The sequence below is a fragment of the Sinomicrobium oceani genome, from assembly GCF_900119185.1.
Lineage (GTDB): Bacteria > Bacteroidota > Bacteroidia > Flavobacteriales > Flavobacteriaceae > Sinomicrobium > Sinomicrobium oceani.
The window spans coordinates 1-57,004 of the sequence record NZ_FPJE01000024.1 but is presented as its reverse complement, the minus strand read 5'-3'; the positions used below and the strand labels follow the sequence as shown (position 1 = coordinate 57,004).

The following is a 57,004-nucleotide window of genomic DNA, read 5'->3' as shown; positions in this document are numbered from 1 at the left end:
CGAAAGGAAAAATCCCTCTCCTTTCTGGAAGAAGAACATATTGCAGGTGTGAGTTCCGAAACGGCAGACTACTCCGGAATTGATGTGGAAGCAATACAGTTTATTATTGATGCGTTGCCGCAGGGATACAAAACTGTTTTCCTGATGTATGCCATAGAGGGGTATTCACATAAAGAAATTGCGGAGACTTTGTGTATCTCGGAAAACACCTCCAAAACACAATTGTTTAAAGCGCGGAAGATGTTGCAGGAAAAAATAGAAAAACTAAAGATGAGGGAGAATGGAACAAGATAAAAGAGAGCTTCAACTCATAAAAAAACTGGAGGAAAGACGTATAGAGCCTTCGGCGAAGGCATGGGACAGACTGGAGCAGAAACTGGACGAGGCGGCAGCTCCCCGAACAATGCACAACCTTAATCTGTATTGGATTGCTGCTTCCATGCTCATACTGTGTTCTGTAGGAATATGGATGTTTTCCGGAGAAGGGGAACCGCAGGATGTTCCCACAGTGCAGATCACCGAAACTACAAACGATACCAAAGCAGTGAAAACAGAAACCGCTCCTGCGGGAACGGATGAAGCCCTGACCGAAACAGGGATATCAGAACAATCTATAAACGAGCCGGAAAAACAATCCGCTTCCTCCTATTCCCCGGAACAGAAGGTTATGCCGTTTCCACGGCCTGCCCCGGAAGAAAAAGAAGAGGTGTTGGCCAAAGCGGAACAAGAGGATGATCTTGAGCGTAAAAAGGTTGATGAAGTTGTGGCCAGGGTCATGGAGATTCACGAAAAAAGAGCCGTCACTGATGAGGAGATCGAGCTTTTATTAATGGAGGCACAACGCGAAATAAAAACACAGCGCGCTCTTATAACACAAACCGGAACGGTAGATGCCATGGCCCTGCTGAATGAGGTAGAGACGGAACTGGATAAGTCTTTCCGGGATAAGGTATTCGAAGCGCTGAAAGAAGGTTTTGTAAAAGTAAAAACCGCTGTGGCCAACAGAAACGATTAGTATATTCATTCATCAATCAAATCCATCAGTTATGTTACGAATTATCAGTTATGTCACTTATGTGATCCTGCTCCTTATTGCCCAGAATTTATGTGCCCAGACCCTTTCGCAGAAGGATAGCCTGGACTTACGTGCCCGCGAACGGGTACTGGAAGCTATCGACGTCCGTAAGGAACGTGTGGTGGAAGAAGAAAAAGCCAAATTGAAGAAAGAAGTGGAACGTATTCGCGAACTGGAAGACCGTGGGGAGATCAGCGCCGGAGAAGCCCGGGCAAAAAAAGAAGAGGAGGCCCGGAAAACCGCTTTGAACATCGAAAATAAAATGGCCGTACTCAACAATAAGAGAGCCCTGGTAGAACGCGGTGAAGAGAAAGGCTGGGAATATCTGGAGAGTTCCACGATCGGTATAGGTATCGGTAATAATTATGACGGAAACGGCAGCAGGTTTTTAGGAGTACGGTTTGAAAATAAGCGAAAAGACAAAAAATATGATCGCCGGACCTATTCCGATATTGTGGTGGCAGTAGGTTTTAATAACGCTCTGATCGAGGGAGAATCCCTGAATGACAGTCCCTATAAAACAGGGGGGAGCAGGTTTTTTGAACTGGGATGGCAATGGAAGACCCGGGTATTTAAAAACAGCAATGCCGTGCGTTTGAGTTACGGACTTTCGTTCCAGTCCAATGGCCTGAAACCGAAGGACAACATGTATTTTGAAAAGGAAGGGGAAGAGACTTCGTTGCAAGCGTATCCGTACAGGTTGAAAAAATCCAAATTCCGTCAGGACAACCTCGTAATTCCCGTATTTTTCGAATTCGGTCCTTCCAGGCGTGTGCAACACGATGAGTATTTCCGGTATTCGACACGCAAAAAATTCAGGATCGGCCTCGGGGGATATGCCGGGCTCAACCTGACATCCAGGCAGAAATTAAGATACGACCGGGAAGGGAGTACCGGCAGGGAAAAGATCAAGGACGATTACAACACCAATAACTTTGTTTACGGACTGGCGGCCTATGCGGGTATCGGGGGAACATCACTGTATCTGAAGTACGATCTCAACCCCATTTTTAAGGAACCCAACATAAAACAGAACAATATTTCACTGGGTCTGCGTTTCGAGTTGTAAAACCAGCCGGTGCTTTAAAATCAGGAACGATAATTTCCTTACTTTTGATTCCCGTTTCAGGCGGGAATCTTTAATTTTATAGAAAAGAACGAAGTATTGATTTCGAAGGAGACCATAGATAAAGTTTTTGATGCGGCCCGTGTGGAGGAGGTTATCGGTGATTTTGTTCAGCTAAAAAAATCCGGTTCCAACTTCAAGGGGCTGAGTCCTTTTACCGAAGAACGTACCCCGAGTTTCATGGTGTCTCCGGTAAAACAGATATGGAAGGATTTCTCTTCGGGCAAGGGTGGGAATGTTGTGGCTTTTCTTATGGAGCACGAACATTTTACATATCCGGAAGCCGTAAAATACCTGGCTAAAAAATATAATATTGAGGTCGAGGAGACCGAGCAGAGCGACGAACAGAAGCAGCAGGCCGATGAGCGGGAAAGTATGTATCTCGTGAGTGAATATGCCAAGGGATATTTTGAGGACGTTCTCTGGAATACGGAACCGGGAAAGGCTGTCGGGCTCACCTATTTTAAGGAACGCGGCTTTACAGATGAGACGATAAAGAGCTTCGGACTCGGATATTCTCCGGATGAATGGGAAACGTTTACCAAAGAAGCGCTGGCACAGGGATATCAGTTGGAATTTCTCGAAAAAACAGGGCTCACTATTGTCAAGGAAAATGCGGCTTCTCCAACGGGAAGAAAACAGTTCGACCGCTTTAAGGGGCGGGTGATGTTCCCTATACAGTCCATGAGCGGAAGAGTGCTCGGGTTCGGGGGAAGGATACTGACCAATGATAAAAAAGCAGCCAAGTACCTGAACTCTCCCGAAAGTGCCATCTACCATAAAAGTAAGGTGCTCTATGGGATATATCATGCCAAGCAGACCATCGCCAAAGAAGACAACTGTTACCTGGTGGAAGGGTATACCGATGTTATCCAGTTTCACCAGAGGGGTATAGAAAATGTGGTAGCTTCCAGCGGAACCGCCCTCACCCCGGAACAAATACGCCTGATCCATCGGCTGACCAATAATATTACGGTACTTTTTGACGGTGATGCGGCGGGGCTTCGGGCTTCGGTGCGGGGCATCGATCTGATCCTCGAACAGGGAATGAATGTAAAAGTGTGCGCATTTCCCGAGGGGGAAGACCCCGATAGTTTTGCAAAAGCCAATTCCCTGGATGCCATAAAGCAGTATCTGGAGGAACACGCTAAAGATTTTATCCGTTTCAAGGCGTCCATGCTTATGGAAGAAGCCAAGGACGATCCCATTCGAAAGGCAGACACCATACGCGACATCGTAAACAGTATTTCAAAGATACCAGACCGCATACAAAGGGAAGTATATGTACAGGAATGTTCCCGTATTATGGATATTTCTGAAGAGGTGCTTTTTAATACACTGGCACAGATAGGGCGTAAGGAGATAACCGATGCGGATAAGAAGTTCAGAAAAGAGCGACGCGACCAGGGCATGCAGGTGGTTAAAGACCCGGAGCGTACATTGCAGAAGATAGATCAGCAATATCTCCTGGAGCGCAAAATCATTGAAGTGTTATTGCTTTACGGAAAAAAAACCGAAGAATTCGAAGATTTTGTACTGAAGCAGGATGATGAAGGGGAACTACAGCTGGAGCGTGTGGTGCATCGGAGTTGCGTATTCGAAAAAATATTCCTGGACCTTCAGGACGATGAAATCGAACTGAGTAATCCGATTTTCCGGAAAGTGTACCCTCAGCTTATACAGCAGCTGAATGAAAAAGAAGATTTTACCGTTAAAACTTTCGTACAGACCATGGAGGATGATGTGGCCGATGAAGTGACCTCTATTCTCATGGAAGAAGAAAAATATATTTTACACCGCTGGGAAGAACAGGATATTCTGGTTAAGGATAAGAACGATACGGTGGGACAGCTTGTCAGTGAAATAGTGTTGAGCCTCCGCTGTTTTCTCATCGATAAGCGGGTCATCGAACTGCAGGAGAAAACCCTTGAAAACAAAGATGGTAATTCGGAAATCCTGGAGGAGATTATGAATTACCATCAGTTAAAAAGATTGTTAGCTAAAAAGCTCAACAGGGTATTGTGAAAACCTATAATGCCAAACTGTTTTTTTAGTACAGTTCGAGCGCTTTTGCCTGTTGGAGCATGTCTACCATATTGTCTACATTTAGCTTACGCATCAGCCTCGCCTTGTAGGTGCTTACGGTTTTTTCGTTGAGTCCGAGTTCTTCGGCAACGTACTTGTTTCTTTTTCCTTCTGCAAGAAGCTTGAGGACTTCAACTTCTCTTGTGGAGAGTTTGCGGAAGAATTTTCGGGGTTTGTTCGTACTCTCGTCGAAAGCCAGGCGCTGAGCAAGTTCGTTGGTGATAAACAATCCGCCGTTGGCGATCTTGGTTATGGCTTCGGAAAGAAGAGAGGTGTCCGCATCTTTTGAAAGATATCCCGAGGCACCGGCACGGAGGGTACTCAATGCATAGACGTCTTCAGATTCGGAACTGAAAATAAGAACTTTGGCCTGGGCGTATTCTTTCTTTAACTGGCGCAAAGCTGTAATTCCGTTCACTTCCGGAATATTCATTTCCAGAAGGATAATGTCAGGGCTCACTTTCGGTAAAACTTCGAAAAGTTCGGAAGTCGTACGTACTTTAGCCACTACTTCAATCTCTTTATTGCTGCTGAGGGCGGCAGCAATACCATCTTGTACTACCGGATGGTTGTCGGCAATTAACACTTTAATCATGATGATTTGTTTTTATTTAGGATTAGTTAGGTTTTTCACAAACCATCGCTGATAAGCAGGAAGTAATATTCAGGTAGTATATGGGGTAGTAAGTGGGTATAAATGTAATAAAAAAAAATATCCTATGCAAAAGTAGAGAAAAATATTTCAGTTTTTTTTGTAATTAAAGCCCTGAGCCTGTGCGTAAATGTAATATTAAATTACAGTTAATTAGTACAGTTTTTGGTGTGCAGGTACACTCTGCCGGCAAATATATTCAAATACGTAGAAAACCTTTTCTTGTTATACAAGGTGTTGATTTGAAGGGCGCAAAAGGTATTGTGGCAGAGCCTGCCTTTATATTGGTTGCGGCCTTATTTAAGAGCTTCCGGTATCTCACATACGGGGATGGGAAGCATCTTGTGTTTGTTGGCATTGTTAAATCGCTTGTATATTTCGAAAACTTCTTTTTTTCGCCCTTCGAAATCTGCCGCCTTTTTGCCTTCGTTATCCATTTGCATAGCCCATTCCAGTTCCGGATAGGAGGCACCTATCTGATCTTCGTCGGTACGGTCATCTCCCCAGAGGCCATCCGTAGGGGGTGCCACGAGGATTTCCCGGATAATACCGAGATGTTCGGCTATTTCATAAACTTCGGTTTTCAGCAGGTCGGCAATAGGACTGATGTCTACCCCGCCATCTCCGTATTTGGTATAAAAGCCTACACCGAAATCTTCTACCTTATTTCCGGTACCGGCTACCAGATAACCTTCCAGTGCTGCAAAGTAGTATAAAGTAGTCATACGCAGTCTTGCCCGGGTATTGGCGAGCGACATAAAGCGGTCTTCTTCCTGGTCTACTTCGGGAAGACTGCTCACGAGACTGTCAAAAACAGGGGTAAGATTTACCTGCTGTACACTTATGTTATCGTAATTTTCGCCCAGCCAGGCAATGTGTTTTAAAGCACGTGTAACCTGGTTTTCTGCCTGATGTATGGGCATTTCAAGGCAAAGCAGCGGAAGTCCTGTCCTGGCACAAAGGGTGGAAGTGACCGCAGAATCAATGCCTCCGGAAACCCCGATAACAAAACCCTTGATTTTTGCTTGCTCCGCATAATTTTTCAGCCAGTGTACGATATGATCGACTACTTTTTCGGTTTTCATTCTGTTGTGGTTTATTCTGTTTACCTTTGCCGCTGTTAGGCCGCATAAAAGTATTAAAAAGATTGGTTAATTATAAAAGGTAATCTCACACTTATGTGTAAAAATGTGATATTCTTATGTGTTTTTCTTCTTGTTGTTTCGTGTAACAGGAAAAGTGACCTGGAAGCGGCAATAGAAAAGATCGATGTCGATGTACATATAGACAGATTTGATGTGGAATTTGCCGAAGCGACACCGGATGATCTCCCCGCGTTGAAATCCGATTATCCTTTTCTCTTTCCTTCACAATATACGGATAGTGTATGGATTGAGAAAATGAATGACAGTCTCCAGAAGGAACTTTCTTCGGAAGTTAAAAAAGCTTTTCCTGACCTTTCGAAGCTCCGGACCGCGTTGCATTCGCTTTTTCAGCATATCAGATATTATTTCCCCGGATTTACAGTGCCGCGGGTGATCACCCTGACCTCGGAGGTCGATTACCGCAATAAAGTGATCTGGACGGATAGTCTTCTTTTTATCGCTCTCGATACCTACCTGGGGGAAGACCACCGTTTTTACGAAGGTATTCCGGCCTACCAGGCGAAAAACTTTTCGGGAGAACATATAACCTCCGATGTCGCGGGCGCTTTTGCAGAGCTGCACATCCCCGGAAAACACGACAGAAGCCTGCTGGCAGCCATGGTGCGTGCCGGGAAGGCATTGTATGTTAAAGATCTGCTGCTTCCAACCGTCCCGGATGCACTTAAAATCGGGTATACCACAGATGAAATGCAGTGGGTGATGGCTAACGAAAGTGAAATGTGGCGGTATTTTGTAGAGCGCAGCCTGCTGTACAATACCGATTCGAGGTTAAAAGATCGCTTTATAGAAGCTGCGCCTTTCTCCAAGTTTTACCTGGATATCGATAACGAATCACCCGGCGGTACAGGGCGTTTTATCGGCTGGAAGATAGTGCGGTCGTATATGGAGAACAATGATGTATCTTTGCAGCAGATGCTGGAAACACCGGCAGAAGACATTTTTAGGACATCGGGTTATAAGCCTGCAAAAGCGTAGTGCTTCTCTTTGGCGGACCGCGATAACACTATACGAATTTAATAGAAAAACAATATGGCTAAGACACATCGATCGGATATAAATATTTCGGTAGAACTCGATGAGAACAGGGTTCCGGAAAAACTCAAATGGTCCGCGCAGGACGGGGGCGTAGATAATGAAGAAGCCAAGGCTTTACTGTTGTCTATCTGGGATAGTAAAAACCAGGAAACCCTGAGGATAGATCTGTGGACCAAAGATATGCCTGTCGACGAGATGAAAGTATTCTTTCATCAGACACTCGTGGCGATGAGCGATACTTTTAACAAGGCTACACAAGATGAAAAGATGACTGCTACCATGCGCGATTTCTGTGATTACTTTGCAGAAAAGCTGGAGTTGAAAAAGTAGTGACTAAGATTTGATCTCCTGGTTGATGTGTTCTATATATCCCAGGAGTTCTTCCTTTCCCCGGCCGTCTGAAGACGACGTGATGAAATGGGGAGGGGCTTCTTCCCAGATACCCTCGAGCATTCTATCCAGATAATTCCGGGTGTTTCGTTCGGCTGCCTGTGGTTTTAATTTGTCGGCTTTGGTGAAGACAATGGCAAAAGGTATGCCGCTCATGCCGAGCCATTCCATAAATTCCAAATCTATCGGCTGTGGCTCATGGCGGATGTCAATAAGGACAAAAGCACAAACCAGTTGTTCCCGTTTCTCAAAATAATCGGTGATAAATTTCTGAAAGGTCTTCTTTATTTTTTTGGACACCCGTGCATAGCCGTATCCAGGCAAGTCTACCAGGAACCACCGCTTATTGATGCGGAAATGGTTGATAAGCTGTGTTTTTCCCGGTTTTCCGGAAGTTTTCGCAAGCTGTTTTCTCTCGGTCAGCATATTGATCAGGGAAGACTTCCCTACATTGGAACGCCCGATGAACGCGTATTCCGGTATGGGTTCGGAAGGGCATTTGCCTACATCCGTATTACTGACTATAAATTCAGCCGAATTGATTTGCATGGATTATATGTTTTTGGCCGTAAGCCACTTTTCCAGGAGAACATTAAATTCTTCCGGATGTTCCATCATGGGGGCATGCCCGCACTTTTCTATCCAGAATAATTCGGAATCCGGTAAGAGACTGTGAAACTCTTCGGCAACATTCGGTGGGGTTACCGAATCGTTTTTTCCCCAGATGATACATGTGGGCGTAAGCATGTGCGGAAGATCTTTTGCCATATTATGGCGGATCGCACTCTTTGCAATGGCCAGGGTTTTGATCAGTTTGGAGCGGTCGTTCACCGTCGCGTAAACTTCATCCACGATTTCCTTGGTTGCAACGTTCGGATCGTAAAATACATCTTCGCTTTTTTTCTTGATGAATTCGTAATTCCCCCGCTTCGGGTATCCGTCGCCCATAGCACTCTCGTAAAGCCCCGAGCTTCCCGTAATAACCAGTCCTTTTACTTTCTGAGGGAACATTTTGGCGTGAAGCAATGCTATGTGCCCCCCCAGGGAATTACCCAGCAGAATAACCTGGTCCAGTTTTTTATATTCTATGAATTGTTCGAGGTATTTAGCGAAGCTCTTAACATTGGTGCGTAGAAGTGGCTTTTTATATATAGGCAGCTCAGGCACTATGACTTTGTATCCTCTTGTGGAAAAGTATGAGGTCACTCCGTTGAAGTTGCTCAATCCCCCCATTAACCCGTGGAGGATAATCATCGGGGTGCCTTCTCCGACCTCTAAATAAGAATATTTGCCTTCTTTCTTTATGTCGTGTACCATCAATAGGTTAGTTGATATTCTAAGTTAGCAAATTTACATAAAATTGTTTCACTGCAAATTTTACTTCTGCTCTCTTGTTGATTTTTATGGAAAATAAGGCTTTTACGACCTTTCAGGGGACATTTTGCTACTCAGAAAATCCGCCCTTTTTCGGAGGCTTAGTCATTGAATAGTGTAGGGCTTTACGGTAAAAATAAGTATTCTCAGGACAGGCACAATCCTGTGGTAATCCCCCCGGAATGTCAGGAAACGGAGGATTTAGGGGGCATAAAACAGTAAAACTTATCAACAAAGTGGTAGAAAGTGGTAAAAAGTGGTAAATAATTCCATATATTTGAAAAAGTAAATCTCAGAACCTTAAGGTTTGATAATGAATAACTTCATCGGGACATACGAGTGTAAAGCGGATGCCAAAGGAAGGGTGATGCTTCCCGTTGCGCTTAAAAATCAGCTTTCGCCTGTGTTGCAACACGGGTTTGTGCTCAAAAGAGCTGTTTTTCAGCCTTGCCTGGAATTGTATCCGATGGAGGAGTGGAATGTGCTGATGCAGAAGATGAATAAACTCAATAGGTTTAAGAAGAAGAATAATGATTTTATCCGTCGTTTCACTGCGGGGGTTAAAATGGTTGAGGTGGATGCTACGGGGCGGCTGCTTGTTCCGAAAGATTTGGTGGCTTTTGCCGGGATCGGTAAGGAGATTGTGCTGTCTTCTGCTATAAACATTATTGAGATTTGGGACAAAGATAAGTATGAACAGGCAATTGACGATGCTGCTGTGGATTTTGCGGAACTTGCCGAAGAAGTAATGGGAGACGAAGATGACGAAGATGGAATATCATAAGCCGGTACTGCTGAAGGAGTCTGTAGACGGGCTCCGTATTAAAGAGGACGGGGTGTATGTGGATGTGACCTTTGGCGGAGGAGGGCATTCCCGGGAAATCCTTAAAAGATTAGGGGTGAACGGGAAGCTTTTTGCTTTTGACCAGGATGAAGATGCCTGGGAGAATGAGATTGCCGATGACAGGTTTGTGCTTATCCGTGAAAATTTCCGTCATGTCAGGCGGTTTTTGAGGCTCTACGGGATAAAGCAGGTTGATGGTGTTTTGGGAGATTTTGGTGTTTCGTCTCATCAGTTCGATGTGCCGGAGCGTGGTTTTTCGACCAGGTTCGAAGCGGGGCTCGATATGAGGATGAGTAGAAAAAACGATCTGTCGGCTTATGACGTGATCAATGTGTATGAAGAAGAAGAGTTGCGGGAGGTGCTGCAGTTATATGGAGAGTTGAAGAATGCAAGAGCTATGGCCCGGGTTATCTCAGAGGCGCGTAAGGAAGAGCCGGTGAAAACTACTGAGCAGCTCAAAAAAGTACTGAAGCGTTTTCTGCCTGCAAATAAGGAACATAAGATACTGGCCCAGATTTATCAGGCTGTTCGTATAGAAGTGAACAGGGAGATCGAGGTACTGCGTGAGTTTTTACTGCAGATGCCGGAGTTGCTGAAAAAAGAGGGGCGATTGAGCCTTATTAGTTATCACTCCCTGGAAGATCGTTTGGTCAAACGATTTATACGCAGTGGGCTGTTTGAGGGAGAGCCGGAAAAGGATTTCTACGGTAATGTGGAAGTGCCTTTGAAAAAAGTCGGAGGACTCATCGTTCCCGGAGCGGAAGAGATAGCTGAAAATAACAGGGCGCGGAGTGCGAAGCTTCGTATAGCCGAAAAGATATAATTGAAAACACGGAAAAAGCAGCTGGAGATGAAAAGCAGGTTGATGGATATACTCAAAGGAAAGTTCCTCGTCAGTGAAGACGCGGTGAAGAACTGGAGGTTTATCCTTTTTGTGTCTGCGCTTGCCGTGTTTATGATTGCCAGTTCGCACAGTGTGGACAGGAAAGTGCATGAAATAGCCAGGCTCAATGATGAAGTAAAGGAGTTGCAGAACGAATATGTGGATACGAGGTCTATCATGCAGCGCATGAAGCTCGAATCTACCATTCTGTCCCGACTGGAGAACAAGGGGTTGAAGCAATCCGAAACAGCGCCCAGGAAGATAGTCGTCCTGGAGGGGCGTTAAGATAAACCGAATGAATTAAAAAAGATTTTTCAGAAAAGCGAGTAATGCCGATAACAGAAAAGAAAATATTGCACCGATTGTATTTTGTAGCAGGGGCTATGTTCCTGTTTTCTGTCGCGGTAGCCGTAAAGCTGGTCTTTATCCAGATCGACGGCGATGAATACAGGCAAATGGCAGAAGAGCGTACGATCCGGAATTTTACCATTCCGGCAAATCGCGGCAATCTGTATTCTGATGACGGGAGTCTGCTGGCAACTTCGGTGACGAAATACGATATTCGTTTTGATGCGATGACCGTATCGGGTAAGAATTTTGAAAAATACCTCAAACCGCTTTGCGATAACCTGTCCGGGATGCTGGGGAAACCCTCGTCCTATTATCAGCAGATGTTTCGTAAAGCCCGGGCCAATAAGAACCGTTACCTGTTGGTAGCCCGCGATCTCGGATATTCCGATTATATACGTTTAAAGAATTTTCCGCTGTTTGAACTCGGTCCTTATAAAGGGGGTATTATCGTTGAGCAGCATGTGGAGCGGGAGCATCCGTTGGGGAAAATGGCCGAAAGAAGTATAGGTTACGAACGTCTGGACGGTGAAGGTCATGCCCTGCGCGTAGGGCTCGAAGGTGCGTATAGCGAATACCTGAGAGGAAGGAACGGCAAACGATTGAAACAGCGAATAGCCAAAGGACAGTGGAAGCCGATAAGTGATAATAACGAAGTGGAACCCCAGGATGGCTATGATGTGATTTCTACTATAGATATCAATATTCAGGATATAGCGCACCACGCGTTGCTGGCTCAACTCGAAAAATATAAGGCGGAGCATGGTACCGTGGTCGTCATGGAAACAGAAACCGGAGAAGTGAAAGCGATTTCCAATCTGGGCAGGACCGAAGACGGAAAATACTACGAAAAACTGAATTATGCCATAGGAGAATCGCATGAACCGGGATCTACCTTTAAACTGATGGCTCTTGCGGTAGCGCTTGAAGATAAAGTGGTCGATACCAGTGATATTGTCGATACCGAAAAAGGAGTAATTACTTATTACAGGAGAAAAGTGAGAGATACCAAGCATGGCGGATACGGGAAAATAAGTGTGGGCCGGGCTTTTGAGGTTTCTTCCAATGTCGGGGTCGTGCGGACGATCCATGATCATTACACCGATCATCCTGAAAAGTTTGTGGATAAACTTCGTGAGATGGGGCTCGACAAGCAGTTGGGGCTTTCTATTAAGGGCGAAGGGAGCCCTTATATACCGGACCCTCGTAATAAAAAACAATGGAGCGGTATAGCATTGGAGTGGATGGCTTTCGGGTACGGGGTATCGCTGACTCCTTTACAGACCCTGACCTTTTATAATGCTATAGCGAATGACGGGGAAATGGTAAAGCCCAGGCTGATCAAGGAAGTGAAAGAATGGAACAAGACCATCCTGAAATTTGATAAAGAAGTTATTAATCCGCAGGTATGTTCGCCTGAAACTGTAGGTAAACTGCGGGGGATGATGAAAAATGTAGTGCTTAAAGGAACCGGAAAAGGATTGTATTCCCCTAATTTTTCCATGGCAGGGAAGACGGGTACGGCTCAGAAAAACTACAATCCCAAAAACAAGGAAAGATTACAGTATATATCCACCTTTGCGGGATACTTTCCTGCAGATGCCCCGAAGTATTCCTGTATTGTTGTGATTCATGAACCCGACCGTAGTGTGGGATATTACGGAGCCGATGTTTCCGGGCCCGTATTTAAAAGTATAGCCCATAAAATATATACGAATTCGCCACAGATTGATGAGGTCAGGGAGCTGGGGGATGATAAGGACGAAACGGAGAAGAGTTATGAGTCGTATTACGCAAGAGCGCAGAAACGATCCGAAACTGTTCCGGACGTGATGGGAATGAGTGGTATGGATGCCATACCTCTGCTCGAAAATCTCGGGTTGAAGGTAAGGGTAACAGGAAACGGAAGAGTGAAAAAACAATCGATATCCGGAGGAAAAAAGATTGCTGCGGATCAGACTATACTATTAGAGCTTTCTTAAGAATGAGCATACTCAAGGACATATTATATAAAGTGCCTATTGACGCTGTGACCGGAAACACTTCGGTTTCCGTTAATGCCCTGTGTTTCGATTCGAGGGAAGTCTCGCTCAACGATGTTTTTGTGGCTATCCGTGGCGTGGAGTCTGATGGCCACCGTTTTATAGAAGCAGCTGTGCATCAGGGTGCTGTTGCGGTAATCTGTGAAGAAATGCCATCGTCTGTCGTTAATGGTGTCACCTATGTGCAGGTCACGGATACACATGCCGCTTTGGCGATAATGGCTTCCAACTACTATGGAAATCCTTCGGTTAACATCAGGTTGGTGGGGGTGACGGGAACTAACGGAAAGACAACGATAGCTACCTTGTTGTACCAGTTGTTCCGCCGGGCCGGATTTAAGGTGGGGTTGCTGTCTACGGTAAAAGTCCTCGTGAATGATAAGGAGTATAAAGCTACGCACACGACACCGGATCCATTGACCATAAATTATTACCTGGACCTGATGACGATGGAAGGGGTGGAGTATTGTTTTATGGAAGTGAGTTCGCATGGAATTGCACAGAAAAGAACGACAGGGCTGCATTTCACCGGGGGTATTTTTACGAATCTTACCCATGATCACCTGGATTATCACAAGACCTTTGCGGAATACAGGGATGTAAAAAAGTCCTTTTTTGACCAATTGCCCAAAAGTGCTTTTGCACTGACCAATACAGATGATAAGAACGGTCTGGTGATGATTCAGAATACCGTAGCTAAAAAATATACGTATGCCCTGAAATCCTATGCGGATTACCGTGCTAAAATTTTGGAGAACCAATTGAACGGTTTGCTTTTGAAGATCGGGGATAATGAAGTCTGGGTTAAGCTCATCGGGCAGTTTAACGCCTATAATATGCTGGCAATCTATGCAGCAGCCGTATTACTGGGGCTCGAAGAAATGGAAGTGCTACGTCTGTTGAGCGAACTCGACAGTGTTCAAGGGCGATTTCAGTATTTTATATCAGAAGGTAAAATAACGACAATAATCGATTATTCGCATACTCCCGATTCGCTGAAAAATGTGCTTGAAACGATCAACAGTATCCGTACAGGGAATGAAGAACTGATCACTGTCGTAGGCTGCGGCGGAGACCGGGATAAAACCAAAAGACCCGTGATGGGAGCAATAGCAGCCGCACTCAGTACGAAGGTCATTTTTACTTCCGATAATCCGAGGACGGAAGACCCGGATGTTATTATCGGGGAGATGGAAAAAGGGGTTGAGCCTCAGAATTTCAAAAAAACCTTATCCATAACAGATCGTAAGCAGGCTATAAAAGCCGCATGCCAGATGGCAAAAGAAAACGATATTATCCTGGTTGCCGGCAAAGGACATGAAACCTATCAGGAGATCAATGGTGTCAGGAGAGATTTTGACGATTTTAAAATAGCAGAAACATTGATGAAGGAGTTGCGTAAGTAATTCTTTATCGATGTCTTAAGAATATAGAACAGTAAAAAGACAGAGATTAGATGTTGTACCATTTATTCGAATACCTGAGCAAACATTACGAATTTCCCGGATCGGGACTGTTTCAGTTCCTTTCTTTCAGGGCTGCTATGGCTGTCATCTGCTCTTTGTTGATCTCTACGATTTTCGGGAAACGCATCATAGACTTTCTCCGTAGACAACAGGTTGGAGAGACCGTACGCGATCTTGGTCTGCAGGGACAAAATGAAAAGGCGGGAACGCCGACCATGGGAGGTATTATTATCATACTTTCTACCCTGGTGCCGGTATTGCTGTTCGCTAAACTCAACAATATCTATGTTATTGTATTGCTGATTACCACGGTGTGGATGGGGGCTATCGGCTTTGTGGATGACTATATTAAGATATTTAAAAAAGATAAAGAAGGGCTGAAAGGAAGGTTTAAAGTGCTTGGCCAGGTGGGATTGGGAATAATAGTAGGTGCTACGTTCTATTTTCACCCCGAAGTGACGATCAAGGAAGACCCTAAGGCAGATGGTGTCGAGATGGTAGGCCGTTCGGCAGAAGCAGCAAACAAAGAAGAGAAATCGACCGTAACAACGATCCCTTTTGTAAAGAATAACGAACTGGATTATTCCCGTATTATAGCGTGGACGGGAGAGCATTATAAAGACTATGCCTGGTTGATTTTTATCCCTATAGTCATCTTTATCGTTACGGCAGTGTCCAACGGGGCAAATCTTACCGACGGAATAGATGGTCTCGCGGCAGGATCATCTGCAATTATTGTAATCGTCCTGGGGATTTTTGCATGGGTGTCCGGTAATATTATCTTCTCGGATTATCTCAATATTATGTATATCCCTCGCGTAGGGGAGTTGTCCGTTTACATCGCGGCTTTTGCCGGGGCTCTGGTAGGGTTTTTATGGTACAATACTTATCCTGCACAGGTGTTTATGGGAGATACCGGAAGCCTGACTATTGGCGGTATCATCGCTGTAATTGCCGTAGCGGTCCGGAAAGAACTGCTTATACCTGTATTGTGCGGTATTTTTCTGGCAGAAAATTTATCCGTGGTCTTACAGGTGAGTTATTTTAAGTACACCAAGAAAAAATACGGGGAAGGAAGGCGGATATTTCTGATGTCCCCGTTGCATCACCACTATCAGAAAAAGGGCTATCACGAAAGCAAGATCGTGACCCGGTTCTGGATTATAGGAATTATGCTTGCAGTGATCTCCATTGTTACATTGAAGGTCAGATAAGTAGTTTGTAAAGATCAAAGCTATGGAGGCAGACAAGAGTAAAGGAAAAAAACTGATCGTGCTCGGAGGGGGAGAAAGTGGTGTAGGTACGGCTGTGCTTGGTCTGAAAGCAGGTTTTGAGGTTTTTGTGTCCGATAAAGGACTGATAAAGGAAAAGTATAAACACGTTCTTGAACAACATGGGATTTCCTGGGAAGAAGGACAGCATACGGAAGAAAAAATTTACGATGCGGACCTGGTTATGAAAAGCCCCGGTATTCCTGATAAAGTGGCGCTGGTCCGTGAGTTGAGAGCCAAAGGTGTTCCGGTAATATCGGAAATAGAATTTGCTGCGGCTTATACCAAAGGACAGCTTATCGGAATTACGGGGAGTAACGGGAAGACCACGACGACAATGCTCACATATCACCTGTTGAATAGTGAAGGGCTCGATGTGGGAATGGCGGGAAATATCGGAGATAGTTTTGCTCAGATGGTTGCCGAAGATGACAAGGAAAACTATGTGCTGGAGATCAGCAGTTTTCAGTTGGATGGTATAGTGGATTTCAGGCCTCATATTGCAGTAATTACCAATATTACTCCCGATCATCTCGATAGGTACGAATACAAATTTGAGAATTATATAGCGTCCAAGTTTCGGATTGCCCTGAACCAGACAGCAGCCGATTATCTCATTTATGATGCTGATGATGAAGTGATTGCCGACTGGTTGCAAAAACATCCGGTGAAGTCGAGACAGCTGCCGTTTTCACTGGAGAAAGAGATCCCGAATGGCGCTTACGCAAAAGAAAACAGAATAATAATAACAATAGATAACGATCAGATAACTATGTCAACAGACACATTAGCATTAGAAGGGAAGCACAACGTTAAGAACACGATGGCGGCTTCTCTGGTAGCCCACCTGGTTAAGGTCAGAAAGAAAACCATTAGGGAGAGTCTCGAAAATTTTCAGGGTGTAGAGCACCGACTGGAAAAAGTACTGAAGATTCAGAATGTTCAGTATATCAATGACTCCAAGGCAACTAATGTAAATGCAGCCATGTATGCCCTGGATAGCATGTCTGCTCCTACTGTCTGGATCGTCGGAGGAGAAGATAAGGGTAACGATTACAATACCCTGATGCCCCTGGTGAGGGAAAAAGTAAAGGCAATTATCTGTCTCGGACTGGATAATACCAAAATTATTGACACTTTTGGGAAAGTGGTTGATCTTATGGTCGAAACGCAGTCCATGGAAGAAGCGGTGAAAATAGCATACAAAATTGCGGAAAAGGGTGATAATGTGTTGCTTTCACCTGCATGTGCGAGTTTTGACCTGTTCCGGAATTACGAAGACCGGGGAGATCAGTTTAAAGAAGCAGTGAGAAAGCTGTAGTGACATAGTATATTATCTCCCGGCTATGATCGGGCCGGGGAAATGAAATATAATAACGGAAATGCAAAGTATATTCAGAAATATCAAAGGGGACAAAACCATCTGGGCTATCGTAGCCCTGTTGGCGATCCTTTCCTTTCTGCCGGTGTACAGTGCGAGTTCTAACCTGGTTTATGTGGTTGGTAACGGTACGACTGTCGGACATCTGCTGAAGCATGGCCTGTTACTGTTACTCGGGTTCGGAATTATTTTCGGGATGCACCGTATTCCTTACAGGTATTTCAAGGGGTTGTCCATTATAGCTATGCCCGTGGTCTTTCTGTTGCTTGTTTACACCCTGGCGCAGGGTACAACCATAGGTGGGGCAAATGCCAGTCGCTGGGTGCAGATCCCTTTTGTGGGAGTCAGTTTTCAGACGTCTACTCTCGCTACGGTGGTGCTGCTTATTTACGTAGCCAGGTATCTGTCCAGGATAAAAGACCAGGAAGTGACATTCAACGAGACACTGTTGCCGCTTTGGATACCTGTTTTTCTGGTGATGGCCCTGATATTGCCAGCGAATTTTTCGACTACGGCAATACTGTTTTTTATGGTCCTGGTATTGTGTTTTCTGGGAGGGTACCCCACCAAATACATCCTCAGTATTATTGGTGCCGGTATTTTTTGCCTGTTGATCTTTGTGTTGATAAACAAGGCTTTTCCGGACCTGCTTCCAAACAGGATAGATACCTGGGTGAGCCGGGTGGAAAACTTTGCCAACGGTGAAGATACCGAGGCGGACTACCAGATCGAAAAGGCGAAAATCGCTATAGCTACCGGAGGAGTGCTGGGTGTCGGAGCAGGTAAAAGTGTGATGAAAAATTTCCTTCCGCAGAGTTCGTCCGACTTTATTTATGCTATTATCGTAGAAGAATACGGACTGGCAGGCGGATTGTTATTATTGTTTTTGTATATGTTACTGTTGTTCCGTATCGTCATTGTAGCCTACAAGGCAGATTCGGTCTTTGGTAAACTTGTAGTGGTCGGTGTAGGTTTGCCTATAGTTTTCCAGGCCCTTATCAATATGGCGGTTGCCGTAGAGTTGTTTCCAGTAACCGGGCAAAACCTGCCGCTGATCAGTACCGGGGGGACATCGATCTGGATGTCGTGTATGGCGCTCGGAATTATTCTGAGTGTAAGTGCACAACGACAGGAAGCGGTAGAGCAGTCTGGAGTTCCGGTTGATGAAGAAGAACAGAACCCATTAGAGATATTAAGTGAACAATTATAGATTTATCATATCAGGAGGAGGAACCGGGGGGCATATCTACCCCGCCATAGCTATCGCAGATGAATTGCGGATGCGGCATCCGGGTGCAGCGTTTCTTTTTGTAGGAGCAAGCGACAGGATGGAAATGGAGAAGGTGCCTCAGGCCGGATACCGGATAGAAGGATTATGGATATCGGGGATTGATCGTAAAATAAGTTTGAAAAACCTGTTGTTTCCTTTCAAACTGATCAGTAGTTTGTGGAAAGCGGGCAGGATATTAAAAAGATTTAAGCCCGATGTGGTTGTCGGTACGGGCGGATTTGCCAGCGGCCCGCTTTTAAGGGTAGCTTCCGGTAAAGGTGTTCCCTGTGTCCTGCAGGAGCAGAATTCCTATCCGGGGATAACCAACCGTTTGCTGGCCGGAAAAGTATCGAAGATATGTGTTGCTTATGACGGACTGGAAAGGTTTTTTCCGGCAGATAAAATTATAAAGACGGGAAACCCGGTGCGAAAGGATTTGCTGGATGTAAAGACAAGACGTGTGGAAGCACAGGCGTTTTTTCGTATAGACCCCGGGAAGAAAGTAGTATTGGTTCTGGGAGGTAGTCTCGGGGCAAGAGCAATAAATGAATTGGTCCGGAAGCAACTGCCGTTGTTACGGAAAAATGGGGTACAGGTGCTTTGGCAATGCGGAAAGTTATATTACGAAGAATTTAAAGAGTACGAGGATAATACGGTCCGGGTGCATGCGTTTATAAACGAGATGGCACTGGCCTATGCTGCGGCGGATGTAGTGATATCAAGGGCAGGAGCAAGCTCGGTGTCGGAGTTGAGTGTCGTGGGGAAACCGGTGATTTTTATTCCTTCGCCCCATGTTGCGGAAGACCATCAAACCAAAAATGCTCAGGCTGTTGCCGCTAAAAATGCTGCCATACTTATCCGTGAAAAAGAACTGGATACGGTCTTTGAAAACGAATTCGTGTCCCTGATCTCGTCTGAAGAAAAACAGGAGGAGCTCGGTAATAATTTCAGGAAGCTTGCGCTGCCTGATGCTACGGCAACTATTGTCGATGAAATAGAAAAGTGTATTAAACCAAAGGAGAAACAGTAGATCGCGACAGATGAATCTAAAGACTATAAATAACGTCTATTTTATAGGTATAGGAGGTATAGGAATGTCTGCCCTGGCCCGTTACTTTAAATTTATCGGTAAAAACGTAGCCGGGTACGACCGTGTTTCTACCGAGATGACTACGGAGCTGGAAAATGCAGGGATGTCGGTGACCTTTAAGGATGACGAAGAGGAAATCCCCGAAGTGTTCAGAGATACTGTCGGTACTTTGGTGGTTTATACTCCTGCGGTGCCCAAAAGCAGTGCGCTGTTTCAGTATTTTACAGGTAAGGGGTTCGAAGTGTGTAAAAGGGCGCAGGTTCTGGGCTTTATAACATCAGGATCATTCTGCTATGCAGTGGCCGGGACGCACGGAAAAACTACGACTTCGGCGATACTTGCTCATGTGCTAAAAGATACAGGAGTTCCGGTAACCGCATTTCTCGGAGGGATCTCGGAAAACCTGAACAGTAATTTTCTCCTCGAAGGAGATAAGATTACCGTGACCGAAGCCGATGAATTCGACAGGTCTTTTTTGCACCTGTCACCGGATATAGCCTGTATTACCTCTATAGATGCTGATCATCTCGATATATATGGAAACAAGGAGGAGATGGATCGTACATTCCGCGAATTTGCAGGTAAGGTGAAGCCCGGAGGAAAACTCATAGTACGGTATGGTTTGCCGATATCCGGAATAACCTACGGGGTAGAATCCGGTGCCGATTATTCGGTCGAAAATCTGGAGATCCGGGATGGTGGGTATGTATTTGATATAAGGACACCGGAAAAACTGGTAACCCGTGTAAAATTCGGGAAGCCCGGAAAGCACAACCTTCTCAATGCGCTTGCGGCATTTACAATGGCTGTAGAAGGAGGAGTGGAGCCCGGGGACGCTGCCGAGGCTTTGTTTGGCTTTAAAGGAGTGAAACGAAGATTCTCGTATCAGCTGAAATCGGAAAATATCGTGTATGTCGATGACTATGCGCACCATCCTGCGGAAATCGATGCGGTATACCAGGCGGTCCGGGAGATGTATCCCGGGAAAAAGGTCATGGCGGTGTTTCAGCCCCATCTCTTTAGTCGGACCAGGGATTTTATGGAAGAATTCGGAAGGAGTCTTTCCGGTTTCGATGAAGTAGTGCTGCTGGATATTTATCCGGCCCGGGAAGAGCCTATAGAAGGTATTACTTCCGCGCGTTTGCTCGAAGAGATCGACAATGATAATAAACAGTTGGTAAGTAAAAAAGAATTGTTGTCCCTGCTGAAAAAAACCGATGCCGATGTAGTGCTTACCTTGGGAGCGGGAGACATTGGCCGGGAAGTAGAAAAGATCAGGGAGGTACTTTCGGAAAAGGCTAAAGAATAAAAATAAGATTTTAAGGTTGGCGTAAAAGAAGAGGAAGGAAATTTAGAATGATCTCATGAGAAAAATATTTTACATAGTAAAGCTGTTACTGGCTGTTATAGTGTTGGTTTTTCTGTATTCTTTTGCAAATCAGAGATCCGGGAAAAAGCCGGTATCCGGTTTGCAGGTCGAGTTTCTCGATGGAGATAACCTTTTCGTTACCCATGCCATGGTTAATAAATTGTTAATACTAAGTACGGACTCCGTCCCGAACATACCTAAAGAAAAATTAGTTTTGAATAAGTTAGAGCATACTCTGTACTCTAATGAAATGATTCAGGAGGCCCAGGTCTATCTTACTGTTAACGGGCAACTTGGTGCGAAAATAAAGCAAAGAGAACCGATTGCCCGTGTAGCGGGCAAGTCGTCGTTTTATATCGACAGAAAAGGCAAAAAAATGCCACTGTCTCCGGTTCACGCGGCGCGTGTGCCTTTGATCACCGGCCAGGTAAACGAAGACGACCTGAATGATGTGTATGTACTGGTGAAGTATATAGATGAAGACAGGTTTTTAAACAGGAATATTGTAGGAATACACAAGACGGAATCAGGATACGACCTGAGACTGCGAACGGACGACTTTACTGTGATCTTGGGTAATACGGATAACCTGGAACAGAAAGTCGTTAATTTTAAGGCTTTTTATCAAAAAGCACGTAAAGACCAGTCTTTGGGAACCTATAAAAAAGTAGATCTGCGATTCAATGACCAGGTGGTTTGCACCAAAAAGTAAGATATGGAAAAGGAGAAATACGCAATAGGATTGGATATAGGGACCACGAAAATCGTGGTTATGATCGGCCGTAAAAACGAATATGGCAAGATAGAGATATTGGGCATTGGGAAAGCAAAAAGTCTTGGGGTCCACCGTGGGGTGGTGAATAATATCACCCAGACGATCCAGTCCATACAACAAGCGGTACAGGAAGCAGAGAACAATTCCGGGAAACAGATCACCGAAGTGGTGGTAGGTATTGCCGGGCAACATATACGAAGTCTGCAGCACAGCGACTATATTACCCGTCCCAATTCGGATGAGGTCATAGACGAATCGGATGTAGACAGGTTGTGTAACCAGGTTTATAAACTGGTTATGCTGCCGGGAGAAGAAATTATTCATGTACTTCCGCAGGAATACAAGCTGGATGGGCAGTCGGAAATCAAGGAGCCTGTCGGGATGTACGGCGGAAGACTGGAGGCTAATTTTCATGTGGTGGTAGGGCAGGTATCTTCCATACGCAATATAGGGCGCTGTGTAAAAAGTTCCGGACTGGAATTATCGGGCATAACTCTGGAGCCGCTGGCTTCGGCCAATGCAGTGTTGAGCCAGGAAGAAAAAGAGGCTGGGGTAGCGCTGATCGATATCGGAGGAGGTACAACCGATCTGGCGATCTTCAAAGACGGGATCATCAGACATACGGCAGTCATCCCTTTTGGGGGTAATGTGATCACCGAAGATATAAAAGAAGGCTGCTCTATTATCGAAAAGCAGGCCGAATTGCTGAAAATTAAATTCGGTTCCGCCTGGCCGGGAGAGAATAAGGACAATGAGATTGTTTCTATTCCTGGCCTGAGAGGCAGAGAGCCCAAAGAAATTACATTGAAAAACCTCTCTAAGATCATCCACGCGAGAGTGGTGGAGATCATAGAGCAGGTGTACATGGAAATAAAGAATTACGGGCATGAGGACCAAAAGAAGAAACTCATAGCCGGTATTGTGCTTACGGGGGGCGGAAGCCAGTTGAAGCATCTGAAGCAACTGGTCGAATATATTACGGGGATGGATACCAGAATAGGATACCCCAATGAGCACCTGGCCGGAGATTCCGATCCGGAGGTAGCAAGCCCCGTATATGCTACGGCAGTAGGCCTGGTGATGAACGCCCTCGACAGACAGGAAAAGAATTTTAAAGAAGAAAAGATTGTAGAAAAGAAAATACAGACTGAACAACAACCCGAAGAACCAACCAACGATGAGCCCGAAACTGTATCGAGACCTTCGAAAGAGCGAAAGTCTTTCCTGGAAAAATGGTCCGATAGAGTGAAAGATTTTTTAGACAATGCGGAGTAAACGGTATTGGCTAAAGGAAAATATTTTAAAACCTGTAAACAAGAATTATGAGTAGCAACACAGATTTTGGAAACATCTCGTTCGACATGCCCAAAAACCAGAGCAATGTAATCAAGGTGATTGGTGTTGGCGGTGGTGGTAGCAATGCTATCAACCACATGTTTCAACTGGGGATAAAAGGTGTCGACTTTGTAGTATGTAATACGGATTCGCAGGCTTTGGACAACAGTCCTGTACCCAATAAAATACAGCTTGGGGTATCGCTCACGGAAGGACTGGGAGCCGGAGCTAATCCCGATGTCGGGGAAAAAGCCGCCATAGAAAGTTTTGAAGAGATAAAGGGGATGCTGGACAGCAATACCAAAATGCTCTTTATAACGGCAGGAATGGGAGGAGGTACCGGTACCGGGGCAGCTCCTATCATTGCTAAAATGGCTAAAGAACTCGATATCCTTACTGTGGGTATCGTTACCATTCCTTTCCAGTTCGAAGGGAAAATGCGTAATGAGCAGGCCCGTAGAGGAGTAGAGAACCTGCGGAGCCATGTGGACTCACTCATCGTTATCAACAATAACAAACTGCGCGAAGTTTACGGAAACCTCGGGTTTAAAGCAGGTTTCTCCAAAGCGGATGAAGTCCTTGCCACAGCTTCCAGGGGTATTGCGGAAGTTATTACGCATCACTATACACAAAACATTGACCTCAGGGATGCCAAGACCGTCCTGTCGAGTAGCGGTACTGCGATCATGGGTTCTGCTTCCGCTTCCGGGGGTAACCGTGCTCAGGACGCTATTATCAAGGCGCTGGATTCTCCGTTGTTGAACGATAATAAGATCACCGGAGCCAAAAACGTACTGCTACTTATCGTTTCTGGCGGAGAGGAGATCACTATAGATGAAATAGGAGAGATCAATGATCATATTCAGAATGAAGCCGGTCACGGAGCCAACATCATTATGGGTGTCGGTGAAGATGACACCATCGGAGATGCTATTTCCGTAACGGTTATCGCTACAGGTTTTAATATCGAACAACAACATGAGATCGTAAATACGGAAGCCAAAAAGATTATTCATACCCTCGAAGATGAGCAGCGGGCTACCCAGGAGCTGACTCCGGATAAGACGTTTTCCACGATGAATTTTCCGGGTGAGATAAAGCCCAAGGCTGTTTCGGAAGAACCGAAACAACAAACCGTAAAACATACGCTTACGGATGATATGCCCGAAACCGAGGTAAAAAAGGGCCCGGACCTGGTTCCTACTACCGATCTTATACGGAATATCAATGTGATCTATGATGAGGTGTATGCCAGAGAAGAAGATTTTGTGATCATAGATACCACCGAAAATATCCGTAATATAGAAGTTGAGGTCGAAGAGATACGAATGAAAGAACAGCAGAAGCAGCAACAGCAGACCATGCTTTCTTTTGATATGCCTTTGACTCCCGGAAATGAAAATCGGGAGACACCCAAGTCCGAGCAACAACAGAAAAAGGAAGAGAAAAAGAATGTTTTTACCTTTGATATGGATGAGGATACGAGAAACTACGAGGTGAAAGATCATGTAGAAGTAGTGCCCGTAACCGAAGTGTCCGAAGAAGGTGTAAGGCGATATAGCCTGGATGATTATATGGAGATGGAAAGCAGGCTTTCCAATGCCAAACCGGTACAGAAGAAAAATGAAGTGGCAGACCGGGAGCTTGCTATCGAGAAAAAGGTAGTTAATCAATCTGCTCCTCCCGCTGAGAATAAGGAGATAGATCCTTTTAATTCTTCTATAGAAGACAGTCTGAAACTCCGTGCTGAAGAACGAAGAAAAAGGCTCAAGGAATTCAATTACAAGTTCAATAACAGTACTTCCAAGATCGATGAGATCGAGAAGCAGCCTGCATATAAGAGAATGGGAGTCCAACTGCATGAAAGAACATCCGAAGACGGTACATCCCGGATTTCGGTAGGTAAGGACAGTAATGATGATATGCAGTTAAGATCCAACAATTCGTTCCTGCACGATAATGTAGACTGATTGTTGTGTTCTTCCAAGGAGAGAAATTCTTAGCGATATATGGTGAACAAAAGATGTTAAACGTCATGTGTTTTTTAAAACCATGACGTTTAACTGTTTTAAGGAATGCTGTAAAAATCTTCAAATTTTTCGCTACACATTCTCGAATTCTTTCTTATATTCGCAGTCCGGAAATAAAAGCCGAAAATTATGAGTTTGCAAAGTAAAGTAATGGAGGAGATGAAGACTGCCATGAGGGCAAAAGACACTGTGTCTTTGGAAGCTCTACGTGCTATCAAATCTGCACTTTTGCTTGCACAGACCGAGAGCAGTTCCAAGGAATTGTCGGAAGCAGACGAATTGAAATTGTTACAAAAGCTCGTGAAACAGCGTAAAGATAGTGCGACAATTTATTCGGATCAGGGAAGAGAGGATCTTGCAGCACCTGAATTGGCTCAGGCGGCAGTGATAGAGAAATTCCTTCCGGAACAAATGAGTGAAGAAGAGATTGCGGTTGTGGTAGAAAAAACCATTGCCGATACCGGTGCCGAAGGCATGAAAGATATGGGGAAAGTGATGGGAGCTGTAACCAAGCAATTGGCGGGAAAAGCAGATGGTAAAGTGATCTCTGCAATCGTAAAACAGAAGTTAGCTTAAAAATTAAAATAAACCTGGGATCTTAATGAAATTTTATTTCATTGCCCGGATCATGGCTCCGTAGTTCAACTGGATAGAATATCAGATTTCGGCTCTGAGGGTTGGGGGTTCGAATCCCTCCGGGGTCACTTGATGGGACAAATTCAAAAATGATGAGTTTGTCCCATTTTTATTTCCATTTAAATCTTTGTCAATCAGTGTGATATACTTGATTGCTTCATTAACGCGGGTGGTTCGATATTCAAATCCGTCAAAAGTCAGATTTTCAGGAAAGACCGAACCAATGATCTTTCTTTTTTGTGTAATCGTCCCGGTTTCATACAAGTAGCCCAACTGTGAAAGATTGCTGATCGCCTTGTCCCACAGGGGTTCTACGTTTTGAGTGTCGGTTATCGTGCTTGTCAGTTTAGCTTCCAGCCTGTTTATTTTTTTATCGGCATCCGCTTTCATCATTCGGTAATCATCCGCTTCAATATCACCACACAAAAGTAATTCCCTTGCTTTACTCAGTTTATTGTTTTCGTCCTGTAAACGGATTTTCAACTGCTGTATATTTCCAATCCTGTCTCTGGTTTTTGTTTTATATACCGAAGTAATGACTTCTTTAAATAGATTCAGCTTAGGAATGGAATACACATATTTCCCAATTTCGGAAACGATCTTTTCATTCATATCTTCAGCCTTGTGTCTGAATTTACAGCCACCAGAGCAATGGTAATAGTAATAATACTGGGAACGCCCTTTCGACTTGCTACCGGTCAGCATACGTCCGCAATCCGGGCAAATCACAAATCCACGTAATGGAAAATGACCATCCACCTTCATTTTAGCCCGCATCACTTTTTTACGACCGTCAAGCACATCCTGTACATCATAAAACAAGGCTTCAGATATCAGGGGTTCGTGTTGCCCCATTACCAATTGACTTTCTTCATCTTTGTATTTAGGAATAAATATTTTACCGCAATACATAGGATTACGGATAGCTGTCCAGAAATTATTCTTACTGCATTTCAGCCCCTTTTCCTTTGCCATTTTCCAAACCTGCTCGGTACTGAACATATTTTTTGCCAACTCTTTGAACGCCCATTTCATAATATCGCTCTGAACTTCCCTTGGGGCAATATATTTTTTACCGCTTTCGTTGGTTTTATTGACGTATCCAATCGGCGCTGTTCCCATCCAGCGACCTTCTTTTTTAGCCCTGCGCATCCCATGAAATACATTCAATGCCCTTCTGTCATTTTCCACTTCAGGAGCAGCCAAATAAAAGGCGAGCATCATTTTATTTTCAGGAATGGATAAATCGAGCGGTTGTTCGACTGCCTGCGGTTCTACCCCCAATCTTCTCAACGTGCCGATCATCTGATAAGCATCTCCCGCATTTCGGCTGAACCTGTCCCATTTGGTAAATAATATCAAATCGGACTGCCCTCTGGATTTACGAAGGATGCCCAACAGTTTTGTCCAGGAAGGACGTTTAAAGGTTTTTGCAGAATGATCCTCATAAATCACTTTCCGTACCTGAATATGGTTGATTTCACAATACTTACGCAAACGCTCTTCCTGATCCCGTTGTGAGTATCCCTTATCGGCCTGTTCATCCGTGCTTACCCGTATGTATAAATCTGCAATTTTCATCTCTCCCACGTTTTAAGGTTGTTCTGTCTAACAGCTTGATTCCGTTTATAAATATACGAAATTCAGGCAGGTTTTGCCAGATACTGATCTACTACAATATCTGCAATCTCATACATAAAGTCCAGGATGACTTTCACCTGTTCTGCTGTTACTTCTATACCGTCTTCTTTCAATAGTGCTATTGCTTTTTCCGGCGGAATTCTCTTTACTTCATTTTCCATCTTACACCTCCGCTTTAAAACAGCAAAAGCCCCGAAGGGCTTTATACCGAAAAATTAATTCATGCTACCCATCGGTTTCGTGAAAGTAGATTTTACTCCCCTTGTTTTTATTAAATGAGGGTTCATACCGTATATACCCGTAGGCATTAAGATCCTTTACACATTTATGATAGGTCATGGCAGATGATATTTTTGCAATCTTCATAATGTCATAGCTGAATGCCACTATCGGATTGCTATTGCCCATCTGCGCCCGGTACTCTAACAGGGCAGCATATATCCCTATATGTGTAATGCTGATACGGCCATCCTGCTCAATAGCCGTAAAAAAATTAGATAAAGGCTTTAACTCTTCCATATCATTTAGGTTATAGTGGGTCTCTTTCTTTTCTTCTTAGCCTTCGGTATATCCGGAGCTTCATCGTTAATTGGCTGCTCCTGACCTTTATGATCCTGTTTAGCAGAGCGGCTTTGTGCTTCCGATTGTTTTTCCGTCTTGGACTGGCGGTTATCCATCCGTTGCATATTACTGTCATAGATATTGATGGTCTTAAACCGTGGATTCGCCTCGATGTACTGTTTCTGCTCCGAACCTTCCTTTTGAAAAGTTGCCGATTGCAGGTTTCCTTTTTTCAGGGAATCGACCAGGTTGGATTTATAGGTTTCGTGCTCCAGTTCTTTAATGGGATGTTTAGAAAGTGTTGCTTCCAGATCGTACCCATAGTTTTGATGGTACTGCTGTATTTTAAAATTTCCATTGTCATCACTCTGTTTAAAATCCATCTGTAACCATGCATTGTAGAGTTGCCCTTCCTTGTTGGTCAAATCCTTATTGACCGACCGCCCTTCCATTAAGTTGTAGGCTTCTTTCAGGGTAATGTTATTGCCTTTGTTGATATAGAAGGTCTGTTTCATCGCTTCATCAGGACTATTTTCCTTTTGTACACTCACCTGATAGGAGTTAAAGAAATACATATCCGTTTGCTTGGACTTGCTAAAATTCATTCGGGCTTCCACCTTATCAGTACCGAATTGGGTTTCATGTACCAGCTTAAAAGCTGGCTTTTCTATTTCCATCATTCGCTTTAAGGGAGCTTCAAAGCCTTCTCCAAAACCGGTATATTTAATCTGATCTTTCAGGTATTCTAAATTCTTCTGATTCATGATAATTGATTTAAAAGTTATTGATAGGTGTACTTCCTGTTGATTTGCAATGTGGGAAGTACTACAGCTTTAATAATCGTCCTGTTTTTTACACTGAGTTCGATATGCCTTCCCCCGTTTGCTTCAAACAATTGAATAGCGAAATATTTCTTATCGGGAATGGTAAACTTGGGAACGGCAACTACCAAGGCCTGTGAAGACCGACCGTCAATTTTTGTTACCTTATTTTGGATGTGTACCGGGGTAATCTCAATTTCCTGTGAAGCTGTCCTTTTCGCCTTTTTCTGGTCACGGATAAAAAAGCGTAATTGGTCAATATCATAGCTGATATTGGATGTGTTGGTAATGGTTAACCTCAGGTACATCAGGTTGTCCCGAATGAATATGCCGTTCAATCCGAAGCGGATACCATATTTGCTGCGCTTTACCTTATGCCCTTTGTATTTGGAATATAAGGTGTGTGTAGCATAGGTAGTGACTTCAGCTTCATTAACCGATCCGGGTGAAAGGAAAATACTGTTTTTGTTATCCCTTTCCTTTATGGAAACATTCAACACGGACGGCATGGGTGTATAGTTAATCACAAAGGAATTCAATTTCCCATCTGCGGTAATCACCGTCAGGTTGGTCTCCGGGAAACTGTCCCTTGCCGCTTTGAGCTGTAGAATATTGGCAGCTCCTTTAGCTTTTTGCGCCAACACATCTTTACTACCCCTGTCCACACCCACAATGGCACTTGGAAATATAATATTGGTCGTTTTAAAATAGGTAATCTCCAAAGGATAGGGAGCGATGGATTTGGGCTCAAGCTTAGTCCTGCTTTGAGCGTTTACATTTAATCCGAAAAGGAACAGGAAAAATCCCATCACCATATGTGCATTTATCTTTTTCATCTTTATGGAATTTTAAATGGTTATTACTTATTGATTACTGATCTGTTTTTGTTTTTCATCACGGAGCAATACCTGATAGCCCGCTTTCAGGGTTACTTTTATCAGTTTTACTTTTTTACTGAACAGTGATTTAGCCGTTTCTATACCGGCACCTGCGGCCTGTGCCTGCCAGGAAGGGTCAAGAGAGGTCAATCCGATGTTTTGCATGGAGCGGTCAGCCGATTGTTTGGCGACATCCCGGGTAATGGCGCCGGGAATGTAAACCCCGTCCAATCCATCCATATCGTACACGGAGAGTTCTACCGGGAAAAGGGAATTACCGCTTCTAATGCTGTTGATCTTGATATGCAGCCTTTCCCCGCTAAGGGAAGCAATTCCAAACACAAAGTTGTCTTTGGGGATATGCACCCCATTAATGAATACATCATTGACCAGGCGAAGCTTTACGGTAGACCCGTTCACTACGGTCTGTGATTCGTGAATAACCGCTTGTATGGCATTTTCTGGTTGTTCAGCAATTTGGTCATCGTCCAGGGAATAAAATCCATTTGCCGTAGGAGTAACAAAGCGTCCGGTATGCATCAGCGAAATACTATCATCTTTCTGTGCAGTGGATACTTTGTACAATTGTTCCCTGCGATCCTCCGATAGTTGTTTTAGTTTCTCCTGAACCCGCTCGGGATGCTGTACATCAAGAATCTTTTCCAGCATACTGTTGAGTTGTTCCAGTTCCGGGTCAGGTGCTTCCGGCTGGGTCATGGTGTGCATCATTTCTTCCAGCCTGTCCACATCACTGGAACTCACCGATGTATTACCATAATTGGTTTTTGTTTCCTGTTTCGCGGAATCTTCAGAAAGCTGGGTTCGTTCCACCGGTTTGTTCAATTCCCTGTTTAAAGCTTCCAGCTTTTTATAAATTTTATCCGTATTCGGATCGTTGCCCTGACCGCTTCCGTAGAGGGAAGTTTTCAGTCCACCGGATGATACCTGACCCGGTTTTACTTCCTGTTGGGGTAATACATCATCCATATCTGAAATCACACTGTTTTTATAGTTCGGATCATTTTTACGGAGTTCCCTGAATTTTGCCGAATCCTGTTCTGCCCGGTTGTAATAGCTCATCTTATCCATTTGCTTGTCATCGGTCAGTTTTGCTTCCGGCAGGTGAAGGTTAAACCCGTTCTGTGGAGTTTCCTGTGCCTGTAGTTCCTGTACCTGTCCGCCTCCCAATACCCAAAATATCAGAGTGGTGAAAGGAAGGACGAGCAGCGGCAATACCAATAGGAACTTGCGCTGTCTTTTCATTTTTGGTGTTATTACCTGTTTTTCCATGGTCATTGATTTTTAAAGTTTTGATATTCTTTTTCGATATAGCGAACCGAATCCATCAATCCCGGACGGGCTGCTACGATACTGTCATATAGTTTTCTACCCGATGGGCTTCGGGCAAGGCTATCCATATACCACCGGAACTTTTGAATGCGCCTGTAATCCTGTTTGGATACCGGAGGGAGCGGTGATGCTATAGCTTCGGATTCCGTAAGATGCCGGGGACGTTTGATCGAGGTTACCGTAAAGGCATTGTCCTTACTTTTTCCAGTGATGGCGTGTACCCCGAGATAGATACAGTAACCGCTGGTGAGGCTTACAAAAAGGACCAGCGCTATGGTTCCTGACCGCTTGGAAATACGCTTTGTCTTATTCGACATCCATTTTGCCCATGCTTTTTGCAGCCATTTGTATAAGGCAAGTAATCCCAGGATTAACAGTCCGTTTTTAGGAGCCTCCTTTTTCTGTTTTGTATTTCGTTTCATTTGTACAAAGTTTTATAAGCCACTCAATTGACTTTGTTTGTATTAATTTTGAATAAATGTCCATTATGGGCTTAATACCGTCTGGCGGTCGTTTTCAAATCCTTGTTGGCGATGGTTGCCCAGCGTTCTATCAGAAAACCATGCGGATTATTATCACTTCGGGATACATTACGCAACGCCCCTTCAGTAATCAGGCTTCGGGTAGTGATACTGGTCGGACGGATTATGCGCTGGGTAGCGTAGCACCGGAATTTATAGGGGTATTCATTGATGTCCACCGCTACGCTATCCACATGGATGGTCTGGTTAACATTTCCGGAAATAAGCCCGGCATAATATCCGTTCTCCTTCAGGTCATCATAAATCCGTTTGGCACTGCCATCCGCCAGGTATAAAGCTTTAGTGATATTCGTTTCAATTGCTTTATCATCCGGGTCAAGGGTAAAGAACAATTGGTGGAAGGTTTTCACATGATCCCGTGCTTCCACTGGGATATTGTCCTTACGTCCGGCGGAATAGGCTTCGAGTGCCTTGCCATTGGCAAGAATGTAAATCCTATCCTGCATCTCCGATACCAGACTGAAACTCTTATAAAGGGCAAAGCAGGATAATAGCACCGAGCCTGCAATAATAAGCATGGTAAATCCCCGGATATGCCGAAAAGCCGTATCGATATTTTTCATTTTTTTAAACATGATTTCTCCTTTTTGGGGTTAAGAATTACCTTTGAGTTTGTCATTCATATAGCCGGAGCCACCGCCATCCGAATTGCCATCCTTGAAATAAGGATTGGTTGTACCATTGCTGGCCATACTCTGGGAAATACGACTGGCGGCATTGCCCATTGCATCCGCCGCCATGCTGGCCCCACCTGTGGCTGCTCCCATAACTGCTCTGGAGGAACTGCTGAAGATACTGGTGACTTTCTGTCCCAAAGCACCGCCACCTCCCGCATGGACAATGTAATTGGCTACCGAAGGCACGGTAAAGTATCCTACAATGCCAATAATCATAAAGACCAGATAGGCCATATCCGTGCGGCTGAAAAAAGTATCCCCGTAATCCTGTACCTGGGCAATGTCCATTTCCAGCATTTTCTCCTGGATTTTTCCGATAATGCTCCCGAAAATATTGGCTACCGGAAGCCAGAGAAAAATATTGATGTATCGGGCAATCCAAACGGTCAGGGTATGCTGGAACCCGTCAAAGACGGCAATCCCAAATACCAGCGGCCCCAATATGGCAAGTACCACCAATTGAAAGGTTCGTAGCGTATCGATACATAAGGCTGCGGCTTCAAAGAGTACCCGCAGTACTTCACTCATCCATTCCTTGACCGAATTGCGGAAATTGTACGAGGCTTTGGACATGGCAAACTTGATGTCGTTGCCAATCCCTTCAAAAAAGCCTTCATCAGAAGGACTGGCATTATCATGGGTGTATTTATACCATCGGTCCCGGTCACCATCCCCGCTTTCACCCACATACATCTGCCATACATCCGTTTTTTTGATGGCTTCTTCCTTCTTTTCCAAAAGCACCGCAATTGCCCTGTCGGAGCCTTCTACCATCGAAGCGGTAGCGGTCACCGTGGGTTTCATGATCCCGTTGATCAATCCCAGAACGGAAGGGAATATCAGCACACAAAACCCGATGACAAACGGGCGAAAAAGCGGGTAAAAGTCGATAGGTTCCGCTCTTGACAAATGTCCCCAGACCCTGGAAGCGATATACCACATGGCGGCAAATCCCGCCAGTGCCTGTCCTACGCCAATAAGCTGGCTGCACAGTGGCATCATTTCATCATAGAGTTGTTCCAATACACTATGCAAGCTGTTCATCTCACCGGCAATTCCCTGTGCACTGCCCATAAAAGGCAATAGCAATCCTATAACCGCCAGCCAGGCGGTTTTTCTATATGTTGCCATAATTTTTGATTTTTAGTTGTTTATACCATATATATTGCGAATGGTGCGGGCATCATTTCTTTCTTTTGCCCTTTGCACCGCAAGAATGGTCGTATTATTATTAAAGTGTCTGAGGAACATTAGTTTGTCCTGCATATCGGCATAGATCCGGTCAATGGCCTGTAAACGCTCATCATCACTCATACGGGCTTTACCTGCCGTAATGATGACCAGTAATTCATCGAGATTTCGCAGGCTTTCATCAAAGAGGTTATCATACACCCGTCCGAGATACGCCAGTTCCTGCGGATTGAAATTCCCGTCACTTTGAAACCGGTCATACGCATTCCGGTATTCCCTGACCAGTATCACCTGATAATTCACAATATCGCCCACACGTTTGTAATTGCGAACGGTGGGGCTTACTTCCATCAGCCCGTCCAAAAAAGCTTTGTGCATACTGAAATTACCTTCCGATATATCCTTGATGGTATTATAACCTCCTTCCAATATCTGATAGCCCTTTTTCATATCGCTCAATATCTGTTTGAACTGGGTCAGTTTTTCTACATTGAGCAAGAGCTGTTGTATCTCTGCGGATTGCGCTGATGCTCTGAACGAGCAGAAGAGCCCGCAGATCACAAGTCCTATAAGTATTCCTGTCTTTTTCATGGGTTTTCGTTTTGAAGGTTCCTGAGTGTTTTGCCGTATTGTACTTCATGGTATTCCCTGATCCGAGCGGCTGCCATTACTTTGGCTTCATTGCCGAAACTTTGCGAGAAGGTGTAATTGTCCTGCATGCGTAAGTAGAGCTTGTCGATACGCTCCATGCGCTCATTATCTTCCATTTGCAACTCGGCATCCGTAGTTATCGCAATAAGTTCGTCCAGTGCCTGTTCACAATCCTCCAAGAGGCGAGTAAAAACCCGCCCGATATAGCTGAGTTCTGCTTCGGTAAAAGCATCGCTATTACCAAGTTGTCCGTAGGTTTGCCCGTAATCCTGAATGATGCGTATTTCAAGGGCGATGATGTCTGCTACCTTTGCATAGTTTCTGATTTCAGGGTTGACTGTACTCAAGGAGTTTATAAAATCATTATGCAGGTCAAATTCCCCTTTGGTAAACCCTCCGATAGTGGTCAAACCTTCTTTGGCAATACGATACCCTTTTTGAGCATATCCGATATATACCTGTAAAGCGGCAATCTGCTGAAGCAGGTATTTCTTCTGTGTCTTTTTCTGGCGGAACCACTCTGAAAAAGTCTGTGCCTGAACGGTTCCTGCTGCCAGAAACAGCATGAGTCCTATTAAAATTATCTTTCTCATAGTTCGTGTTATTGAGGAAGTCCATATAATTTTTTCACGGTTTGTACTTCAATGGAAGTCTTTGCCCTGGAAAGGCTCAGCAATACATTTTGCTGATTAAAGCGCATCAGGTCATCATAATTGGCATCAACCTGATCGGCGGCATTGTTGATGATCTCCAGGCGTTTGGCATCACTCATGGTGGTGGTAAAGGATTGAACGATCAGGGTAATCTGGTCAATATTGTTTAGGCTCTCTTCCAGGATACCGGAGTATACCTCTGACATATATTCAATCTCATCCGAGGTAAAGTGTTCATCCTGCTGAATGAGCTGCCAGGCATGTTGGTATTCATTGACCAGCCGAACCTGTTTTTGGGTGATATCCCGGATGCGCTGGTAATAGGAAATAATAGCCTTTACCTTAGCCAGCTCTTCATAATATTCCCGGTATTGCTCTTTTTGTTTTTCCGTCCACTCGGAAATCTCATCCAGTTTGAGCTTGGAAAGCGTATTTTCCAAGGTCTTCTGGGCGTTCTGTAACCAGATGGTCTTGTTCTGTAAGCGCTGGATTTTTAAATCCACGGCTTTGATTACTTTTTTGATGCCTGCTTTGATGATTTCCAGTATGGCTATCGGAGTGGCATTCGCCTGTTGTACCGGTAGTACCATAAAGGAGATACAAAGGGCAAGCAGTAACATTCTTGCATATTTTTTCATGGTTCATCATTTTTTAAGTTTTAGATCTTCCGCCATTGCAGCAATACCCTTGCGGATATCCCCGCCAAATTTTGCCGCATATTCCATCAGTTTCACCTTTTCAGTCTGTTCGGTGGTGTACGCCAGGTATTCTTCCACGCTCACTTCGGTGCGGTACACCTTGCTGAGCATTCCGCCGAGGCTGATAAAGACCTCTTTGTATTTTCGGGTGGGATCATTGGCTTTATTGACCGATAACACAAGGGCTTTTTCTTTTTCCGTTAACCCTAAGAGTTCCTGTATTTGGTCAAATTTGTTTTGGTACTTGCTTTGGTCGAGCAGTATCTTGCAATCGCTGTTATTGATGATCGCCTGCTTGACCACCGGAGAAGAAATAATATCTTCTACTTCCTGGGTCACCACGATAGCCTCGCCAAAGAATTTCCGTACTGTTTTAAAGAGGTATTTGATGTATTCCGCAAAACCTTCTTTCATCAGGGCTTTCCAGGCTTCTTCAATTAAGATCATCTTACGGATGCCTTTCATTTTGCGCATCTTGTTGATGAAGACTTCCATGATAATGATGGTCACTACCGGGAAGAGGATGGGATGATCTTTGATATTGTCCAGTTCAAACACGATAAAGCGTTCCTGTAAAAGGTTCAGGTTTTCCGTGGCATTGAGCAGGTAATCAAATTCCCCGCCCCGGAAATATGGGCGGAGTACATACAGGAAATTATCCATATCAAAATCCCGGTCTTTTACCCGATCCTGTTGAAGTACCGCTACATACTCATCCCGCAGGAATTCATAAAAGCTGTTGAAACAAGGAAACACCGATGGATTCTTCTCAAGGTGCCGGTAGTATCCGGTAATGGCATTGGAAAGCGCTACATACTCGCTGCGTTTGAAGGCTTCATCATCCTTTTTCCAAAGAGCGAGCAGCAGTGTTTTGATACTTTCTTTCTTTTCCGTGTCCAGGTGGTCACCCTCCCCGATAAAGAAAGGGTTGAAACGGATCGGGTTTTCTTCACTGTAGGTGAAATAGTAGCCGTTGACCATATCACACAAGCCCTTATAGCTATGTCCTACATCCACCAGTACAATATGGGTTCCCTGCTCGTAATAGCTGCGTACCATATGATTGGTAAAAAAGGATTTTCCGCTCCCGGAGGGACCTAGTATAAACTTGTTACGGTTGGTACAAATCCCCATGTTCATGGGTTCATCACTAATGTCCACATGTACAGGTTTGCCCGTCATCCGATCTCCCAGACGAATCCCTACAGGACTTAAGGAAGTACGGTAACCCGTTTCCAGGTTCAGAAAACAGGTCGCCTGTTCGGCAAAGGTGTCGAAGGTATCGTTCATGGGAAAGTCAGCGGCATTGCCGGGAATACCTGCCCAGAAAATCTGAGGAGCTCCGATGGTTTCCTGTTTGGCTACCGCATCCATTTGTGCCAATGCGGAGGAGACTTTGTTTTTCAGGTCTTTGAGTTCTTCCTTATCTTCCGTCCATACCAGTACATTAAAATGGGCTTTTACCGGAAGGCGTTGCTGACTGATAGCTTCATTTAAAAAATCATTGGTCGCATCACGGGCAATCATATTTTCCCGGCTGTAAGCGGACAGGGATTGCAACCGTAGCCTTTTGGATTCCAGTTTAGTGATCGTCTTCTGGGCATCCTCGATAAACAGGTATTGGTTGTAAATATGATTACAGGGCAGTAGTTGACCCAGCGTAGAGGCAAAGCCGATACTGAATTTGGTTTTGTCCGTACTGTACTTATCGTAATTGATACGACTGCCACAAAGTGCAGGCAGGTCAGCAGCATCCCCCAGGGTGTAAAGTTGACAATGCTTTGAACCTACCTGTAAGCCTTCCTGGAAGTTGATGTCTCCCATGAGATACTGGTCATTGTGCTCCGACAGGTAGCAGTACTTTTCAATGATACCCATTGTCCGTTTGCCACTCCAAAGTTCCTTTTCCCGTAATCGGGTCAGTTTCACAAAGCCACTATCTTCCATGATACGTTGAAACTGACCGGCAGCGTCCAGAAAATCCTGTAACAAAGAGGGTTTCAATGTTTCTTCCGGGACGATGCTTCTGCGCAGCAGGCTGGAATAGGCAGAAGTTGCCGTTTTGCGGTTATCCGGTTTTTTGGTCAGTAGGATATAACACCTATGATCCAGAAAGGGGCGTTCATTAAAAAACCGCTCACTTGCCCGGCTTAAAAAACTGGTATCGGCTTTGGTAAAATCGGGTTGATGCCCGGTTTGCAAAAACCAGTCCTGTTTATGCAGTACACTGAATTTGGGCAATACCTTAATGGCTTTTACCCAGGCCTGATGAAAAGCTTCATATTCCTGATCGGAAAGGGTAAAGATCTCCGGCAGGTCTGCTTTAAACACGACGGTGACATCGCCTTGTTTGCTCAGGATGCTGTCGTGTTCCACATCCATAATCGGTAATAGATTATCCAACATTTTTTCCATTCTTATAGTATTTACCGGATTATTACTTATTTTTTTATCGTTTTAAAAATGCCCTGCGGCTTCTGGAGCGGAGCGCTTTGGGAACCTGTTTTCGTGCCAGGGTTTTCATAAGTCCGTATTCCCCGTATTGATTGCTCATTCGGTAGATCTTCATCACCAGCAGGGTGCCTAAGCCGAGAATGACACCGATACATACCAGTGTGGGCAGCCCGATGATATACATGATGGCAAATACGATGAGCAATCCTACCACACCGCCACCCAAATACCAGATATATTGGGCTTTTAATCCCTTAAATTCGATACTGCGGTTAATTCCTTTATTGACCTGATACACACTATTTGCCATACGTTTCTTTTTTAATGTTACAATCGCATCCTGCTACGGGGACGCTCCGATGCCGAAGCAGCTACTACAGACTCTTTGACGGCATGCCCGTTTGTTTGATGTTCCCCGAGTTTGATGACCGGGGTTTGTTCTTCATCCGGTTCATTGGGTTGGTGTTGCTTTAACTGGTTTTCCTGAATCTTAATGGCGATCTGCCGTTCCAGATTGGCGAGTTCTGTTTTCAGTTCCCGCAGCTCGTGCTCCTTGGTAAAAGGTTTGGAGGTGAGTTTTTCAATCTTGGGAAGTTCGGTTTTCAGATCGAAAAGGTTCCGTTCATACCGCTCTTTAAGATGCTCCACCCGGTCAATGGCATTTAAAAAATGCCGTGCTGCCAGTTTCGGATTATCCGTATTGGGCAAACCGTTATTGTAGGTATATTTAATCCCCTCACTTTCCCTTTGTGCATAGAAGCTATTGGAATACCGGTATTCGAACAATCCGTTTTCTTCGTAGGCTTCCTGTTGCCTGCGGATGTATAGCTGAAAACCGTACAGGTTACCAATTTTTTCTTCGTGCTGCCCGGCTTTTGGCTTCCAGTTTTGATACAACTGGATAATGTGTTTGCCTATAGCTTCACTGTCCCGACCAGTTTTCCCGTCCAATTGAATGGGGTTAGCTTTAGTACCTTCTTTGGTCATCTGGAGACGGTCTTTATACACGGCTGCATCGTCAGAAAGCTTTCCGAGTGTTTTTTCCGTGGAAGCATGATCGTTTTGCAGTTTTTCCAACTGGTATTTATGACGGGTGAGTTCCCTAAAATGCGAATGTTTCAGGCTTTCCATTACCGCCACTTTCTTTTCCAGTTTGCTTTTTTCCAAAAGGGAGGTATCCCCAGAAAGGATGGCGATGTATTCGGAGAAGTTCATACCGCTTTTTTCATCTACAGCCCCTTCATCAATGGTACGGACATTGAGTTCACTGTTTTTCATTTGGGAAATGAAGGTCTGTTTGTTTTTAAGCAAGTTGAATTTGTAGTTGTCCAGCGATTGCTCCACGGCATAGACGAAATTCTGTACCTGATTGCCATAATATTCTTTGGCAATACGGTTACCCTGCCTTGCCCCACGGCCGTTGCGCTGTTCCAGTTCCGAAGGCTTCCAGGGAATATCCAAATGGTGTATCGCCACCACACGCTCCTGTACATTCAAACCGGTACCCGCTTTTTCCGTACTTCCAAGCAGGATGCGGATTTCACCCCGGTTCATCTTACGGAAAAGTTCCGGTTTCTTGCGATCCGTCCAGTCATGAATAAAAGTGACTTCCCCGGCAGGGATATGGAAATCCCTCACCAGTTTTTCCTTCAGGGTATCATAAATATTAAAACGGTCCGGTTTGGGGGTTCCTATATCCGAAAAGACAATCTGCGTCCCTTTATGAGGTTGGGTATTATTATAAATTTCAGCGATCTTTCTTGCTGCGGTGTTCACCTTGTTATCCGGATGGTCTCCGTATTTCCAATCATCTACCAATCGCATATCGGCTGCCATTTTCTTGGCGTAATTGGTTGCAATGAGCATACGCCCTTTATCTTCTTCGGGGGTCAGCCTGCCACGCCCGATGAGTTCTCCATCACCGGTCTTGGCGAATTGCATCAGGTTTTTTATAAAGACCGATTGCTGTGGTGTAGGCGGAATATTGACCAGGGTTTCCCTGAGTTCCGGTTTGTCCAGGTTGATGTGTTTGGCGGTTTTGTAATCGGTAATCTCGTTATAGAACAAAGCCAACTCAGGAACTTTGATAAAATGACGGAAGCGTTCTTTGGCAATGATTTCATTGGTAACACTAAACTCAAAGTCGGTGGTTTTGCGGGCAAATACCGCTGCCCAGCCGTCAAAATTCTCAATGCGTTGGCGTTCCATTTCTTTAGGGCGTAGGTATTTGAATAGTAGGTACATTTCCGTCAGGCTGTTGGAAATGGGTGTACCCGATAAGAAGGTCACACAGAGGTCGGAATTGAAACGCTCCTGCAAAGTGCGCACGGCAAAAAGCATATTAAGTGCTTTTTGGCTGCCTGCCATATTGCCCAATCCGGCCACTCGGTTATGACGTGTGGTAAAGGTCAGGTTTTTGAATTTATGGGATTCGTCCACAAACAAATGGTCAACACCCATTTCCTTAAAGTTGATGCCCGTATCTTTCTTTTCTTCAATGTCTTTGAGTACCGTTTTTAATTTTCCTTCGAGGTTGTTTTTTCGTATTTCCAGTCCTTTGAGCATCTTTTTGGAAATCGCCCCGCCCAACTCCCTGACAGTATTCAGGTCACGTTCGATATGATCCAGTTCCGTCCGGAAGATCTGTTGCTGCATTTCCGGAGACTGTGGTATTTTACCAAACTGGTCATGGGTAAGGATAATACAATCCCAGTTGTTGTTTTTGATTTCATGGAATAAGCGTAGCCTTTTAGTGGGGGTAAAATCATTTTGCCCCGGGGACAATATCCGGGCGTGGGGATAGGCTTTTCGATAGGTTTCCGCAATTTGATTGACATTGGCTTTCAGGGCAAGGATCATCGGTTTTTGGACAATACCGAGCCGTTTCATTTCCTGAGCGGAAACAATCATGGTGAGGGTTTTTCCCAATCCCACTTCGTGATCGATCAGTGCGCCCCTGTTTTGGATAATGCGCCAGGCAGCATTTTTCTGACTGCTGTACAAATCTTCAATGCCCAAAGCCTTTTTGTCCAGTCCGGGAAAGTTCAGGTGACTACCGTCAAATTCCCGTAATACATAACAATTGAAGGTATCGTTGTACAGGTTTTCGATATGCTTTTTATCGGTATCCGGCAATTCTTTGAGCCAATCTATAAAGCCATTGCGTATCTGGTCGATCTTTTGGTGCGCCAGTTGAATGGCTTCATTATCGGGCACCCGTATGCTTTTGCCATCGCCAACGGATACCTCATAGGTGAAAAACGGTGTTGTATTTTCCAAAGCATGTTCCAGCAAGGTATAGCCGTAGGTAGTCCGTCCGCTTTTCGGGGTGACGGCAAATTCCCGGGCTACTTTGGTATTCATCCCGGTGGTGACCTTAAAGGCATCCAATGAAGGAAAATAATTGATACCCGTATGTTGCTCGAAGAGTTCCGCAGCAAAACGTTCGTAATAGCTTACGGGAATCCAGCGTTCGCCCAGGTTAAAATCCAATAGTTCGAAAGGGATGCGTTCGGGTTGAACTTTTTCCAAAGCGGTCAGGCTTCTTTGTACTTGTGGGGTATCATTCTCAGCACCCGTTTGTTGTTTTGCCTGTCGTAATTTTTCCACTACGTTACCGCTCAGGAACTGATCTGCGGTTTCCCAATCTTTGCTTACCGGGTTCAGGTAAATATGCTCGCCCAAATGGGCAATGGTTTCCGGTTCCTCCAATCCCATGGCCGCACCAATAAACCCGATATCCACCTTTCCGGTATCATTCAGGCTATGTGCCAGGGCTTCAATCGGGTCATCGGTGACAAAACGTTTTACGGATACCTGAGCAGTGCTGGTCAGCATATCGGACTTGACAAAATGTTCACCTTCCCTGCGTTCCAAAGAGGATAACATGGTCAAACCGAAAGCGATATCTTCCAATATGCGTCTACGGTTACCTTGGCTGTTTAACTGCCCATATTGGGAAATAAATTGATCATAACGCTGGTTCAACTCATCCCGTTCGGTTTGGGGAACCGGAGTTCTTGTAGTTTCTTTTTCGGAAATTTTTAGGTACTCATCCCGAAGGGTTATATAGTGTTCATAGAAACGCTTATCGGTTTGCATACCCAGGGGTTGGAACACCGCATTTTTAAAATCATTATCAATTTCGGAAAGCGTACCCACTTGTCCCTGATAAACGATCAGTGTACCTTCTTTATGAAACGGGTGTATATTGGTAAAGGGACGTGCTGCCTGCCCGTTTAATTGAAATACTCCTTCTAAGGTTTGATCACCTTCGTAAGTAAACGCATGGCCAAACCCTTGCAATTCCCCGGACAGGTTTTGCAGTTCATGTCCCAATAAGCGGGCATCCATCCAGTTGGCGGAGAAATGATCAATCTCCTTGACGTTGGAATATAGTTTATATAGGTAGCGATTGGATTTTTGTTGTTTGGCTGCCAAGAGTACAATACTCTCGTGCGTAGGCTTATCAGTAGTACGAATGGTACTGATAAGCCGTGCACTTTCTTTTCGAACGACGGTGGCATCCAAAGGGTTGATATAGGCTATGGCACGGTTGATCTGTTCTGCCGGTGCCGTATCAAAAAGCCCTAACTGTACCGAAACGGTTTCTGCTTTATTCTCAGGCATCGGAAGATAAGTCAGCTTCCTGCCACCAAATTCCTGTTTTTCTATTGGTAGGGATTGACTTTGGAAATAACGCTCCCGATTTAAACGGGTATTAAAACCTTCGGTAATCGTCTGTCCAAGTTTTTCACGAATGTCATTGAGGTCGCCTTGCTGCCATACGGTTTCGTGTGCCTGTCCGTATTGATTTTTACCCGGTTGGAGGGTATTTCCCGTAATGATATCCCGATGCTGTTGAATATAGCTATTGCTATGGTAGGTTCCATATTCATTCTCTAATGATACGGTAGTCACCAGTAAGGTTTCTTCTTCGGATAGGGTTTCTTTTGTTGCATTCTTTTGAACAATCAATAGGTGGTTGGGAGCTTCGGTATTGCCGGTATCCTTCATCAGGTTGTCGGGCATAACTGATAGGCTTATAAAATCCGCTTTTTCGAATAGGTATTCCCTCGCTTTTTGATTGGACGGGCTGTTTAAGAAAGCATCGGTGGTAATATAAGCCATGAGACCGCCATCAGCTAGTTTGTCTAATCCCTTGGCAAAAAAGTAATTGTGTATTTTTCCAGATAGTGCTTTATTGGGATAAACCTCATCATATACCGAAAAATTGCCGAACGGAATATTGCTGACGATAAGGTCATAGCTGGAATTTTCGGTTATCGGGGTTTCTTCAAAACCGGTGATATGGGTTTCTGCCGGAACAGGAAGCGTACTGTTGATGGCAGAGAGTACCAACCCGGAAAGGGTATCTTTCTCTACGGCGGTAATCTGTTCCAATTCAGGAAAAGCCTTTACCGCTTCACTGATAAAAATACCGGAACCTGCCGAAGGTTCGTACAATCGTTTGGGGTGCAGATTTTGTGCTGCCAGAACAGTGTATAAGGTTTCGGGAACTACCTGCGGGGTATAAAAGGCGGTCAGCACACTATTGCGCAAAGAAGAAATAATTTCCCGATATTGAGTTTCGGTATAGTTTTCCTTTAGCAGGTCATGCAGCTCCATAATATCTGCATGGTGTTTCAGGTCTTCTTTGGTAGCCCCATTGGCTGACCATTCTTCCTGTGTACCATAAGGGTATAGGATAGCCTTGATCCCTCCAAAACCTGAGAATTTTTTCAGGTTCGAGACTTCATCCGGACTTAGTTCTTTACCGTCTTGATGGCTCAGGGCGATTCGGATCGCCCTGATATTGTCCTGTAGTTTTTCTGAAATATTGTAAGCCATATCCACACATTTTTCATTCTCACAATTCCTTTATGGCTGTAAAGCCGTCCTCTTTTCCTAATGACCGGCTTTTTCGTATTGGTAGTTAACTCAGATATTCGTGTACCTGTCCGATGACAGTGTACCGTAGCTGCCTGTCCTCTTCATTTGCTGCATTGAATCCGTATCCGTCAAAAATGTCCTTGCAGTAAGCAATCAGGTTGACGACTTCATAGGTGAGCGTGCCGCTTTCCCGTAACCGCTCATAGTCGGCAGAAAATTCTTCTTCAAGTATGGAAAGGAGGTAGTGGTAACGGGAAGGTTTAAGCTCTTCAGTCATCTGCTCCAGACATAATTCTTCCACAACATAATCGGGTCGGTTTTCAGAAAGTAATTGTTCCGCCAAAGGCATAATGTCCTTTATTTTTGAATCCAGATAGCTGGTCACCGAATAGTCTTCCTGCAAATTGAACATCAATTCGGGATTGTTGTGGACGATAAACGCCCACAACTTTTCTTTTAATTGCGTCTGCATACTTCAGGGATTTTAGATACCGAAGAACGACTGGATGACGGTAGCCACAACCACCAGAAAAATACAACTACCAAACCAGGCGGCCGCTACCTTTCCGGTGTCCTGATCGCCGTTGTTCCATTTTTGATAGACCTTTACGGCGCCGATTAAGCCTAGCAATGCACCTACGGCATACATCAGGTTGGTGCCTGCGGCAAAGTAGCTGCGTACTTTGGTGTTGGCTTCGTTGATCCCCTCAATACCATCCTGTGCATAAGCACTGTATTGAATGGCTAATAATGCCATAGCGGCACAAATGGTAATAACCTTTTTTCGGTTAAACTTTGTTGTTTTCTTACTGCACATTTTCATAACTCACATTTTTAAAGTTTAAAATCAAAAGTTTTTTAGAAATAAAAAGCGGAACGGTTTCGCCGTTACTGACCCATCCATTCTGTCACACATCGCCTTACGCCCGGGGTTGAACAGGGAAACACGTTCCGCTGGGATTGCTACCTTTCCTCGCTCCACAACGCATCCACTTCATCTTCATTAAAGGCACCAATCCCTTGTTTTTCGCACTCCGATACAATCAGTTCATTGACCGAAGGACGGAGTACGGATGTTTTTACGGAGGGAAATTCTTTAAGGACAAGGCGTAGGTACTTCCTGAATTCTTCCTTGACAAGTTGTTTGCCAAGCGCATCGGCAATCATCGTTTTCACTTTTTCGATCAGGTATTCTACTTCTGCGAATTCGTCATCGGTATATTCATCTGTAGATACCGAAATATTTTCTGAAGCTTCATTTTCCAGAGTGGGATGATGATCAGGAAAACCGGGACACGGGGATGTCTTTTGGGGGAGTTTTCGTTTTCCTGCCAACAGGGCTTTAAGGTTATCGGAAAAATACCGTACCCCAACAAACAAATAATAAATAGCTAGTAGTATGGAGACCGCCAACAGGTAGTCTGTCCATGAAATCTGGGTAAACATACGCCTCTCATTTTATCGTTCTACAATTCAACTCGGCATTTAATGTCGGGTCGTTTACATTAATCTCGATAGCAAAGAAACGAAGGCAGGCAGGGCGCTACAAGTCCAACTTTTGGCTGGAACCTTTTTGTAACCATTGGAACCTTAATGAAATAGATGTCTTTCGTGAAGAGATTATTCAAAAAAAAGAGAACATTCTTAAAAAGTTCTCTTTTGTAACTATGATATGGAAAAATGATTTTTATGGCTTTATCAGTTTCCATTTGCCATCTGTGAAACGTAGTGTAGCGGAGCGATCAATCGGTTTGGAAAAATCACGTTTCATCAAGACAGAAAATGGGGTGATATTGGTACAGGTTACTGTATAAGTCACCGGGATAGATGTTTTTCCATTGGATTCAGAACTGTTTCCGAGTTTGATGTTATCTATGGTTTCTTCTGCAATCTTTACTTTTTGAATGTCGAGCTTCCTTTCCTTTGCTGTAGGTTTAATCAGATACGGTTGGGCTGCTTCGGTAAAAGAGATTAACGGTGAACCGATATCTTTTAATCTTTGTGTTTTTTGAATGGCAACCATTCCTTTCTCATCAAGCTTTAAATCCAGCAACTTTTTAGCATGAGCAGGATCACTACAAAAGATTTCATAATCAATAGTACGTGGAAAGTTTAGATCATCATTGATTCTTTTTAAGACAGTCTCCTTATCAGGTTTTTGATTTGTTTGACACCCAATCACAGGGATGATAATGAATATGAGAAATAGTTTTTTCATAGTATAGTGGTTTTAATATTCTTTGATTTTTTTAATAATTCGTTCCAGGGTTTCAATGGCTATTTGTTTGTCTCGTTCTTCTGCTACATACGATTTGCTACGCATGCCATCGTAGGACAGGTCTTCTTTATAAGGGGTTGATAAATGGGGTACTATAGTTTTAAATATCTGGCTCATTGACTTTGCAACCAATATTCGTAGCTCATCGGAAGCACGAAGGATAAGCCCTATCTGGTCAGTAGAAAGCATACAAAGCACTTTCTGCTTCTCCTTTGCGGTTGATTGCTTTTCTACTGGGTTTTCCTTTTTACTTTGCAGCGGGACAACTGATAGATGTAATTTCTTTTCTAGGTAAAGAATCTCTTGTGTAAACCAATTTCCCAAAATTGTTTCCAGATCATGATAGTTAGGGTTCAGTACCAAACTTGGCTTGCGATGTAATTGGTTGAAAGCTTTGTAATAGTATAGCAATCTATCCATTTTCTCAATAGAATTATCACAGCTATTAATACATTGAGAAATACGTTCAGTAAGTAAATTAATGTAGCCTTTACTGTTGAAATTTAAATAGATTAGTAGCTCATCAATAGGAGAAAAAGCTTTATTATTTACTGAATTCCAATCTATTTCTTCCAACCCCCGTACCAGATCTTTTTTGTAAAAAATATCTCTAAAAGCTATTTTATATCTCAAGTTGGTGTCTGTAAAACGATATAATCTCTTTAATACAATATCCATAACAGGATTTGTAATTCTTTTATGTTTTGATTTTAATCTATCCAATTTTTTCCTGAGCTCTTTACGTGTTACCGAAAGATAGGTTTCTGGGACCTCTTCTTCAGGGCTTAGATAATTGGCAAAGTGGGTTTCTATGAAAGAAAGAAGTTCGTCAATATTTACAAGTAAGCTCTTATAGGTATTCTTTAAAATTAATTTCCTTGGGATTGCCGCTTTTTGATTTTCTAGAGTTTGATTTAATAATATGATAAAGGAAGAGTGGTATTGTTTGATAAGCAGTTTTATTTCATTTTCCTTGTTTGTGGAAAAGACCTGGCTTTTTATGAGTAGTTGTAAACGAAGATTTTCTTCAGAAATTCGAAGGATAATATTATTTAACTGCACATCGGTAATTGCCCCTATATCTGTTTTGGAAGGGTTGAGCGTGACTGTAATAAGTAGATCGAGCCATTCAAGTGGATATGATTTGTTTGCATTTTTCAAGATAATTCATTTGCGGACTCTATTCTTACAGTTAATTATATATTCTTCCTTTTTATAATATTCAGGTTGTTTTATAGGATTATAAATTGATTCTATCCATAGGATTGCCAGGAAATGATATCACTAAAAAACGTAGGTATTCTGAGTGTCTATTACAAATTTTATGAAATTGTTTTTTTTCAATTTTAATCCCTTCATTTTGTTTTACAACAATTTCTTTTTTGTTGAGTAGAAATGTTGCAACGCCTTCAAGAATATAAAAGAATTGCGCAGTTTCATTATGATAATGTGTTTGTTCTTCCGTATTTAGTGGCATTTTTTCTTCTTTGATGATGACTTGGTCTGATTGTATTAATGTCCAGGCATCACAATGATTTCCCCATGTGTAGTGAAGGGTATTTTCTGTATTTGTAATCATAATTTTTAGAGGTTATAAGTCATCTGTATAATGTCTTTTGCTTTTCTCCTGTGAAAATTTTCGATTGTTGTAATCTCCTGATTTATTTCTGGCTATGGATAATGTATTCCACGCTTCGTTTTTCAGCATTTTGGCAATGAAAACCATCTGACCAATATGATATGGGTAGTGAGCTAATTGTCTATTAATGGCTTCTACTACGGTATGGCCATCATTCCGTATATAAATAATTTTTTCCAAGTCTTTTTCTGATAATTGTTCAAGCGTAGTTAAGAGACATTCCCATCCTTTATTCCAATAGTTCATCATTTCTGTTTTGTTCAAAAATGAATTCGTAAATTCAGAATCCCTATTACGCCAGCCCTTTTCTCCATCTGTGGTTAGAAAATCGGTAAATCTTGATAACATATTTCCAGCAATATGATTTACTAGAATGGCGATGCTATTGCTTTCTTCATTGTATTGCCAAAACAATTGTTCTTCAGTTAGTTGTTCCATCGCTTTTTCTCCTAACATTTTATAATAGAGAAACTGTTTTTTAATGCTTTCCAAATAACTATTCATCTCTTTTGGTTTTGATTATATTTTTTAATTCTTTAACGGAGCAAATACCTACACCTATCCCTTTCAATTCATCGATACCTTTGGGGTAAATTCCGGAGATAGTCTCAGGAACAATACTAATATGGTAATCTCTTTCACTAGCTTCATATATGGTAGCTCTGGGGCAATTGGGGAAATTGCAGCCTGCAATCAACAACGAATTGATTTGATGACTGGTAAGCCAATCATCTAATTGTGTGCTATAGAAAGCTCCCCAGCGAGGTTTATAGACTATAAAATCATAAGGGGCTATTGGTATAATCTGACCGTTTAGCAGCGATATATCTGAATAATTTTCCGCATTTTCGGGTAATAATTCCGTAACTATTTTAGCTCCATTACTACCCGGGGAAACGATTTTTTTACCATCTTGAAACAAGCTCTTTCTGCATAGCTCAGCATTACTGCCATCCTCTTTATAAAGTCTAATGACGTGTATGACCGGAAGTTGGCAGTTACGAAATACAGATGCCAGTTTGGCAATATTTTCCGTAACGTCTTCGGTTCCCTGTATATATGATGCACCATCTTTTTTTGCAAAATCCTTTTGCATGTCAATGATGATCAAGGCACTCCTATTCCAATTCATTTTTGTGTATTCCATTTTCTTACTGGATTTTATAATGTGCTCTTACTTTACTTACTTTTCCTTCATTATTCAATTCCATATATTCTGCCGAAAAGGAGTTATTTACACTTCGGTAAAACAAAACGATTGAATGAGATCCTTTGAGTTCGTGATATAATTCAAAGTGCAGGTCGGGGTATTTTTGCAGGGCTTTTGAAAAATAATCCTTTAAATCACTTTTATTGGAAATTTTACCTTCTGCGTTTATTCCCATTTGCTGGATAATAGGAGATACAAAATCAATTTTTTCGCTGTAATGCTCCATTATTTTATTCAAATCGTGACTGTTCCACGCCATGAGCCACTCCTGTGCAAAATCTGTATTCATATCCGTTTATTTTAATCGACTGTTTTGAATAATTTCTTCTGAACTCAATCCAAACATTGGCGGTGTCTTTACATCCAACAGGTTCAGATAAATATAAAGCTGTGCTCTGTGATGAATTTCGTGTTCGGTCATTGCACGAAGCCACTTCCATACCGTAATAGGTGTATTGGCTGGTGTCAGGCATTTTCGTTGCAAATCATCATTGCTAAGCTTTTTTAAAATAGCTAATGCTTCCTCGTGTTTCTCATTAAAATACCCGATTATCTCATTGTATCCATCTGCTAATTCTTTACCACAACCGCTATAGCTACATGGCTTTCCTAAAATGGTTTCGGCAAACATATATCTTTCTATTGCTGCAATATGACGTATTTGGTCGGCTATGGTAAACTTTCCGGGTCTATACGCCCAATCCATGTATTCTGGTGGAATAACAGCTATCAATCGGTTCGTCCGTTCCCTGATTTTTCCGTAATAGTCCAGAAAGGTGTTGATATTGGTTATTTCCATAATTCGTTCAGTCTATTTGTTTGTCAGGCGCTTTTTTAGATAACTGCATTAAGGTTACTAATGAAGTTGCCGCTAGTGTTTCCTCGCCTTTATTCGTAATACTAAATACATCCGAACGTACCACAGTAAGTACTTTTCCGTTTTTTACCACCTGCGCTTTAGCCACCAATTGTTCTCCAAAAGCGGGGTTTAGATAATTCACTTTTAATTCAACCGTAGTAAAGTAACTGTCTTCCGGTTTTGCCGAAGCTCCTGCATAACCAGAGGAAACATCTACTAAAGTAGCAATGGTACTGCCGTTGAACATTCCTGCGGGGCGAGCCATAAATTCTTGTTTAGCAACGGTAATTTCAAAATAGCCCTCGCCAATTCCGGTTATTTCTGCTCCAAATAATTCCATCATTTTGGAACGATTAAAACTTTCCTGTAGTTGCTTTTTTCGTTCGTTACTGATTGTTTTCATAGAACCAATTATTTAAAAATTCATTCATAAGTGTGTTGCACGTACTTGTGTTTTGTACCCCTGTATGGATTTCTGCTTCAGATTGTACATAAGAAAGCGGTTCTATGTCTTCTTTTCCATTTTCAAGCATTTGCAATAAGCTGGTTTGTGTTACTTCCAAATGAAATTGAAGTCCTATTACATTTTTATTGTAGTAAAAAGCCTGATGCGCATTAGCTTCTGAATACAATAGGTCTAAACTTCCGTTATCAGGAATATCGAACCGGTCTCCGTGCCAGTGAAAGACGATGGGGTTATTGCTGAACAGCTTATAAAACCAAGGTAGCTTTTTACTTTCTTCGGTAGGAAAAACCGGAAACCAACCTATCTCTTTATGAGTGGCAGGAGATACTTTTGCACCTAAACAATCCGCAATGAGTTGTGCACCCAAACAAATTCCCAATACTTTTTTACCTGCGGCTATACAGGATTTGATAAACAATTTTTCTGCCTTTAACCATTGATATACCGATTCTTCGTAAATACCCATTGGGCCTCCCAGTACAATCAAGGCATCTATCTCTGAAATATCAGGTAGTAGAAACCCGGGATCATAAAATTTTGTGGAGGATATTTTGTGTTCTTTGTCATCCAACCAGATTTTAATAGCTCCTAAACCTTCAAAGGGTACGTGTTGTAAATAATGGACATTCATAGGTATGCTTTATTTTCATTCCAATAATAACTGTCAGGGTACATACGCTGCCCGAAGACTGCTGTGCCCACCCTGACTATTGTAGCCCCTTCTTTTATGGCTGTTTCTAAATCTGCACTCATTCCCATTGACAATTCCTTCATTACGACGTTGGGGATATTTAAAGCAATAATTTCCTGCTGTATGTTTTTCAGTAAGCGGAAACATTGACGGACTTTTTCCGTTTCGGCACTAAATAATCCTATGGTCATTAATCCTTTTATTTTTAGTCTATCGAATTTTGCTACTTGTTGCACCAAGTCAATAGCTTTGCTTGGATGTACACCGAATTTACTTTCTTCATTAGAAGTGTTTACTTGTATAAAAACCTCTATTTCCTTGTTCTCAAATTCCAATCGCTGTTGTAATTTCTCTGCTAAGTCCAACCGGTCAAGGGATTGAATGCAAGAGACCTCATGTTTTAAAATTTCTTTGATCTTATTGGTCTGTAAATGCCCGATAAAATGACTGATGTGCGGGGTGCCTTTTAAGGCATCGTATTTAGCCTTTAATTCCTGCACCTTATTTTCGGCAATCAATGTTTGTCCTGAATTTAAAGCTGCTTTAATACGCTCTGGCGAAACGGTTTTGGTGGCCAATAGTAATTTTACCTCACTACAATCACGATTGCTTTCGGTACAGGCGTTTTGTATTCGCTGTTGAATAGTTTGCAGGTTATGTATTATTTCACTGTTCATATTGCATTGCTTTTTCCTGTTGCCCTAACTCATCCAGCAACATAGATTTTATAAGTGTGTAGGTATAATCTTTAGCTTCAGCAAATGATAGATTATAATCCCTTTTAATAGTTTGTATATTTTCGGGAAATACAGCCAGCAATTTGTTGTAATAGCTGTCTAATAATTCCTTGCTAGGCAAGCTGTATTTAATCCTAATCTGAAATCTCCTTATCAATGCTGTGTCAATCATTTCCTTATGATTCGTGGCGCAAATCAACAAGGCATTTTCAGGCAAATAATCCATTAATTGGATAATGGTATTTACTAATCTTCTCATTTCCCCTACATCCTTCTCATCGTTTCCCCTTGCTTTGCCTACCTGGTCAAATTCATCTAAAAACAACACCGACTTTTCCCTGCCTGCTTTATCAAAAATCTGTTTGAGGTTTTTTGATGTTTCCCCTATTCGAGAACAGACAATATTGCTCAAATTGAGTATAAGGATGTTTTTACCCAAACTACTTGCAATAGCTTTTGCAGTCATTGTTTTACCACATCCTGAACTGCCGTGAAGCAAAATTTTATTATTAACAGGCAGCCCGTATTTTGATAGTTCGTTAATGTGTTTGTGTTCCCTAATGAGTTGCTTTATTTGATCTTGATTTTCACAGTCAAGTAAGACCTCATCAAGGAGAACCTTTTCTTTATCATTTATAAGCAGATCATATACATTCATAAATTTATTGCTATTCTAAATATTCATTTTTCGAAAATGAATATTGGTTGTATTTTCTAAAGTTTTAATCCCTAATTGAGGGTTTCTCTTTTCGAGGCCTGCCCCAAAATTTTAAAAAGGCGGTTCGATTCATAAATTGTGGAATCGCCCCAAGGTTATTGATTTGAGGTCGGAAATGGATTTGAACCATTGTAAAGGATATTGCGTATCCTTGCCTAACCACTCAGCCATCCGACCTTTTATGTTATTTCAACAGCTATTTGCTGTATAAATTATTTCTTTTTATCTCCATAAGTCTTTCCGGGTTTTCAGGAGATTGGAAACCGAATTTGCTATATAGTGCGTGTGCATCGAGTGTAGCCAATAATATCCTTCTCATTCCTTTTACGTTGTCTAAACTCATTATATATTCCATCAGTTTTTTGGAGAGTCCTTCTCCTCGGTGCTGTTCCAGAATATACACATCTGCCAAATAAGCAAATGTGGTATAATCCGTAATCAGTCTGGCAAAGCCTATTTGTTTGTCGGCTAGAAACACTCCGATACAAAAAGAGTGCTGCAATGCTTTTTCAACCTGTTCCTTAGAAATCCCTTTTGCCCAATAGCTCTCCATGCATAGAAATTGGTGAATAGCCTGGATATCCATATTGTTATACCCTGTTTTTATGCTGTAGTTTTTCTTCAATTCCATCCCATTTTTTCTTTTGTATTTACAATGTGCGCCAAATGATGTTCGCAGTGCCAACTGTATTTGTCCATTGCCTGAGCTATAGTCTGGTTTTTTTGGAGTTCAGGATGAAAAAAAGATTTTTGCCAATCTTTTTCTTCCAGATTTTCCAAAAGAGCAACCCAGCGCTCATGAATCCCTTCGAGAATTTTTAGAGAAGGTTCAATGTCTGTTAGTTTGGCATCAAACAGGTCTGCCCAAGGCTTTTCTGCAAAAGGTTTAATACTTGGATTTTCTTCGGTCAACGCAAATTTGATACGTGCAAAACAATTTATATTACTGTCTGCCAGATGATGAATAACCTGCCTGACTGTCCAACCATTTTCCCGGTACGGGGTGTCCAATTGAAGCTGCGTGAGCGACTGTGCTTCTTCTTTGATACGGAAAGGCAATGATGCAATAGTAGCAATCCATTGTTGTTGCATCTGCTGATGCAATTCCAGGTTTTCTTTATATCGGCCTATTGGATATTGATCTTTTTCATTCATACGATGCTTATTTTAGATAAAGTGATTCCACGAGTGGGTGTCTTTAGTTCTTCCTTTTCGGATGTTCTCCAAAGCTGTTTTCAGTTGAAACATCATAGCATCGTCCCCTATATAAGGGGAATAGTCTTTGTCTTGTATCTGAATGCTATATACAGGGGAAATGACTGCTGCAGTACCCACACCAAAAAGTTCCACTCGATTTCCGGCATTAAACGCATCTTCCAGCTCTTGATAGCTAATAGCCCGTTCTTCCACCTTCATTCCTTTATCCCTGGCAATCTGGATAATGGAATTTCGGGTTACCCCATCCAGGATAGAAGTACTTAAACGTGGAGTGATGAGTGTATCCTTGAGCATTACCATCATATTCATAGTTCCGGCTTCTTCCAAAAACTGATGTGTTTTGGCATCTGTCCAGATAATTTGATCGAACCCCTTTTCTTTTGCCTGTTGTGTAGGGTAAAAGGCAGCTCCGTAGTTTCCGCCACATTTTACGTAGCCCACACCGCCTTCTGCTGCCCTAACGTATTCGGTTTCAACTTTTACCTTTACCGGTTTGGGATAGTACAGCCCCATCGGGGTACAGGTAATACAAAACGTATAGTTGTCAGCCACTTTAACCCCCAAACGTGGCTCCGTAGCAAAAACAAACGGGCGGATATATAGACTTACTTCTTTATCCTGTGGAATCCAATGCTGTTCAAGCCTTACTAATTCTTCCAAAGCATTGATGAAAAGCTCTTTTTCTATGGGCGGCATGCACATACGCTCCAAAGAACGATTGAAACGTTGGTGATGCTTTTCGGGGCGAAAAATATGTACTTGACCGTTATCTTGACGAAAAGCTTTCATTCCTTCAAAAACGGTTTGCCCATAGTGAAGACAAAGCGCAAAAGGACTTAATGAAAAATGTTGTGTGGGTACAATTCTATGAGACCTCCAGTTTCCATGATCATATTCGCTCAGGAATAGGTGATCGGTAGGCTGTGTCCCAAAATTAAAATCATCATAATTGAATGCTGATTGTTTACTCTGATCATTTTTGTGAATGTCTATTGCCATTGTTTCCATAGCTTACTATTTTATGTTTAATTCCATTTTAGTGTCTGCTCTTTTATAAATGCCCTGTTCCATGGGTATTTGTTGAAACCCAAATTTTTTATAAATGCTTAAAGCAGGTTTTAAAGCAGATTGAGTATAGAGCACTAATTTTTTTACTTCTAGTTCTTTTGCTTTTTCCAGGGCTGATTTACATAGTTTTGTACCTGCCCCAAGTCCGTGAAAAGCCTCGTCCACAGCCATTTTGGTAAGTTCCATAGTAGCATTGTCTATTTTTTTCAGTGCCACTGCACCTATTACCGTTTGATTATGAAGCGCAAATAAAATTTCTCCCCCATCTTTTAAAATAGCTTCTTCAGGATGAGTTAGGACATAGTTGTCAATAGCTTCCAATACAAAATGTTTTTCAATCCAAGCTTTGTTGAATTTTTCAAAGTAAGGTTGCCATTCAGGACGGTATGGTGCTATGTGTATGTTTGTCATAATTTTATTTCAAATAAGCTGACTTCAATATTGTTGTAATGGGCAGGAAGATTACTTTTAGGGGGCAATTGTTTTTTCCCGATTAACCGGAACCCTAAGTTTTGGTAATAGGTTATCAATTTCTTATTACTGGCCCAAGTATCAATTCTTATAAATTTCTTTTTGCATTTAAAGGCTTCAATCATAGCCCATTCTACAACTCTTTTAGCTATATTTTTCCCTCTGTAATTGTTGAGAATTGCCATTCGATGTAGATAGATGGCTTCCTTTCCTTTATCATCATTCCAAATAATGGGGTCAACATTCATTACGGAAAAAACGCCTGCAATTTCATCTTCGTCAGTCACTACCTTAAAATTTCTTTTCTCTTCAATCTCTTGTTTTATGAAAGATGAGCTGAATGGATACCAACTGTAACCAGTTTGATGATGTTGATATGCAATTGCTTCTGTGTATATTTTTTCAACAATGGAAATATCTGTTATGATGGTTTGTTCTATTCTCATTGTATTACCATTTTTCTATATCCTCTGTTAATACAATACACACCGGAAAGTGTAGCGGTTAAAGCTAATAGCGTTATATCCGTAAGGGGTTCATTCAGGAAAAAATACCCTAGCATAATGGCTATAAATGGATTGATGTATGCGTATAAAGAGGAGACACCAATGGGTAAATGTTTCAGGGCATATACAAAACTGGAGTAAGCGATAATAGAGCCAAATACGACAAGGTATGCCAATGCCCATATACTTTTGCCTGAAATTACTTTTAGTTCTGTGTAGTCGTCTAAAAAGAGGCTAAAAAGCACTAATGTAATCCCTCCCGTGAGCAGTTGTAAGGCTGCATTTTGGAAAACATTTTTATGATTTAAAATTTTGAACTTACTGAAGACACTTCCCGAAGCCCATGCCAGGCAGGCTCCAAATGCAATAAGCATTCCTAGAAAATATTCAGGATTGGCAATATCTTTTAGATTATCCCTGAAAATGAGTATGATTCCCAAACAACCCAATATCAATCCAAATAAGATCAAAATATGCGGTCTTCTTCTATCAAAACCAAACAGATAGCTGATTACTACCACAAATACAGGAATAAGTGATAATATCAATGCGGCCAGTCCACTGGTAATGTAACGTTCGCACCAACCAATTACGCCATTGCCTAAAGTGACCATTAAAATACCGGTAATGGATTGATTAAGTAAATCCGATCTTCTAAGCTGAAGTTTTCCAATGATTTTTAATGCGACCAGCATGATGCCTCCTGCCATGATTTGCCGAATAGCAGAAAATAGAAAGGGAGGAAAAGTGGCTACGCCTATTCGGATTGCAAAGTAGGTAGAGCCCCATACTAAGCATACGATAATAAGAGATACATATGCTAATAGATTTTTATTCATAGCAAGTAGGTAATTTTTATAACAAAATAAAGCAGAAAAAATGAATGGTTACAGATACAATTTTATTAATTTTGACGGATACAGATTTTATAATGAAGACTACACTATATCAAAAAATTGCCGAAACATTATCAGATCAGATTCAAAGCGGCACTATAAAGACCGGGGAAAAAATGCCTTCTCTTAGAGATCTAAAGAGAGAATATGGGGTTAGTATGAACACGGTTATTCAGGCCTACCTGGAACTGGAATCACAAGGGTTAATTATCTCCAGACCTAAATCAGGGTATTTTGTTAATTACAAACCCAATCAATTATCTGTACCCTCAACTGGAAAGAACGGACAAAGTGAGCCACCTAAAACGGATAAAAGTGAGCAGTGTAAATGAAGTGTTTAAAATCGATTCATTCTTGGTGTAAAGTTAGCTTTTATTTCTTAGTTTTTTCCGCATAGATTCTCCCTTAATATTAATCCGGTGTGCGGTATGTACCAGGCGATCTAAAATAGCGTCCGCAATAGTCTGTTCCCCGATGGTTTGATGCCAGGCCTCTATAGGAAGCTGGGAAGCCATAATGGTGGAGCGTTTTCCGTGCCTGTCTTCGATAATTTCCATCAACGTTTGCCTATTGATATGATCTAAGCCTTTTAATC

General features: G+C 42.9%; 61 protein-coding genes and 1 tRNA gene (1 of these 62 cut by a window edge). 22 read left to right on the top strand and 40 right to left on the bottom strand.

Annotation, left to right across the window (positions count from 1 at the left end; all coding sequences use genetic code 11):
• The 4 genes from BT112_RS17605 to dnaG all read left to right on the top strand — a co-directional run.
• Positions 1–294 carry the 3' portion of an RNA polymerase sigma factor gene (locus BT112_RS17605; protein ID WP_072318794.1) on the top strand. It extends 270 nt beyond the left edge of the window, so the window shows 294 of its 564 coding nt (coding positions 271–564); the start codon falls outside the window, past its left edge; it ends in the stop codon at positions 292–294.
• On the top strand, positions 281–1,015 hold the full coding sequence (locus tag BT112_RS17600) for a hypothetical protein (RefSeq protein ID WP_072318781.1): 735 nt from the start codon (positions 281–283) through the stop codon (positions 1,013–1,015). Before BT112_RS17605 ends, BT112_RS17600 begins: the two co-directional genes overlap by 14 nt.
• 31 nt (positions 1,016–1,046) lie before the next feature.
• Positions 1,047–2,144, top strand: coding sequence for a porin family protein (locus tag BT112_RS17595; RefSeq protein WP_072318780.1), 1,098 nt, complete (start codon positions 1,047–1,049; stop codon positions 2,142–2,144).
• Between the two features lie 96 nt (positions 2,145–2,240).
• A complete protein-coding gene (dnaG, locus tag BT112_RS17590; RefSeq protein WP_072318779.1) occupies positions 2,241–4,226 on the top strand; it encodes a DNA primase in 1,986 nt (661 codons plus the stop codon).
• 25 nt (positions 4,227–4,251) lie between these two features.
• On the opposite strand, the gene BT112_RS17585 is transcribed toward dnaG, so the two are convergent.
• Positions 4,252–4,881, bottom strand: coding sequence for a response regulator (locus BT112_RS17585; protein ID WP_072318778.1), 630 nt, complete (start codon positions 4,879–4,881; stop codon positions 4,252–4,254).
• A 353-nt stretch (positions 4,882–5,234) separates the two neighbouring features.
• Positions 5,235–6,023: an NAD(+) synthase gene (gene nadE, locus BT112_RS17580; RefSeq protein ID WP_072318777.1), complete on the bottom strand. Its 789-nt coding sequence runs from the start codon at positions 6,021–6,023 to the stop codon at positions 5,235–5,237.
• A 93-nt stretch (positions 6,024–6,116) separates the two neighbouring features.
• Between nadE and gldB the strand changes: the two genes are divergently transcribed.
• On the top strand, positions 6,117–7,079 hold the full coding sequence (gene gldB / locus BT112_RS17575; protein ID WP_072318776.1) for a gliding motility lipoprotein GldB: 963 nt from the start codon (positions 6,117–6,119) through the stop codon (positions 7,077–7,079).
• Positions 7,080–7,133: 54 nt separating this feature from the next.
• Complete coding sequence (gldC, locus tag BT112_RS17570; protein ID WP_072318775.1) at positions 7,134–7,469, top strand: gliding motility protein GldC; 336 nt, start codon at positions 7,134–7,136, stop codon at positions 7,467–7,469.
• A gap of 3 nt (positions 7,470–7,472) precedes the next feature.
• On the opposite strand, the gene yihA is transcribed toward gldC, so the two are convergent.
• Both yihA and BT112_RS17560 read right to left on the bottom strand, forming a co-directional pair.
• Positions 7,473–8,078, bottom strand: coding sequence for a ribosome biogenesis GTP-binding protein YihA/YsxC (gene yihA / locus BT112_RS17565; RefSeq protein ID WP_072318774.1), 606 nt, complete (start codon positions 8,076–8,078; stop codon positions 7,473–7,475).
• Positions 8,079–8,081: 3 nt separating this feature from the next.
• Entirely contained in the window at positions 8,082–8,846 is a 765-nt protein-coding gene (locus tag BT112_RS17560) for an alpha/beta fold hydrolase (protein ID WP_072318773.1), read from the bottom strand.
• Between the two features lie 370 nt (positions 8,847–9,216).
• On the opposite strand from BT112_RS17560, the gene mraZ reads away from it, so the two are divergent.
• The 15 genes from mraZ to BT112_RS17485 all read left to right on the top strand — a co-directional run bounded on the left by mraZ (position 9,217) and on the right by BT112_RS17485 (position 25,711).
• Complete coding sequence (mraZ, locus tag BT112_RS17555; protein ID WP_072318772.1) at positions 9,217–9,687, top strand: division/cell wall cluster transcriptional repressor MraZ; 471 nt, start codon at positions 9,217–9,219, stop codon at positions 9,685–9,687.
• Positions 9,674–10,570, top strand: coding sequence for a 16S rRNA (cytosine(1402)-N(4))-methyltransferase RsmH (rsmH, locus tag BT112_RS17550; protein ID WP_072318771.1), 897 nt, complete (start codon positions 9,674–9,676; stop codon positions 10,568–10,570). The genes mraZ and rsmH overlap by 14 nt, the downstream gene beginning before the upstream one ends.
• A 27-nt stretch (positions 10,571–10,597) precedes the next feature.
• The gene (locus tag BT112_RS17545; RefSeq protein WP_072318793.1) at positions 10,598–10,915 is read left to right on the top strand and encodes an FtsL-like putative cell division protein; all 318 of its coding nucleotides are present in this window, start codon (positions 10,598–10,600) and stop codon (positions 10,913–10,915) included.
• 44 nt (positions 10,916–10,959) lie between these two features.
• On the top strand, positions 10,960–12,960 hold the full coding sequence (locus BT112_RS17540) for a penicillin-binding protein (protein WP_072318770.1): 2,001 nt from the start codon (positions 10,960–10,962) through the stop codon (positions 12,958–12,960).
• A 2-nt stretch (positions 12,961–12,962) separates the two neighbouring features.
• On the top strand, positions 12,963–14,426 hold the full coding sequence (locus BT112_RS17535; protein ID WP_072318769.1) for a UDP-N-acetylmuramoyl-L-alanyl-D-glutamate--2,6-diaminopimelate ligase: 1,464 nt from the start codon (positions 12,963–12,965) through the stop codon (positions 14,424–14,426).
• A gap of 50 nt (positions 14,427–14,476) precedes the next feature.
• Positions 14,477–15,700, top strand: a complete 1,224-nt coding sequence (mraY, locus tag BT112_RS17530) for a phospho-N-acetylmuramoyl-pentapeptide-transferase (protein ID WP_072318768.1) — start codon at positions 14,477–14,479, stop codon at positions 15,698–15,700.
• 22 nt (positions 15,701–15,722) lie between these two features.
• Positions 15,723–17,078 (top strand): UDP-N-acetylmuramoyl-L-alanine--D-glutamate ligase, encoded by a 1,356-nt coding sequence (gene murD / locus BT112_RS17525; RefSeq protein WP_072318767.1) that lies wholly within the window; start codon positions 15,723–15,725, stop codon positions 17,076–17,078.
• 61 nt (positions 17,079–17,139) lie between these two features.
• The gene (locus tag BT112_RS17520; protein WP_072318766.1) at positions 17,140–18,348 is read left to right on the top strand and encodes an FtsW/RodA/SpoVE family cell cycle protein; all 1,209 of its coding nucleotides are present in this window, start codon (positions 17,140–17,142) and stop codon (positions 18,346–18,348) included.
• On the top strand, positions 18,335–19,438 hold the full coding sequence (gene murG / locus BT112_RS17515; protein WP_072318765.1) for an undecaprenyldiphospho-muramoylpentapeptide beta-N-acetylglucosaminyltransferase: 1,104 nt from the start codon (positions 18,335–18,337) through the stop codon (positions 19,436–19,438). Before BT112_RS17520 ends, murG begins: the two co-directional genes overlap by 14 nt.
• Positions 19,439–19,448: 10 nt before the next feature.
• On the top strand, positions 19,449–20,807 hold the full coding sequence (murC, locus tag BT112_RS17510; RefSeq protein ID WP_072318764.1) for a UDP-N-acetylmuramate--L-alanine ligase: 1,359 nt from the start codon (positions 19,449–19,451) through the stop codon (positions 20,805–20,807).
• Between the two features lie 55 nt (positions 20,808–20,862).
• The gene (locus BT112_RS17505; RefSeq protein ID WP_072318763.1) at positions 20,863–21,579 is read left to right on the top strand and encodes a cell division protein FtsQ/DivIB; all 717 of its coding nucleotides are present in this window, start codon (positions 20,863–20,865) and stop codon (positions 21,577–21,579) included.
• Positions 21,580–21,582: 3 nt separating this feature from the next.
• On the top strand, positions 21,583–22,917 hold the full coding sequence (gene ftsA / locus BT112_RS17500) for a cell division protein FtsA (protein ID WP_072318762.1): 1,335 nt from the start codon (positions 21,583–21,585) through the stop codon (positions 22,915–22,917).
• 47 nt (positions 22,918–22,964) lie between these two features.
• Entirely contained in the window at positions 22,965–24,947 is a 1,983-nt protein-coding gene (ftsZ, locus tag BT112_RS17495; RefSeq protein ID WP_072318761.1) for a cell division protein FtsZ, read from the top strand.
• Positions 24,948–25,136: 189 nt separating this feature from the next.
• Positions 25,137–25,583: a GatB/YqeY domain-containing protein gene (locus tag BT112_RS17490; RefSeq protein ID WP_072318760.1), complete on the top strand. Its 447-nt coding sequence runs from the start codon at positions 25,137–25,139 to the stop codon at positions 25,581–25,583.
• Positions 25,584–25,637: 54 nt separating this feature from the next.
• Positions 25,638–25,711 (top strand) — tRNA-Arg (locus BT112_RS17485).
• Here BT112_RS17485 and BT112_RS17480 read toward each other — a convergent pair.
• The 35 genes from BT112_RS17480 to BT112_RS17315 form a co-directional block, all read right to left on the bottom strand.
• Positions 25,665–27,224: a recombinase family protein gene (locus BT112_RS17480; RefSeq protein ID WP_072318792.1), complete on the bottom strand. Its 1,560-nt coding sequence runs from the start codon at positions 27,222–27,224 to the stop codon at positions 25,665–25,667. The genes BT112_RS17485 and BT112_RS17480 overlap by 47 nt on opposite strands.
• 62 nt (positions 27,225–27,286) lie before the next feature.
• A complete protein-coding gene (locus BT112_RS21900; protein ID WP_013072897.1) occupies positions 27,287–27,445 on the bottom strand; it encodes a hypothetical protein in 159 nt (52 codons plus the stop codon).
• Between the two features lie 64 nt (positions 27,446–27,509).
• On the bottom strand, positions 27,510–27,803 hold the full coding sequence (locus BT112_RS17475; protein ID WP_072318759.1) for a hypothetical protein: 294 nt from the start codon (positions 27,801–27,803) through the stop codon (positions 27,510–27,512).
• A gap of 5 nt (positions 27,804–27,808) precedes the next feature.
• Complete coding sequence (locus BT112_RS17470; RefSeq protein ID WP_072318758.1) at positions 27,809–28,609, bottom strand: hypothetical protein; 801 nt, start codon at positions 28,607–28,609, stop codon at positions 27,809–27,811.
• A gap of 17 nt (positions 28,610–28,626) precedes the next feature.
• The gene (gene traN / locus BT112_RS17465; protein WP_072318757.1) at positions 28,627–29,502 is read right to left on the bottom strand and encodes a conjugative transposon protein TraN; all 876 of its coding nucleotides are present in this window, start codon (positions 29,500–29,502) and stop codon (positions 28,627–28,629) included.
• A 27-nt stretch (positions 29,503–29,529) separates the two neighbouring features.
• Positions 29,530–30,834, bottom strand: a complete 1,305-nt coding sequence (gene traM / locus BT112_RS17460; RefSeq protein WP_072318791.1) for a conjugative transposon protein TraM — start codon at positions 30,832–30,834, stop codon at positions 29,530–29,532.
• A 2-nt stretch (positions 30,835–30,836) separates the two neighbouring features.
• Positions 30,837–31,316, bottom strand: a complete 480-nt coding sequence (locus tag BT112_RS17455) for a hypothetical protein (RefSeq protein ID WP_072318756.1) — start codon at positions 31,314–31,316, stop codon at positions 30,837–30,839.
• 71 nt (positions 31,317–31,387) lie between these two features.
• Complete coding sequence (gene traK, locus BT112_RS17450; protein WP_262493973.1) at positions 31,388–31,999, bottom strand: conjugative transposon protein TraK; 612 nt, start codon at positions 31,997–31,999, stop codon at positions 31,388–31,390.
• A gap of 30 nt (positions 32,000–32,029) precedes the next feature.
• Positions 32,030–33,244: a conjugative transposon protein TraJ gene (gene traJ, locus BT112_RS17445; RefSeq protein WP_072318755.1), complete on the bottom strand. Its 1,215-nt coding sequence runs from the start codon at positions 33,242–33,244 to the stop codon at positions 32,030–32,032.
• Positions 33,245–33,256: 12 nt separating this feature from the next.
• Entirely contained in the window at positions 33,257–33,895 is a 639-nt protein-coding gene (locus BT112_RS17440) for a tellurite resistance TerB family protein (RefSeq protein WP_072318754.1), read from the bottom strand.
• Complete coding sequence (locus tag BT112_RS17435; RefSeq protein WP_072318753.1) at positions 33,892–34,548, bottom strand: hypothetical protein; 657 nt, start codon at positions 34,546–34,548, stop codon at positions 33,892–33,894. Before BT112_RS17435 ends, BT112_RS17440 begins: the two co-directional genes overlap by 4 nt.
• A gap of 8 nt (positions 34,549–34,556) precedes the next feature.
• Positions 34,557–35,246, bottom strand: a complete 690-nt coding sequence (locus BT112_RS17430) for a conjugal transfer protein TraI (protein ID WP_072318752.1) — start codon at positions 35,244–35,246, stop codon at positions 34,557–34,559.
• Positions 35,247–35,252: 6 nt separating this feature from the next.
• Positions 35,253–37,721 carry a TraG family conjugative transposon ATPase gene (locus BT112_RS17425; RefSeq protein WP_072318751.1) on the bottom strand — a complete coding sequence of 823 codons (2,469 nt, stop codon included), beginning with the start codon at positions 37,719–37,721 and terminating at the stop codon, positions 35,253–35,255.
• Positions 37,722–37,755: 34 nt separating this feature from the next.
• Entirely contained in the window at positions 37,756–38,070 is a 315-nt protein-coding gene (locus BT112_RS17420; RefSeq protein WP_035133596.1) for a DUF4133 domain-containing protein, read from the bottom strand.
• 17 nt (positions 38,071–38,087) lie between these two features.
• Positions 38,088–43,610 (bottom strand): helicase-related protein, encoded by a 5,523-nt coding sequence (locus BT112_RS17415; protein ID WP_245777063.1) that lies wholly within the window; start codon positions 43,608–43,610, stop codon positions 38,088–38,090.
• An 85-nt stretch (positions 43,611–43,695) separates the two neighbouring features.
• Positions 43,696–44,124, bottom strand: coding sequence for a hypothetical protein (locus BT112_RS17410; protein WP_072318749.1), 429 nt, complete (start codon positions 44,122–44,124; stop codon positions 43,696–43,698).
• A 12-nt stretch (positions 44,125–44,136) separates the two neighbouring features.
• Positions 44,137–44,475, bottom strand: coding sequence for a DUF4134 domain-containing protein (locus tag BT112_RS17405; protein ID WP_072318748.1), 339 nt, complete (start codon positions 44,473–44,475; stop codon positions 44,137–44,139).
• Positions 44,476–44,615: 140 nt separating this feature from the next.
• A complete protein-coding gene (locus BT112_RS17400) occupies positions 44,616–45,098 on the bottom strand; it encodes a hypothetical protein (protein WP_072318747.1) in 483 nt (160 codons plus the stop codon).
• A gap of 241 nt (positions 45,099–45,339) precedes the next feature.
• Positions 45,340–45,870, bottom strand: coding sequence for a hypothetical protein (locus BT112_RS17395; protein WP_072318746.1), 531 nt, complete (start codon positions 45,868–45,870; stop codon positions 45,340–45,342).
• A 12-nt stretch (positions 45,871–45,882) separates the two neighbouring features.
• Complete coding sequence (locus BT112_RS17390; RefSeq protein WP_072318745.1) at positions 45,883–47,091, bottom strand: hypothetical protein; 1,209 nt, start codon at positions 47,089–47,091, stop codon at positions 45,883–45,885.
• Between the two features lie 79 nt (positions 47,092–47,170).
• On the bottom strand, positions 47,171–47,509 hold the full coding sequence (locus BT112_RS17385; protein WP_072318744.1) for a cupin domain-containing protein: 339 nt from the start codon (positions 47,507–47,509) through the stop codon (positions 47,171–47,173).
• A gap of 12 nt (positions 47,510–47,521) precedes the next feature.
• Positions 47,522–48,073 carry a DUF1572 family protein gene (locus tag BT112_RS17380; RefSeq protein ID WP_072318743.1) on the bottom strand — a complete coding sequence of 184 codons (552 nt, stop codon included), beginning with the start codon at positions 48,071–48,073 and terminating at the stop codon, positions 47,522–47,524.
• Complete coding sequence (locus BT112_RS17375; protein ID WP_052123355.1) at positions 48,066–48,716, bottom strand: cysteine hydrolase family protein; 651 nt, start codon at positions 48,714–48,716, stop codon at positions 48,066–48,068. Before BT112_RS17375 ends, BT112_RS17380 begins: the two co-directional genes overlap by 8 nt.
• A 4-nt stretch (positions 48,717–48,720) precedes the next feature.
• Positions 48,721–49,068 carry a nuclear transport factor 2 family protein gene (locus tag BT112_RS17370; RefSeq protein ID WP_072318742.1) on the bottom strand — a complete coding sequence of 116 codons (348 nt, stop codon included), beginning with the start codon at positions 49,066–49,068 and terminating at the stop codon, positions 48,721–48,723.
• A 6-nt stretch (positions 49,069–49,074) separates the two neighbouring features.
• Positions 49,075–49,578 (bottom strand): DinB family protein, encoded by a 504-nt coding sequence (locus tag BT112_RS17365; RefSeq protein WP_072318741.1) that lies wholly within the window; start codon positions 49,576–49,578, stop codon positions 49,075–49,077.
• Between the two features lie 7 nt (positions 49,579–49,585).
• The gene (locus BT112_RS17360; RefSeq protein WP_052123353.1) at positions 49,586–50,041 is read right to left on the bottom strand and encodes a PaaI family thioesterase; all 456 of its coding nucleotides are present in this window, start codon (positions 50,039–50,041) and stop codon (positions 49,586–49,588) included.
• Positions 50,025–50,735 (bottom strand): type 1 glutamine amidotransferase, encoded by a 711-nt coding sequence (locus BT112_RS17355; protein ID WP_072318740.1) that lies wholly within the window; start codon positions 50,733–50,735, stop codon positions 50,025–50,027. The genes BT112_RS17360 and BT112_RS17355 overlap by 17 nt, the downstream gene beginning before the upstream one ends.
• Entirely contained in the window at positions 50,732–51,472 is a 741-nt protein-coding gene (locus BT112_RS17350; RefSeq protein WP_072318739.1) for a YggS family pyridoxal phosphate-dependent enzyme, read from the bottom strand. The genes BT112_RS17355 and BT112_RS17350 overlap by 4 nt, the downstream gene beginning before the upstream one ends.
• Entirely contained in the window at positions 51,462–52,190 is a 729-nt protein-coding gene (locus tag BT112_RS17345; protein WP_072318738.1) for an AAA family ATPase, read from the bottom strand. Before BT112_RS17345 ends, BT112_RS17350 begins: the two co-directional genes overlap by 11 nt.
• Positions 52,191–52,446: 256 nt before the next feature.
• Entirely contained in the window at positions 52,447–52,881 is a 435-nt protein-coding gene (locus BT112_RS17340; RefSeq protein WP_035133571.1) for a GNAT family N-acetyltransferase, read from the bottom strand.
• Positions 52,872–53,405 carry a YfiT family bacillithiol transferase gene (locus BT112_RS17335; RefSeq protein WP_072318737.1) on the bottom strand — a complete coding sequence of 178 codons (534 nt, stop codon included), beginning with the start codon at positions 53,403–53,405 and terminating at the stop codon, positions 52,872–52,874. Before BT112_RS17335 ends, BT112_RS17340 begins: the two co-directional genes overlap by 10 nt.
• Positions 53,406–53,417: 12 nt before the next feature.
• A complete protein-coding gene (locus BT112_RS17330; protein WP_072318736.1) occupies positions 53,418–54,476 on the bottom strand; it encodes a branched-chain amino acid aminotransferase in 1,059 nt (352 codons plus the stop codon).
• Between the two features lie 6 nt (positions 54,477–54,482).
• Positions 54,483–54,947 (bottom strand): GNAT family N-acetyltransferase, encoded by a 465-nt coding sequence (locus BT112_RS17325; RefSeq protein WP_072318734.1) that lies wholly within the window; start codon positions 54,945–54,947, stop codon positions 54,483–54,485.
• A complete protein-coding gene (locus BT112_RS17320; RefSeq protein ID WP_072318732.1) occupies positions 54,944–55,453 on the bottom strand; it encodes a GNAT family N-acetyltransferase in 510 nt (169 codons plus the stop codon). Before BT112_RS17320 ends, BT112_RS17325 begins: the two co-directional genes overlap by 4 nt.
• On the bottom strand, positions 55,450–56,352 hold the full coding sequence (locus BT112_RS17315; RefSeq protein ID WP_072318730.1) for an EamA family transporter: 903 nt from the start codon (positions 56,350–56,352) through the stop codon (positions 55,450–55,452). The genes BT112_RS17320 and BT112_RS17315 overlap by 4 nt, the downstream gene beginning before the upstream one ends.
• A gap of 44 nt (positions 56,353–56,396) precedes the next feature.
• On the opposite strand from BT112_RS17315, the gene BT112_RS17310 reads away from it, so the two are divergent.
• Positions 56,397–56,741: a GntR family transcriptional regulator gene (locus BT112_RS17310; RefSeq protein ID WP_072318728.1), complete on the top strand. Its 345-nt coding sequence runs from the start codon at positions 56,397–56,399 to the stop codon at positions 56,739–56,741.
• Between the two features lie 33 nt (positions 56,742–56,774).
• Here BT112_RS17310 and BT112_RS17305 read toward each other — a convergent pair.
• A partial coding sequence (locus BT112_RS17305; RefSeq protein ID WP_175545815.1) for an ATP-binding protein occupies positions 56,775–57,004 on the bottom strand: 230 nt, incomplete at its 5' end.

What these genes read in the sequence shown, in the direction of transcription:
- traJ (WP_072318755.1), bottom strand. Translation starts at nt 33,244, where the DNA reads ATGGCAACATATAGAAAAACCGCCTGGCTGGCGGTTATAGGATTGCTA.
- BT112_RS17600 (WP_072318781.1), top strand. Translation starts at nt 281, where the DNA reads ATGGAACAAGATAAAAGAGAGCTTCAACTCATAAAAAAACTGGAGGAA.
- BT112_RS17340 (WP_035133571.1), bottom strand. Translation starts at nt 52,881, where the DNA reads ATGGAATTGAAGAAAAACTACAGCATAAAAACAGGGTATAACAATATG.
- ftsZ (WP_072318761.1), top strand. Translation starts at nt 22,965, where the DNA reads ATGAGTAGCAACACAGATTTTGGAAACATCTCGTTCGACATGCCCAAA.
- BT112_RS17455 (WP_072318756.1), bottom strand. Translation starts at nt 31,316, where the DNA reads ATGAAACGAAATACAAAACAGAAAAAGGAGGCTCCTAAAAACGGACTG.
- mraY (WP_072318768.1), top strand. Translation starts at nt 14,477, where the DNA reads ATGTTGTACCATTTATTCGAATACCTGAGCAAACATTACGAATTTCCC.
- BT112_RS17315 (WP_072318730.1), bottom strand. Translation starts at nt 56,352, where the DNA reads ATGAATAAAAATCTATTAGCATATGTATCTCTTATTATCGTATGCTTA.
- traK (WP_262493973.1), bottom strand. Translation starts at nt 31,999, where the DNA reads ATGAAAAATATCGATACGGCTTTTCGGCATATCCGGGGATTTACCATG.
- rsmH (WP_072318771.1), top strand. Translation starts at nt 9,674, where the DNA reads ATGGAATATCATAAGCCGGTACTGCTGAAGGAGTCTGTAGACGGGCTC.
- BT112_RS17360 (WP_052123353.1), bottom strand. Translation starts at nt 50,041, where the DNA reads ATGAAAACAATCAGTAACGAACGAAAAAAGCAACTACAGGAAAGTTTT.
- BT112_RS17490 (WP_072318760.1), top strand. Translation starts at nt 25,137, where the DNA reads ATGAGTTTGCAAAGTAAAGTAATGGAGGAGATGAAGACTGCCATGAGG.
- BT112_RS17545 (WP_072318793.1), top strand. Translation starts at nt 10,598, where the DNA reads ATGAAAAGCAGGTTGATGGATATACTCAAAGGAAAGTTCCTCGTCAGT.
- yihA (WP_072318774.1), bottom strand. Translation starts at nt 8,078, where the DNA reads ATGCAAATCAATTCGGCTGAATTTATAGTCAGTAATACGGATGTAGGC.
- BT112_RS17560 (WP_072318773.1), bottom strand. Translation starts at nt 8,846, where the DNA reads ATGGTACACGACATAAAGAAAGAAGGCAAATATTCTTATTTAGAGGTC.
- murD (WP_072318767.1), top strand. Translation starts at nt 15,723, where the DNA reads ATGGAGGCAGACAAGAGTAAAGGAAAAAAACTGATCGTGCTCGGAGGG.
- BT112_RS17335 (WP_072318737.1), bottom strand. Translation starts at nt 53,405, where the DNA reads ATGAATGAAAAAGATCAATATCCAATAGGCCGATATAAAGAAAACCTG.
- mraZ (WP_072318772.1), top strand. Translation starts at nt 9,217, where the DNA reads ATGAATAACTTCATCGGGACATACGAGTGTAAAGCGGATGCCAAAGGA.
- gldB (WP_072318776.1), top strand. Translation starts at nt 6,117, where the DNA reads ATGTGTAAAAATGTGATATTCTTATGTGTTTTTCTTCTTGTTGTTTCG.
- BT112_RS17480 (WP_072318792.1), bottom strand. Translation starts at nt 27,224, where the DNA reads ATGAAAATTGCAGATTTATACATACGGGTAAGCACGGATGAACAGGCC.
- BT112_RS17345 (WP_072318738.1), bottom strand. Translation starts at nt 52,190, where the DNA reads ATGAATGTATATGATCTGCTTATAAATGATAAAGAAAAGGTTCTCCTT.
- BT112_RS17410 (WP_072318749.1), bottom strand. Translation starts at nt 44,124, where the DNA reads ATGCAGACGCAATTAAAAGAAAAGTTGTGGGCGTTTATCGTCCACAAC.
- BT112_RS17400 (WP_072318747.1), bottom strand. Translation starts at nt 45,098, where the DNA reads ATGTTTACCCAGATTTCATGGACAGACTACCTGTTGGCGGTCTCCATA.
- BT112_RS17350 (WP_072318739.1), bottom strand. Translation starts at nt 51,472, where the DNA reads ATGAACAGTGAAATAATACATAACCTGCAAACTATTCAACAGCGAATA.
- traM (WP_072318791.1), bottom strand. Translation starts at nt 30,834, where the DNA reads ATGGAAAAACAGGTAATAACACCAAAAATGAAAAGACAGCGCAAGTTC.
- BT112_RS17585 (WP_072318778.1), bottom strand. Translation starts at nt 4,881, where the DNA reads ATGATTAAAGTGTTAATTGCCGACAACCATCCGGTAGTACAAGATGGT.
- BT112_RS17520 (WP_072318766.1), top strand. Translation starts at nt 17,140, where the DNA reads ATGCAAAGTATATTCAGAAATATCAAAGGGGACAAAACCATCTGGGCT.
- nadE (WP_072318777.1), bottom strand. Translation starts at nt 6,023, where the DNA reads ATGAAAACCGAAAAAGTAGTCGATCATATCGTACACTGGCTGAAAAAT.
- ftsA (WP_072318762.1), top strand. Translation starts at nt 21,583, where the DNA reads ATGGAAAAGGAGAAATACGCAATAGGATTGGATATAGGGACCACGAAA.
- BT112_RS17325 (WP_072318734.1), bottom strand. Translation starts at nt 54,947, where the DNA reads ATGACAAACATACACATAGCACCATACCGTCCTGAATGGCAACCTTAC.
- BT112_RS17505 (WP_072318763.1), top strand. Translation starts at nt 20,863, where the DNA reads ATGAGAAAAATATTTTACATAGTAAAGCTGTTACTGGCTGTTATAGTG.
- BT112_RS17415 (WP_245777063.1), bottom strand. Translation starts at nt 43,610, where the DNA reads ATGGCTTACAATATTTCAGAAAAACTACAGGACAATATCAGGGCGATC.
- BT112_RS17365 (WP_072318741.1), bottom strand. Translation starts at nt 49,578, where the DNA reads ATGGAAATAACCAATATCAACACCTTTCTGGACTATTACGGAAAAATC.
- BT112_RS17405 (WP_072318748.1), bottom strand. Translation starts at nt 44,475, where the DNA reads ATGAAAATGTGCAGTAAGAAAACAACAAAGTTTAACCGAAAAAAGGTT.
- BT112_RS21900 (WP_013072897.1), bottom strand. Translation starts at nt 27,445, where the DNA reads ATGGAAAATGAAGTAAAGAGAATTCCGCCGGAAAAAGCAATAGCACTA.
- BT112_RS17385 (WP_072318744.1), bottom strand. Translation starts at nt 47,509, where the DNA reads ATGATTACAAATACAGAAAATACCCTTCACTACACATGGGGAAATCAT.
- BT112_RS17425 (WP_072318751.1), bottom strand. Translation starts at nt 37,721, where the DNA reads ATGGAAAAAATGTTGGATAATCTATTACCGATTATGGATGTGGAACAC.
- BT112_RS17380 (WP_072318743.1), bottom strand. Translation starts at nt 48,073, where the DNA reads ATGAATAGTTATTTGGAAAGCATTAAAAAACAGTTTCTCTATTATAAA.
- BT112_RS17355 (WP_072318740.1), bottom strand. Translation starts at nt 50,735, where the DNA reads ATGAATGTCCATTATTTACAACACGTACCCTTTGAAGGTTTAGGAGCT.
- BT112_RS17535 (WP_072318769.1), top strand. Translation starts at nt 12,963, where the DNA reads ATGAGCATACTCAAGGACATATTATATAAAGTGCCTATTGACGCTGTG.
- BT112_RS17420 (WP_035133596.1), bottom strand. Translation starts at nt 38,070, where the DNA reads ATGGCAAATAGTGTGTATCAGGTCAATAAAGGAATTAACCGCAGTATC.
- BT112_RS17310 (WP_072318728.1), top strand. Translation starts at nt 56,397, where the DNA reads ATGGTTACAGATACAATTTTATTAATTTTGACGGATACAGATTTTATA.
- BT112_RS17395 (WP_072318746.1), bottom strand. Translation starts at nt 45,870, where the DNA reads ATGAAAAAACTATTTCTCATATTCATTATCATCCCTGTGATTGGGTGT.
- BT112_RS17430 (WP_072318752.1), bottom strand. Translation starts at nt 35,246, where the DNA reads ATGAAAAAATATGCAAGAATGTTACTGCTTGCCCTTTGTATCTCCTTT.
- BT112_RS17470 (WP_072318758.1), bottom strand. Translation starts at nt 28,609, where the DNA reads ATGAATCAGAAGAATTTAGAATACCTGAAAGATCAGATTAAATATACC.
- BT112_RS17375 (WP_052123355.1), bottom strand. Translation starts at nt 48,716, where the DNA reads ATGGAATACACAAAAATGAATTGGAATAGGAGTGCCTTGATCATCATT.
- gldC (WP_072318775.1), top strand. Translation starts at nt 7,134, where the DNA reads ATGGCTAAGACACATCGATCGGATATAAATATTTCGGTAGAACTCGAT.
- BT112_RS17370 (WP_072318742.1), bottom strand. Translation starts at nt 49,068, where the DNA reads ATGAATACAGATTTTGCACAGGAGTGGCTCATGGCGTGGAACAGTCAC.
- BT112_RS17475 (WP_072318759.1), bottom strand. Translation starts at nt 27,803, where the DNA reads ATGGAAGAGTTAAAGCCTTTATCTAATTTTTTTACGGCTATTGAGCAG.
- BT112_RS17320 (WP_072318732.1), bottom strand. Translation starts at nt 55,453, where the DNA reads ATGAGAATAGAACAAACCATCATAACAGATATTTCCATTGTTGAAAAA.
- BT112_RS17330 (WP_072318736.1), bottom strand. Translation starts at nt 54,476, where the DNA reads ATGGAAACAATGGCAATAGACATTCACAAAAATGATCAGAGTAAACAA.
- murC (WP_072318764.1), top strand. Translation starts at nt 19,449, where the DNA reads ATGAATCTAAAGACTATAAATAACGTCTATTTTATAGGTATAGGAGGT.
- BT112_RS17595 (WP_072318780.1), top strand. Translation starts at nt 1,047, where the DNA reads ATGTTACGAATTATCAGTTATGTCACTTATGTGATCCTGCTCCTTATT.
- traN (WP_072318757.1), bottom strand. Translation starts at nt 29,502, where the DNA reads ATGAAAAAGATAAATGCACATATGGTGATGGGATTTTTCCTGTTCCTT.
- BT112_RS17440 (WP_072318754.1), bottom strand. Translation starts at nt 33,895, where the DNA reads ATGAAAAAGACAGGAATACTTATAGGACTTGTGATCTGCGGGCTCTTC.
- BT112_RS17540 (WP_072318770.1), top strand. Translation starts at nt 10,960, where the DNA reads ATGCCGATAACAGAAAAGAAAATATTGCACCGATTGTATTTTGTAGCA.
- BT112_RS17435 (WP_072318753.1), bottom strand. Translation starts at nt 34,548, where the DNA reads ATGAGAAAGATAATTTTAATAGGACTCATGCTGTTTCTGGCAGCAGGA.